The sequence below is a fragment of the Streptomyces sporangiiformans genome (assembly GCF_005768555.2).
In the GTDB taxonomy this organism is placed as follows: domain Bacteria; phylum Actinomycetota; class Actinomycetes; order Streptomycetales; family Streptomycetaceae; genus Streptomyces; species Streptomyces sporangiiformans.
The window spans coordinates 1-57,671 of sequence record NZ_VCHX02000144.1; the positions used below are offsets into that span (position 1 = coordinate 1).

Sequence of the window (57,671 nt, forward strand, 5' to 3'; positions counted from 1 at the left end):
GGCCGGCACCGGCCGCGAGGCGTCCGGGCGCTGGGACCGCGCGGCCGCCGCCGACGCAGGCGCGCTCGAGGCGCCGACGGCCGGCGTCGGAGCCTTGGCGTGCCGGGACACGGGCTGCGCGGGCTCGGTCGCCTTCTTGCCGTCGATACGGATCATCCCGTACCCCGCGACCTGCTGGACCTCGTGCCACATGTCGGTACGACCCGACAGCCACTCGAGCAGCGCGTCGCGGTGCGGCTCCGGGTCACCCCAGGTGCCGTAGAACTTGGTGCCCGTCACGCCGATGGGGCGCAGCCCGTGGGTGGCCACCGCCCCCCAGGTGGCGCAGGCGACGCCCGGGCAGTGCTCGGCGCGGTAGTCGTCGAGCACCACCACGCCGTCCGGCAGCAGGATGTCGCGCACCGCCTCGATGTCCGCGTGCACGTGCTCGTACAGATGCGAGGCGTCGATGTGCGCGAAGCGGCAGCTGTCCTTCTCGACCCGGTCGGCGACCACCGAGGACGGGGCCTGTATGACCTCGGGCAACTTGTCGTGGAACGCCAGGTAGTTGGCCTCGAAGGCCCGCCGGGTCAGCGTCGAGTACGACTTGTTCATCTCTTTGTCGTTGGCGGCGTCCTCAGCGGGCGAGTCGAAGAGGTCGCACACCGTGAAGGCGTCCTCTTCGCGCAGGTAGGAGGCCATGAAAATGGCGCTCTTGCCCATGTAGGCGCCGAGTTCGAGCAGGTTGCCGGGCTGCTGGTGATCGAGCTGACGGGACAGGAACCAGTCGAACAACTGCTGGTCGACAGGACGGAACCAGCCCTTGACCTCCGACAGGGCCTTGGGACGGGGCAGTTCGGTGGTGGCGGTCATGAGTACTCCGTAAAACGGGGACTTATGGATTTCCTGCGCGTGCGTGGGGGGGTTGTGGGGCTCGGGCGTGTTCAGAAACCGTCAACGGTGGGGAGCGAAACGCCGGATGACGAGACGGAGGCGAGCAGTAAGGTGACCGGATCCTCGGTGGACGAGGAGCCGAGGGACCGGGGCGGGCTGTCCGCCGCCGACGGCACCGGATGGCGCTCGTCGAGCGGTACCACGGTCGGCAGCCCGGCGGTTTCACCGAGCACGACATGGCGTACGACACGCTCCGCGGCCCGCCCGTCGTCATACGGGCAGAAGCGCTCCCGGAACGCGGCCCTCAGCTGCGCGGAGCGCGAACCCTGCCAGTGGCCGGTCGCGAAGATGTCGATCAGTTCGTCCTCGTTGCGCGCGACGGCGCCCGGCGGGAACGTGTGCAGGTCGATGTAGGTGCCGTGTGCCGCCTCGTACGTCTCCCAGTCGTCCGCGTGGATCACGATCGGCCGGTCGAGGCCGGCGTAGTCGAACATCAGCGACGAGTAGTCGGTGACCAGCACGTCCGAGGCGAGGCAGAGCGTCTCGATACTCGGATGCTCCGACACATCGATCAGCCGGCCGGCGCTCTGCGGGGTGAGCGGGGGGCCGTACGCGTGATGCGCGCGTGTCAGCAGCACGAAGCGCGGGCCGAGCCGGCGCAGCACCCGCTCCAGGTCGAGGGTGCTGCGCTGGGAGCGGCGGTAGGCGCGGTGCGCCGGTGCGTACAGGACGGCGATCTTGCCCTCGGGGATGCCGAGGGTCTCGCGCAGCCGGGCCACATCCACCGAAGTCGCCCGCTGGAAGACGTCGTTGCGCGGACTGCCGAACTCGAGCGTCGTGTAGTCGGACGGGAAGGCGCGCTCCCAGACGAGCGTGGAGTGGCGGTTGCCGGACAGGCAGTAGTCCCACTGGTCGGCGCCGCGCAGCAGCTCGGCGAAGTCCGTGTCGCGGGCTGTCGCCGGGTGCTCCCGGAGGTCCAGGCCCATGTGTGTGAGCGGGGTGCCGTGCTGCGTCTGGACCATGATCTGCCTCCGGCGCTTGACCAGCCGGCGGTCGAAGGGGACGTTGCCGACCAGGTACCTGGAGCGGGCGAGCGCCGTCCAGTACGCGGCGGTGTCCGGCCGCAGCTTGCGCGTCGGGGTCGGGACCGTGTGGTGGTGCTCGGGCGCCGCGATCCACGCGGTGCGGATGCCCGGCGCGTGGGCCCGGAAGGCGTCCTCCAGCGCACCGGGGTTGCAGCCGTACTCGCGTCCGCCGTGGCTGGAGAACACGGCGCGGTCGGCGCGCACGGGCAGCAGGCGCTGGACCCAGTAGTGCAGCCGGAGCGCGGCGGCCCGAACACCACGGAAGAGTGCCGTACCGAGCGCCGCCGTCCCTCTCCGCACCCGGTCCGCCACCCACAGGGTGCGATAGGCGCGGTGGCTGCCCAGGCGTACGAGCAGGTGCCGCAGCCACTCGCGCGACGGGGCCGGGACGCCGCCCGGCACGTGGTAGCGGCCGTAGTGCGCACGGGACTTGATCAGGAACTCGGGCCGGTCGTCGTGCGACAGCTTTCCGGGCCCTCGGAACACGGCAGAGAGATGGCCGACCATGCGGCGGAACAGGGCCGGGCGCCAGTGCGCCAGTTCGGGGTGGTCGTCGAGATACGTGAAGAGGCGGTCGTACTGGTCGAAGATGTCGAGGCGCGCGCGGCTCTCCGCGCCGGGCATGCTCCCCTGGCGTCGTTGGCGGTTGTGGACACAGACGCGGTCGAGCGTCGCGATGGTCTCGGAGGCCATCAGAACTGGGTACGTCCAGGCGGTGTCCGGACAGTGACCGGAAGGGAAAGTGAAACCCTCCCGCTCGATGAACTCCCGGCGGTACGCCTTGTTCCATCCCACCGTGCGGATCTTGAGCAGCCCCGGCCGGTCGTCGAGCCGGAACGGCTGCTTGCCCTCTTCGGTGAGCTGCGCGGCCCGGACGTCGCGTACGGTCTCACCCGACCAGAACGTGCGCGCGTGGTCGTAGACCAGGATGTCCGGATCCTCGGTCGCCGCCAGCCTGCCGGCGATCGCCCGCAGCGCGTGCGGGGTGAGCTCGTCGTCGCCGTCCAGGAAGATCAGATAGTCGCCGGTCGCGCGCTCCATCCCGGCGTTGCGAGCCCGTCCGAGGCCCCCGTTCTCGTTGAGGTGCACGGGCCGTACGCGCGGGTCGCGGGTCGCGAACTCGTCGATGATCGTGCCGCACGCGTCCGGTGAACAGTCGTCGACCGCGATCAACTCGAGGTCGGTGAAGGACTGTTCGAGGACGGACGACAGACATGTGTGCAGGTATGCCTGCACCTTGTATGCGGGGACGATGACACTGAACCGGGGCAAGGGACATCCTTCGGGCGGCGCGGGCATACTGCCCGGAACGGCCGAAGGAGTGATGTGGTTACGCCAGATGTGGCATATGGGGGACCCCAGGGAGCAGCGAGGGGCGGGCCGATGCCGGTCCGCCCCTCAACTGATGCTCCTGAAGTGCTACTTCACCGCCCCCGCCATCACGCCGGACACGAACTGCCGCTGGAAGGCGAAGAACACGGCCAGCGGGATCACCATGGAGATGAAGGCGCCGGGCGCCAGGATCTCGATGTTGCCGCCGAACTGCCGTGTCTGCGCCTGCAGTGCGACGGTCAACGGCTGCGACTGCGAGTCCGAGAACACCAGGGCCACCAGCATGTCGTTCCACACCCACAGGAACTGGAAGATGCCGAGCGAGGCGATGGCCGGCGCGCCGAGCGGCAGGATCACCGTGGCGAACAGCCGGGTCTCGCCCGCCCCGTCCAGCCGCGCCGCCTCCAGGAGTTCCCGGGGGATCTCCGCGAAGAAGTTCCGCAGGAGGAAGATCGCGAACGGCAGACCGAAGCCCACATGGAAGAGCACCACACCGATGATGTCGCCGAAGATCCCGAGCGTGCCGAACAGCTCGGACAACGGGATCAGAGCCACCTGCACCGGTACCACCAGCAGCGCCACCACCAGCACGAACCACCAGTCACGGCCCTTGAAGTCCATCCAGGCGAACGCGTACCCGGCCATGGCCCCGACGAGCACGACGAGCAAGGTGGCCGGCACGGTGATCCACACGGTGTTGACCAGCGCACTGGTGACGTCGTCGTTCTCGAACAGCGACGCATAGCTCTCGGTGGTGAGCTGGGCCGGCTTGCTGAACACCTCCCACCAGCCGCTGGCCGCGATGTCGGTCGGATCGCGGAACGACGACGCGAGCAGCCCCACCGTCGGTGTCACCCAGAGCAGCGCGACCAGGATCAGGAAGACCCGCAGCACTCCGCCGGCCGCCCCGCTGGAGATCCGGGCGGCGATCGAGCGCTCCGGCGGTCCGGCCGGAGGCGGTGTCTCTTTCGCGGGCGTGGAAGGAGGTACGGAAGAAGGTACGGAGGGTGCGCTCACCGCTGACGCTCCCTTCGCAGTCGGCGGATGTTGACGAACATCACCGGCAGGACGAGCAGCAGCAGGATGATGCCGAGCGCGCTGCCCAGACCGAAGTTGCCGCCGCCGCCGAACGACGCGTTGTACATGATCAGGGCGAGCACGGTGGCGTCGTCCTGAGTGGGCTGCGGGGCGATGATGTAGACCAGGTCGAAGATCTTCATCACGTTGATCATCAACGTGACGAGGACGACGACCAGGACGGGCGCGAGGAGGGGGACGGTGACCCTTCTGAACACCTGCCATTCGTTGGCGCCGTCCACCCGTGCCGCCTCCAGCAGGTTGCGGTCCACACCCGCCAGACCCGCCGCGATGAGCACCATGGCGAAGCCCGCCCACATCCAGGCGTACGCGCCGATGATGGCCGGAGTCACGAGGGTCGGGCCGAGCCACTCGATGCCGTTGTAGGGCGCCGCGAAGTTCGCGGCGGGCAGCCGGAGCTGGGCACCGTCGGCGGACTTCGGGAGCGTGAACGTGCCTTCCGCCCCGGTGGACGCGCTCGCGACCACCTTTCCGTCCCGTACGGCCTCGACCTTGATGCCCTTCAAGGCCTTCTCGCCCGCGTCGACGGCGCCCTTCTCACCGCCGCCGCCCAGCTTGAAGTCCAGCCACACGGTGCCGGAGATGCGGCCGGCCTCCGCCTTGGCCGTCGGCGCCTTGGCGTCCGCCGGATCGTCGGGCAGCTTGTTCGGCGCGATGCCTACCAGCGGCAGCAACGCGGGGGTGCCCGCGCTGACCGTGCCCCGCGAGGTGAAGGCGCCGCCTCCGGACGCCTTGAGGTCACTGACCTGGGAGGGACGGGCGTTCGGATAGACGGACGAGTCGGCGAAGGCGTCGTGGACCCCCACCACCACGGCGTTGGCCACACCCTGGTCCGGGTTCTGCTCGTACACCAGACGGAAGATGATGCCCGCAGCCAGCATCGAGATCGCCATCGGCATGAAGACGATCAGCTTGAACGCCGTGCCCCACCGCACCCGTTCGGTCAGCACGGCGAAGATCAGGCCGAGCGCCGTGACCAGGGCCGGCGCGACCGCCACCCAGATCGCGGTGTTCTTGACGGCGGTGAGGGTGGCGTCGTTGGTGAAGACCTCGCCGTAGTTGTCCAGGCCGACGAAACCGGAGCCGTCCGCGTCGAACAGACTCCGCCACGCCGAGTACCCGATCGGGTAGACCACGAGCGCACCGAGCAGCACCAGCGCGGGCAGCAGGAAAAGGCCTGCCACCCACGGCCGGGTACCCATCACGCTCTTGCGTTTTCCGGCGGGGGGCACCGGACCGGCCGGGCCCCCCGCCATTGCCGCCTGCGACGACATGGCCTGCCGTCAGTCCTTGTAGGCGGCGGCCGCGGAGGTCTCGAGCGCCTTCTGCGCGCCCGCGACGTCCGAGGGGTCCTTCAGGAAGTCCTGCAGCCCCTTCCACTCGCCCTGGCCCTGTGTGCCGCCGAACGCCGCCGGGGCCTGGTCGGACATGTCGAAGCGGAAGTCGTCGCCCGCGGCGAGCAGCGCCTTGGCGATGTCCCGGGTCACGTCGTCCTTGTACGCCTTGAGGTCCATCTCCTTGTTGGGGGAGATGAAGCCGCCCTGCGCCGCCCAGATCTCGGCCGCGTCGGTCGAGGCGAGGAAGGTCAGCAGAGCCTGCGAGCCCTTGTCGTCCTTCAGCGCCACGGCCGCGTCACCGCCACTGACCACCGGTGATTCGTCACCGACCGCAGGGAAGGGGAAGACCTTGGCATCCGTGCCGATCTTGGCCTTCGTGTCGGCGTTGATGTTCGCCGCGACGAAGTCGCCCTCGAAGACCATCGCGGCCGGGGTGTCGCCGCTGAACGTCTGCGTGACGGACTTCGGGAACTCCGCCTGCAGCGCGCCCTTGGTGCCGCCCGCGAGCAGTTCGTCCTTGCCCCACAGCTCGGCGAGGGTGGTCAGGGCTTCCTTGACGGAGGGGTCCGTCCACTTGATCTTGTGCTCGGCCAGCTGGTCGTACTTCTCCGGACCCGCCTGCGAGAGATAGATGTTCTCGAACCAGTCGGTGAGGGTCCAGCCGTCCGCGCCGCCGACGGACACCGCGGGCGAACCGGCGTCGGACAGCGTCTGCGCCGTCTGGACGAACTCGTCCCAGGTCTTCGGTTCCCCGGCTATCCCCGCGGCCTCGAAAGCCGCGGTGTTGTACCAGACCAGGGACTTGTTGGCGGCCTTCGCGTACACGCCGTACTGCTTGCCCTCGTAGGCGCCCAGGTCCTTCCAGCCCGCCGAGAAGTTCTTGTCGAGCTGCGCCTGTGCCTCGCTGCCCAGCGGCTTGATCCAGCCCTTTTCGGCGAACTGGTGCAACACGCCGACCTGCGGCAGGAACGCCACGTTCGGCGGCTTGCCGCCCTGGATCTTCGTGCCCAGGAAAGTGGAGGTGTTGTTGCCGGTCGGCACGAAGCTGACCTCGGCGCCGGTGCGCTTCTCGAACTCGTCCAGCACCTTGGTGAAGTTTTCCTGCTCGGGGCCGGTCCAGACGGCCGCGACCTCCAGTTTCTGACCGTCGAGCTTGGGGAGTTCAACGGTCGGGGCCTTGCTGGTCGCGCCGCCGTCGCTTCCCTTGTCGTCCTTGTTGTCGCCGTCGCCGCCGCAAGCGGTGAGCGTGAGCGCCATCGCCCCCGCGACGACGGCGGCCGCGGCCTTCGCGGCCCTGCTTTTCCTGTGCGGCCTACGTATACGAAATGTGCTGCGCATGACTTGCCCCGTTCTTCGTCGAACGTACGAGCGCTGTCCCGTGCGCTCTTGGTGTACGCCCCACCCGTTGGCGGCGGCAAGAGCGCCTGCGCTGTCAAGAGGGTGATCGTGACCGCGTCGTGACGTTGAGTCATGCTGAGGCCGCGTCAGAATGCCTGCCAAGACTGGCGAGTTGTGCGGACGGGTCCTCAGAGTTCTCAGAGCAGTGACGGCACCTCAGTGGCCGACACGGAGCGGGCGGCTCGCTCCAGGGCGCTGGCGAGGAGCGCGAGGTCCGTCGGCCCATTGCCCAGTTCGCGTACGGGACGGCGGGTGGGCGGGTCGCCCATGCGGTCCCATTCCAGGGGGACGACCGTGGGACGCACCGTGGCCGTGCGCGGGATGCGCCCCGTGACTCGGCCTCCCTGGAAGGGAGTTGGCGGGCCCTGGACACCGGCCCCGGCATCGGCACCGTGACCGGTACGGGTGAGGCGTCCACGGCCGGGCGCGGGCTCCTCGGGGCCGGACGAGGGCGCTTCGAGCACGACCCGCAGCGTGGCCCGCCGGGCCAGCTCCGTATCGGCCGTACGGGCTCCGCCCGCGGTGGCGGCCACCAGATGCACTCCGAGACGCTCGCCGTCCCGCGCCACGGCCTCCAGCGCCCGTACGACCGATCCGGCGGCCGGGCGTCCCGGTGAGCCCAGCGCGGGGGAGAGCAACGCGTCCAGATCGTCGACGATCACGACGAGCCGGGGGAGCGGCGGCCCCGCGTCCGCCGTCCGCTTCCGCTCGGCGGCGGGGCGCAGGCGCAGGGTGGCGCTCGGGGGCGCGTCGAGGTCGGCGGCGCCCGGGGCAGGGGAGGCGGAGCCAGGAGTGGAACTCTTCGCCCCCTTCGCCCCCTTCGAGCCCTTCGAAAGGTTCGAACCGTTCGAACCCTTCGCCGAGCGCTGACTCACGAGGCTGCCGGACAGCTGCTGCTGTGTGTGCCATTCGGCGAAGTCGAGGCGGCCGAGGAGCTCGGTGCGGCGCTTCAGCTCGGCGGCGAGGGACTGGGCGAACTCCCGCATACGAACCGGGTCGTGGGCCGCGAGATGCGTGGTGACATGGGGCAGGTCGGTGCAGACCCGCAGCCCGTCCCCGCGCGCGGCGGCGCTGCCTCCGGTGCTGTCCCGCCCGTCGACGAGCACGATCCCCAGCCGGTCGGGCCGCTCCGCGGCGGCGAGCGACGCGGCGACGGAGCGCAGCAGCTCCGTACGCCCGCTGCCCGAAGGCCCTTCGATCAGCAGATGCGGCCCTTCGCCCGCGAGGTCCACGCAGGCGGGCCCGCGCGGCCCGGCGCCGAGCACGGCGACGGCGCGCCCGCCGAACGCCTGCGTGTCGTCGGCCGCGTCCGCCCAGCGGGCCATCAGCGAGGCCGGCGTGGCGCGTGCCAGCCCCAACTCGTCGAGCAGCCGCGCCGCTTGAGGCAGCGGCGCTGACACGCGCGCGTGCCCCTCACCGGGCAAGCCGTCCGTGCGCAGGGGAGCCAGCGCCCGCGCGAACCGCTCGGCCCAGGCCATGGACACCGCGTCGAGGGTGGCCACGGTGCCGTGACCGACGGGGCCGGCCGGTCCGGTCGGTCCGGCCGGTCCGGCCGGGTCGTCCCGCGTCACCCGCGCCGTCCGCGCCACTCGCATCAGACGCAGCGCCGTGGCCACGTCCCCGCTGAGCAGGGCGACGGCTCCGCAGTCCCGGAACGCCGACGAGACCGCGCAGGCCGCCTCGTACGTCTCCGTCACCGGTGAGGCGGGCGACGCGGCCGCCGTCTCGGCGAGACACACGACGTGGATCCCGGCCCGCGGCCCCTCGACCGCCAGCCGCGACACGGCCTCCCGCACCGTGGCGGGCCCGGGGTCCCCGTCCACCACGACCACGGTGAACGGGCCCGTCCACCCGGTCTCGCCCGGCTCGTCGTCCCGCGCCCAGGAAGGCCGGCGATCCCGCCCACGAGCAGCGGGGCTGCCCGCGGGGAGCTCGCCCTCGGCCGACACGCTGCCGATCGAGATTCCCAGGTGGGTGGAGGAGGAGCTGTCGTGGCCGGCGGCGTACACCCGGGAGCCGTGGCCGTCGGCATGGTCGAGCTCGCCCGACGGGTGGTGGCTTGGGTGGGCGCCTTCGGCGGGCCCACCGGAGATTGGCCCGCCGTGGTCGTCCGACGGGTGCCCCGGTCTGGCGCCGTCGGCGTGGCCGCCGTGGTCAGTGGTGTGCTGGTCGCTGGAGTGCCGGGCTGTCGGGCCGGGGGACCGGTCGGCGTGGGCGCCGGGTCGATCGCTTGCGGTGTTGCCGTTGCCGTTGCCTTGGCCGCTGTCGCTGTGGTCACGCTGCTCGCCGGTCCGGTGTGCACCGGCGGTGGTCGCAGCGGACAGGTGGCCCGTGCCGTCGCCGTCTCCCTCGCCGTAACCATGCCGGCCATTGGCGTGCCGGGTCGGGCCGGTGGGTGCCGCGGAGCGCGCCCGGTCGCGGTCGTCCGACGGGTGTCCCGGGTGGGCGTTGTCGGCGGTCCGCCGGGTGCGGTGGTTCGCGCTGTCGCTGTCTCTGTCGCCGCGCTGGTCACCTGTGTGCTGGGCCGGGCCGGTGGCCTGGTCGGCGGGTGCTGCGGAGTCGGTGCCCGAGGGGGCGGGTTTCTCCGGGCGGGTACTCGTCGCGTCGGCGCCGGTGGTGTCCGGTGAGGTGGCGCCGGGGCCGGGCTCGTGCCCCGCCGTCGTGGTCCCGGGGTATGAGGAACGCCCGGTGGTCCGACGGCCCGCATCGGTCAGGTGGTCCTCCAGCCGGCGGACCAGTTCCTCCGTGCGGGCCGCGGCCTGTTCGCGGTCGTAGGCGAGGAGGAGGCGGCAGTCCTGGCCGTGGGCGGGGCGCAGGTGCGGGAGCCAGCCGAGCCAGGACCACTCGGCGATGCGCTCCTCCACGGGGCGCGAGCGGTCCGTGCTGATCAGAACGATCTCCAGCGCGTCGGGAGAGTGCAGCGCGGCGAGCTGCGCCACCACGGCGCGGGCGAGCCCGGAGAGGCGGGGCCGCGGCCCGGCCAGGCCCAGCGCTCCGACCTCCCGCAACCCCGCGGTCACCGGCACCGCGGGCAGCAGTCCCGACCCGTCGGGCGCACTGCGGTCCGCCGTACCGAGCCGCACGGTGAGCGTCTCGGGGTGCCCGGGATCGCGCTCCCACAGCCGCGGGCCAGGTCCGAGCGCGGCCAGCAGGAGCGCGGCCGGGTCGGGCCACCGCTCCGGCTCCCGTGCGGCAGCCGCGACGGTCTCGGCAGACGGCGCCTCGTGCTCGGCGCCCTCGCCCCTGACGTCGCGGCTCTCGGACTCCGTCGCCGCGGACTGCTCGCCGCGGGCGCCCGCGAGCCGCCGGGCCCAGGCCGAGAGCCCGCCGCGCTTGCGTGGCAGGCGAGGCGCCGTCGTGCCCCTGGTCGGGGTGTCCTTCCTGGTGCCCCCGTCCGTCCGGTCCGTAGTGCCCGTCCCGGTGCTCTCGATCTCGGGCGCCCCGCCCTGGCCGGGTACCACGGGCGGTTCCACGGAGCCGTGCCCGTGTGGCCCGGGCGTGCTGTCTTCCGCGGCTCCCCACCCCGCCGTGCCGTAGCCGTGATGGGTGGCGCCGGGCGGCGAAGAGGCGGGAGCGCCAGGAGTGGTACCAGGGGTGCGGGAGGCGTCCCCGGCTGCCCTTAAGGAGGCGGGGCCGCCCCCACCGCTCCCGCTCCCCTCGCGCGCGTGCGGCAGCACCCGTACATGCCCCTCCCCGTCCGCCGCCGTCTCCCGTATGACCGTCGCGTCTCCCGCGCGCGTGAGCCGCAGTGTCGACTCGCCGACCCGCAGCAGCGCCCCCGGAGCCAAGCGCACCGGGTGCTCGCGCACATGCGCGCCGTCCAGCGTCGTGCCGTTCGTGGAGCCGAGGTCCGCGACGGACACCCGGCCGTCCGCGGCGACCGTCACGGCGCAGTGGAGGCGGGAGACATCCGGGTCGTCCAGGGGAACGTCGGCGTCGGCGGAGCGGCCGATGTCGATACGGCCGCCGTGCAGCAGGTGGACGCCGCCCGCGTCGGGCCCGGTGACCACATGGAGCCGGGCCGCGGCCGCGTCGACCTCGGGGCCGGGCTCCGCCGGGGAGCCCACGGACAGCACGGCGCCGTCGATCAGCGGCGGCTCACCGAGCGTGCAGCGCTGCGCGTCGAGCCGCTCCGCTCCCGCGAACAGCACACCGGGACCCTCGCCCCCGATCGCCGAGACGAGTCCGGAGGCCACCGCGGCGAGCGCGGTCCCGGCGGGCGCCGTCACCAGCACGTCGCAGGACGCGGCGCGCCCCTCGGAGCGCGTCCCCAGCGGGTCTACGACGGTCAGCCGGATCTGCATCGCCGTCAGCGGTCCCTTCTGCGCGGGCGCCCGCGACGAGGCTGCGCTGCGATCCCCACCGCAGACCCCCCACCTCAGTCGGGCACGTCGGCCAGTACTGGAGGCATCCTCGCACCTGCCACTGACAACCCGCCCCTCACCCACCGGCAAGTGATCTTGATTGGTCGGCTCTGCCCGCAAAAGTGCCTGACCGGTGCCCGGTTGAGATCGGTCACGTCGAGGTCCGGCAACCAACCGACCGGGCGTGAGCGTCTTTGCCTGAAACGGACGTGAACGCCCCACGTAATCCACAGGACGGCGAAAGCCCGGTGCCAGGTTCGGCGGCACTACAGTGGGTCGGAACACCCGTAGCAACGGTGGAGACCAGCCAAGCAATCAGCAGGGAGCGCATGACGTGCGGCCGGTAGGGAGCAAGTACCTCCTTGAGGAGCCGCTGGGGCGCGGCGCCACAGGCACCGTCTGGCGGGCCCGCCAGAGGGAGACCGCGGGGGCCGAGGCGGCTGTGCCCGGCCAGCCCGGCGAGACCGTGGCGATCAAGGTCCTCAAGGAGGAGCTCGCCAACGACGCGGACGTCGTGATGCGGTTCCTGCGCGAGCGGTCCGTCCTGCTCCGCCTCACACACCCGAACATCGTCCGGGTACGTGACCTAGTCGTCGAAGGCGACCTGCTCGCGCTCGTCATGGACCTGGTCGAAGGCCCTGACCTGCACCGTTACCTGAGGGAGAACGGGCCCTTCTCGCCCGTCGCCGCCGCCCTCCTCACCGCCCAGGTCGCCGACGCGCTCGCCGCGAGCCACACCGACGGCGTCGTGCACCGCGACCTGAAGCCCGCGAACGTCCTGCTCAAGCAGGACGGCGGGCAGATGCACCCGATGCTGACGGACTTCGGTATCGCCCGGCTCGCCGACTCTCCCGGCCTGACCCGCACCCACGAGTTCGTGGGCACGCCCGCGTACATCGCCCCCGAGTCCGCCGAGGGCCGCCCGCAGACCTCCGCCGTCGACGTCTACGGCGCCGGAATCATGCTGTACGAGCTGGTCACCGGCCGTCCGCCGTTCGGCGGCGGCTCCGCCCTGGAGGTGCTCCACCAGCACCTCAGCGCCGAACCGCGCCGTCCCTCCACGATCCCCGACCCCCTGTGGACGGTCATCGAGCGCTGCCTGCGCAAGAACCCGGACGAACGGCCCAGCGCCGAGAACCTCGCGCGCGGCCTCCGTGCGGTCGCCGAGGGCGTCGGCGTGCACGCGAGTTCCGCGCAGATCGCCGCCGCCGAGGGCGTGGGCGCGCTGCTCGCTCCGGACCCGGCGCCCGCCGCCGTCCCCGGCGATTCCGGCGCCGCCGACCCCACACAGGTGCTGCCGCACAGCGCCGGTTCGTACGACCCGAACGGCGCGACCAGCGTCCTGCCGCACACCGGCGCCGCCGACCCCACCTCCGTACTGCCTCGCCGCGGTGCCTCCGATCCCACCTCGGTGATGCCGCAGCAGCCGCCGCAGCAGCCGCCCGGGGGGCCGGAGGACCCGCACCCCTGGCAGAACCAGCTGCGCGCGGCCCGCGACCGCAATGAGCAGACGCAGGTCCAGTCGTATCTCGACCCGAACGAGGATCCGCTGCGGCGGCGTCCGCAGCGGCAGGTCGCGCGCCCGCAGCAGCAGCCGCAGCCTCAGCAGCAGCCGCGACAGCGGCCTCCGCAGCGGCCCCAGCAGTACGCGCCTCAGCCGCAGCAGCCTCAGCGGTACGCTCCGCCGCCGCAGCCCCAGCAGCCTTCCTCGCGTCCGCCTCGCGAGCCCCGCCCGCCGCGCGAGCCGCGGCAGCGCAGCGCCAACCCGATGAAGATCCCCGGGCTGGGATGCCTCAAGGGATGCCTGTTCACGATCGTCATACTGTTCGTGGCCGGGTGGCTGATCTGGGAGTTCAGCCCACTTCAGGAGTGGATCGGGACGACCAAGGGGTACTGGGACCAGCTCTCGGACCTGTTCAGCACGGTGTCCGGGTGGATCGGGAAACTGGGTGAGGGCTCTGGTTCCGGGTCCCGGCTCGGCCTGTAGGTCCGTTTACTCTTCCTTGCTCCCGCTTGCTCCCTGCCTGTCCCGGCTTGCTCCTTCTTGGCCCTTCTTGGCCCTTCAAATCCCCAGAACCGCAGTGCGGTTCTGGGGATTTGTCGACACCTGGCGGGTGATTTCTGCCTCCGGAGTGAAGCTTGGGTCTGCGTGCGCGTAGCTTTAGCGACAACACGCGTCCGTAGGAGCAGTCTTGGCACGGAAGATCGGCAGCCGGTACACCGCGCACCAGATTCTGGGGCGGGGCAGTGCCGGCACGGTGTGGCTGGGCGAGGGGCCGGAAGGGCCCGTCGCCATCAAGCTGTTGCGTGAGGACCTCGCGTCCGACCAGGAGCTCGTCGGGCGTTTCGTGCAGGAGCGTACGGCGTTGCTGGGTCTCGACCACCCGCACGTCGTCGGCGTGCGCGACCTCGTCGTCGACGGCAACGACCTCGCGCTGGTCATGGACCTCGTACGCGGTACCGATCTGCGGACGCGGCTCGACCGTGATCGGCGGCTGGCACCCGAGGCCGCGGTCGCCATCGTCGCCGATGTCGCGGACGGGCTCGCGGCCGCGCACGCGGCGGGTGTCGTCCACAGGGACGTGAAGCCCGAGAACGTGCTGCTGGACATGCAGGGTCCGCTCGGGCCCGGCGGGGCGCATCCTGCGCTGCTGACGGACTTCGGAGTGGCGAAGCTGATCGACTCGCCGCGGCGGACTCGGGCGACGAAGATCATCGGTACGCCGGACTACTTGGCGCCCGAGATCATCGAGGGGCTGCCTCCTCGGGCCGCCGTCGACATCTACGCGCTCGCGACCGTGCTGTACGAGCTGCTGGCGGGCTTCACGCCGTTCGGTGGCGGTCATCCGGGGGCGGTGCTGCGCCGGCATGTCACGGAGACGGTGGTTCCGCTTCCTGGCATCCCCGAGGAGCTGTGGCAGCTCATCGTGCAGTGTCTGGCCAAGGCGCCGGCGTCGCGGTTGCGGGCGTCCGAGCTGGGGGTGCGGTTGCGGGAGCAGCTGCCGGTGCTGGCGGGGATGCCGCCGCTGGATGTGGACGAGCCGGAGTCGGAGGCGGAGGGGGCGTACGACGCGGCGTCGCAGCCGGAGTCGGAGGCTGCGGGGGTATCGAGCGCTCAGGGCGAGAGCGAGCGTGAGCGGGTGAGGCGGGGGGCCGTGCCGCTGGTGCGGGGGGCTGCGCCCGACTCGAACCGGGACACGCACACGAGCATGCGTGTCCCGGCACCGGACGAGCTGGCCGGCGGCGCTCGCGGCACGGCCCGCGCGCCGCGTGCCTCCGGCGCACCGCGGCCCGGATCGGCTCGGCACCGTGCCATGGCGCGGCGTCGCCGCGTCACTCTCGGTACGGCGGCTGTGGTACTCGCCGCGGCGATCGGCGTCGGCACCTGGGTCGCCACCTCCGGCGACAACGCGGACGCGACACCCCAAGACACGAAAAACTCGGCACCGGCTTCACCGTGACGCGCTGCCGCTCTCGCTGTCGCTGGGTGGGTGGGTCGGGGTCGTGTGCCGATGCGTCCGCCCGTCGCCGCGGGGGCGTACGACCCGGGGTTGGTAAGAGGTGCGGGTTTCCTGAGACAAGCCCTACGCGACGGGCGATGACGCACCGGCACACGACCCCTCCCGTGCGTCGGCGACTGCGGGAGCGTGGGGGTGCGCCCCTCCAGGGTTCGCTGGGTGCCTGAGGGCGAGTGGGGCGCCCCGTCAGGGGCGCGGGGAACTGCGCGACCAGCCACGGCCGGACCGCAGCCGAAGTACGAAACCCACCCACCCCCCTCACGCCCGAGGGCGACTGCGGGTATGGGGGCCTGGGGGCGGAGCCCCCTGTTTCGGGAAGGGGTGGGGTGGGGGAAGGGAACCCCCCGGCCCAGCAGACGCGCAGCCCAGCGCACCGGCCTGACCCGCTTGGCGGAGCCGTTACGCTGGGGGTGTGGCAGTTGTCGATGTATCCGAAGAGCTCAAGTCCCTCTCCTCGACCATGGAGTCGATCGAGGCCGTCCTGGACCTCGACAAGCTGAGGGCAGATATCGCCGTGCTCGAGGAGCAGGCGGCAGCGCCGTCCCTGTGGGACGACCCCGAAGCAGCACAGAAGATCACCAGCAAACTGAGCCACCTCCAGGCGGAGGTCCGCAAGGCCGAGGCCCTGCGCGGCCGGATCGACGATCTCGGCGTGCTCTTCGAGATGGCCGAGGAGGAGGACGACCCGGACACCCGCGCCGAGGCGGAGACCGAGCTCGCCGCCGTCAAGAAGGCGCTGGACGAGATGGAAGTCCGGACGCTGCTGTCGGGGGAGTACGACTCCCGTGAGGCGGTCGTCAACATCCGCGCCGAGGCCGGCGGCGTCGACGCCGCGGACTTCGCCGAGAAGCTCCAGCGCATGTACCTGCGCTGGGCCGAACAGCACGGCTACAAGACCGAGATCTACGAAACCTCGTACGCGGAAGAGGCCGGCATCAAGTCGACCACCTTCGCCGTCCAGATCCCGTACGCATACGGGACGTTGTCGGTGGAACAGGGCACGCATCGGCTCGTGCGTATTTCGCCCTTCGACAACCAGGGGCGTCGGCAGACCTCCTTCGCGGGCGTGGAAGTACTGCCCGTCGTCGAGCAGACCGACCACATCGAGATCGACGAGTCCGAACTGCGTGTCGATGTGTACCGGTCCTCCGGGCCCGGCGGTCAGGGCGTCAACACCACCGACTCCGCCGTGCGGTTGACCCACATCCCCACCGGAATCGTGGTGTCCTGTCAGAACGAGCGGTCGCAGATCCAGAACAAGGCCACCGCCATGAACGTTCTGCAGGCGAAGCTGCTGGAGCGGCGCCGGCAGGAGGAGCAGGCCAAGATGGACGCCCTCAAGGGCGACGGCGGCAACTCCTGGGGCAACCAGATGCGTTCGTACGTCCTGCACCCGTACCAGATGGTCAAGGACCTGCGCACCGAGCACGAAGTCGGTAATCCGGAGTCCGTGTTCAACGGCGAGATCGACGGCTTCCTGGAGGCCGGAATTCGCTGGCGCAAGCAGCAGGAGAAGTAGGCGCACAAAGAAGGAAGAAAAGGCGACGTTCGCACGCGTCGCTTTGTCGACAGGGCAACTGTCCTCCACCGGAGGGCAGTTGCCCTTTGTGTAGCCGGATGTCTGGGTTTTACGTCACACTCACATGTCGTCCCTGCGGTCAAATGGCCTTGATCGGGACATCGCGGTCGCAACGACCTTGACGAGGCTTTGAAAAGTGGGAAGGGTAACGAGCGGCATGCGTATCTCTGGGGCGCATGTGAACCGGGGGGCTTTTCAAAGTCGCTCCGACATCGCGGCCCCGGGCGCTGCTCCATTCACGATTAGCTACTGGGGGTAGCAAGCAGATGACCAAGAAGACGCGGATCCGTGTCGCGCGGATAGCCGCCGGTACGGTGATCGCCGCCGGTGCTTCGCTGACCGCCGCGGGCGCCGCTTCGGCCCTCGATGTCGGCGTCGAGGTGGGCGGTCTGAGCGTCGGCGCGAGTGCCGACGAGAACGGTGTCGGTGTCGGCGTCGGTCTTGACCCGACGGACGAGCCGACGGACGAGCCGACGGACATTCCGACGGATGTGCCGACGGACATTCCGACGGAGGAGCCCACGGACGAGCCCACCGCGGAGCCGACCGAGCCTACGGAGGAGCCGACTGACGAGCCGACCGACGAGCCGACCGACCCGGGTAACGGCAACGGCGGTGGCAACAATGGCGGTGGCAACGGTGGCGGCAACGACACCGACCCCGACGGCGGCTCCAAGCCCGTCGAGCAGGGTGAGGGCAAGGAGAGCCTGACCGACACCGGCTCGGAGCAGCAGGTCTCCAACCCCTCCGCCCAGGGCACCGGCGACGGTGAGCTCGCCGAGACGGGTGCCGCCGAGACCACGTTCCTGGTCATCGGTGCGGCCACGATGATCGCCGGCGGTGTCGGCTTCCGTCTGCTGCCCCGCCTCATGAACGGCCGCGGCGCCGCTGCGTGACGGATGTCATAGCCGTCGCCGTGCGTGGGCGGTAGCACGTACGCGAGAAGGGCCCGGAGCTGAATGCTCCGGGCCCTTCTCGTTGGCTTCTCGTTCGAGTTGCGTCATCTCGTGACGTCGTTCTCGTCACGCTTCGTCGTCATGGATCACGCGCACCTCGTGGGCGGGTGCCGGCGCACGTCCGTCCCCCGGTCCGCATCGCCCTGTACGCCGCTCTCGCCCGTCCTAGGCGGTCTGGTGCGCCAGCAGGGCCACCGCCGCGATCAGCACGGCCAGCAGCGCGATCAGCGCCATGGGCGTCAGACCCGCGAAGGGGCTCTCCTGCTGCAGTCGCTCCCTGTTCGCGCGGCAGACCGGGCAGCGGCCTTCGTTCACGGGCGCGGCACAGTTCGCGCACACCAACCGGTCGTACGTCATGCGCTCGCCCTCCTTGCGCCGGATTCACGTACACAACGCTTCCAGGAACGTGAACGTTCCCCCTCCACTGTGCCAGGTTCCACGGATTTCGGCGCGGCTCGCCTTATCCTGCCCGGTCCTGACGCGTTCGAGCCCTTCCGTTAGGTGACAAAACGCGCAAGCCTCGCGCAACGACGACCGGCGACTGCGCTCTCGCGCCGGGTTCGCGTATGGTCACGCTCACCTACCCCCGGCGACCCGTGGTGCATCCGTGATCCGATTCGACAACGTCTCCAAGGTCTACCCCAAGCAGACCCGCCCAGCCCTCAGGGATGTCTCCCTCGAGGTCGAGAAGGGTGAGTTCGTGTTCCTGGTGGGGTCCTCCGGCTCCGGAAAGTCCACCTTCCTGCGGCTGATCCTCCGCGAGGAGCGGGCCAGCCACGGCCAGGTGCACGTCCTGGGCAAGGACCTCGCGCGCCTTTCCAACTGGAAGGTGCCGCAGATGCGCCGGCAGCTGGGGACGGTGTTCCAGGACTTCCGGCTGCTGCCGAACAAGACGGTCGGCGAGAACGTCGCCTTCGCGCAGGAGGTCATCGGCAAATCGCGCGGCGAGATCCGCAAGTCCGTGCCCCAGGTGCTCGACCTCGTCGGGCTCGGCGGCAAGGACGACCGGATGCCGGGCGAGCTCTCCGGTGGTGAGCAGCAGCGCGTGGCCATCGCCCGCGCCTTCGTCAACCGGCCGAAGCTGCTGATCGCCGACGAGCCGACCGGAAACCTCGACCCGCAGACGTCCGTCGGCATCATGAAGCTGCTCGACCGCATCAACCGGACGGGCACGACCGTCCTGATGGCGACCCACGACCAGAACATCGTGGACCAGATGCGCAAGCGAGTCATCGAGCTGGAGACGGGCCGTCTCGTCCGCGACCAGGCGCGCGGCGTCTACGGCTACCAGCACTGACCGCCATCTCCCCCCAGCTCTCGATCCCGCTCGAGCGGAAGGGACCCTCATGCAGATGTCCCATGGAAAGGCCTGAGTAGACGCCATGCGTGCCCAGTTCGTCCTGTCGGAGATCGGCGTCGGTCTCCGCCGCAACCTGACGATGACCTTCGCGGTCATCGTCTCCGTCGCCCTCTCCCTCGCCCTGTTCGGCGGCTCGCTCCTCATGAGCGATCAGGTGAACACGATGAAGGGCTACTGGTACGACAAGGTCAACGTCTCGATCTTCCTCTGCAACAAGAGCGACGCGGAGTCCGACCCCAACTGTGCCAAGGGGGCGGTCACCACCGAGCAGAAGAAGCAGATCGAGAGCGATCTGGGCAAGATGTCGGTCGTCGAGAACGTCCAGCACGAGTCGGCCGACGCGGCGTACAAGCACTACAAGGAGCAGTTCGGCGACTCCCCGCTGGCCAGCTCGCTCACCCCGGACCAGATGCAGGAGTCCTTCCGCGTCAAGCTGAAGGACCCGGAGAAGTACCAGGTCATCGCGACCGCCTTCGACGGCCGTGACGGCGTTCAGTCCGTGCAGGACCAGAAGGGCATCCTGGACAATCTCTTCGGGCTGCTCAACGGCATGAACTGGGCGGCCCGCGCGGTGATGGCGATGATGCTCGTCGTCGCGCTGATGCTGATCGTCAACACGGTGCGCGTCTCCGCGTTCAGCCGTCGCCGTGAGACCGGCATCATGCGGCTCGTGGGCGCTTCCGGCTTCTACATCCAGGCGCCGTTCATCATGGAGGCCGCCGTCGCCGGACTCATCGGCGGTGGTGTCGCCTGTGGCTTCCTGCTGGTCGCCCGCTACTTCATCATCGACCACGGCCTCGCCCTGTCCGAGAAGCTGAATCTGATCAACTTCATCGGCTGGGACGCGGTCCTGGCGAAGCTGCCGCTCATCCTCGCCACGAGTCTGGTGATGCCCGCGCTGGCCGCGTTCTTCGCGTTGCGCAAGTACCTGAAGGTGTGACGCACGCCAAGAGGGTCGTCCCGCCAACCAGCGGTACGACCCCTTGCGTTGTCCTAGACTCACCGGCATGTCAGGTCGAGACCTGTTCTGTCCGCCCCGCCGCGTTCGCCGCGGGGCCGCCCTGACGTTGGTCGTCGCGAGCGTCCTGGCCACCGGCGCCACGACCGGCTGTCTCGACGGCTTCGACCGGAAGTCCCCTTCCCCCTCCGGCCGTTCGGCATTCGCCGGACACCACGAGGACGTCTCCGACGCCGCGGCCGAGGCGATGGCCGACGGCAAGTCGCCCGTGGAGGCGGCCGAGCGCGCCGTCAGCCGCAGCGGCGACCGCTGGGGCGCGGTGTACTCACCGGGGGAGTACGAGGAGTTCGAGGAAGCCCTCGACGGCCAGTACACGGGCGTCGGCCTCTGGGCCCGGCGTGAGCGCGACGGACGTATCGCGGTGACCCGGGTACGGGCCGGCTCGCCCGCGGCCGAGGCCGGGATCCGCAAGGGCGACCGGCTGCGCAGCGTCGACGGCAAACGTGTCGACGGCCGCCCGGTGACGGAGGTCGTCTCATTACTGCGCGGGGACGCCACCGACGCGCCCGCCGGCACGGCCGTCTCCGTGGGCCTGGAACGCGGCACGCGCGCGTGGAACGAGACTTTGCGCCGGGCGAAGCTGCCCACGGACTCCGTGACGGTGCGCGAGCTCGCCGACAGCGTCACCGTGATCAAGGCCGCCGCCTTCACCAAGGGCTCCGGTGACCTCGTACGGTCCGCCGTGGCCGATGCCGCCGCGGGCGCCCGGATCGTCCTCGACCTGCGCGGCAACCCTGGCGGCCTGGTCACCGAGGCCGTCACCGCCGCCTCCGCCTTCCTCGACGGCGGCCTCGTGGCGACGTACGACGTACGGGGCGAGCAGCGCGCCCTGCACGCCGAGCGGGGCGGCGACACCTCCAGGCCCCTGGTCGTGCTCGTGGACAGCGGCACGATGAGCGCGGCCGAGCTCCTCACCGGCGCCCTGCAGGACCGCGGCCGCGCGGTCGTGGTGGGCTCCAAGACCTTCGGCAAGGGCTCGGTCCAGATGCCGAGACGGCTGCCCGACGGCTCTGTCGCCGAGCTGACCGTCGGCCACTACCGCACTCCCTCCGGGCGCAAGGTCGACGGCCGGGGCATCACCCCCGACCTCGAGGTCGAGGAGAGCGCCCTGAAGCGGGCCGAGGCGGTATTGAGTGGCCTCGGGGGCCCCTCGTAGTGCGAAAATGGCCACACTATGGCTAAGGAAAAAGGGCGCAAGCTGATCGCGCAGAACAAGAAGGCGCGGCACGACTACCACATCCTCGACACCTACGAGGCCGGTCTGGTGCTCATGGGGACCGAGGTGAAGTCCCTGCGCCAGGGACGGGCGTCGCTGGTCGACGGGTTCATCGCGCTGGAAGGGCACGAGGCGTGGCTGTACAACGTGCACGTGCCGGAGTACAGCCAGGGGACGTGGACCAACCACAGCGCCCGACGCAAGCGCAAGCTCCTCATGCACCGTGAGGAGATCGACAAGCTGGAGTCGAAGTCCCAGGAGACGGGTCACACGATCGTGCCCCTCGCGCTGTACTTCAAGGACGGCCGGGCAAAGATCGAGATCGCGCTGGCGAAGGGCAAGAAGGAGTACGACAAGCGGCAGACCCTCCGCGAGAAGCAGGACCGGCGGGAGACGGACCGTGCCGTGGCGGCGGTTCGGCGGCGACAGAGGGCGTAGCCCCTGGGCACCCCGGACGTTCGGACACCCTGGAGGGTTCGGACGCCCCGGGAATACGCTGGCACCTGCCCTCGTTGGTCACGTACGATGGGCCCTGCACCCCACAGCGGGTGCGGGTATTGAAAAATCAACATGGGGATGATCGGTTTCGACAGCGGCTGTCGAAGCAGGGGAAGCGTGTCGAGGAAGCGGCCATGATCTCGTAAACCACAGGCCGAAACAAATAATCGCCAATTCTAAGAGCGATTCTCCCCAGGCTTTCGCCCTCGCTGCCTGATTAAGTAGCGAAGCGAAGCCTCTCTGATGGGAGTGTCAGCCCGGGAGTGTTCCCGACCCGGATCCTGGCATCAGCTAGGGGACTAAACCTCTGAGCCCGGTCACGGGGCCCAGAGGGAAATCAAACAGTGACTGAGCCCGTCGGCGACTTGTTCGCGTGATCGCCGGGGCCGAGAAAAGCGCAGCGAACTGCACACGGAGAAGCCCTCCTTCCGCACCGTTGGACGCGGGTTCGATTCCCGCCATCTCCACGATCCTCATGTGAGACGAAGGCCCGGTGGTCATGACGACCACCGGGCCTTCGTCGTTTTCTCCGTCTCTCACCGGCAGTTGGATCCGCGGCTCACCTCAGCGAGAACGTGGACAGGCGGATGCCGTCGCTCACCACCAGGTACACGTCCTGACGGCCCTTGGCGGCGCTCGACAGCGAGGCGGTCACGGTCTCGTACGTGTACGGCGACCCGGTGCCGCCGGCCTGAGCCGTGCCCACCAGTGTGCCCGTCGGCGATCCGAGCCGGATCTCGACCTTCCCGGCCGCTCCCGCCACCCGCGCACCGAACTTCGACACACCCCCACCGAGGTGGGAATCGGCGAACTTCAGCCAGGCCCCGTCCCCCGAAGCCCCCACCGCGGTGCCCCGCGCCTTCGACTCGTCCACGAGCCGCACGCCCGCGTAGTCGTCGAAGTTCTCGGCCCGGGTGACCCGCGAAAGATCCCGCGCGGGAATGGTCTCCCCACGCACCTGTTGCGACGTACGAGACCGGATGTCCTCGGACGACGCGCCCACGAGAACGTCGTACGTGCCGCTCTCCACCACCCACTTCGACCGCGTGACATCCCAGTGCGCGAGATCCCCGGTCTTCAGCGGCAGCTTCACCGTCTTCGTCTGCCCCGGCTTCAGCGACACCCGCTGAAAGGCCTCCAGCTGCTTCAGCGGCTGCTTGTCTCGCGAGACGCGCTGATGGGTGTAGAGCTGCACGACCTCGTCACCGGCCCGCCGGCCCGTGTTGGTCACCGCGACCTCGTAACCGCCGTCGACGCGCCTCGGCTTCCCGTAGCGGAAGGAGGTGTACGAGAGCCCGTAGCCGAACTCGTACAGCGGGTCGCCCTTGAAGTACTGGTACGTGCGGTCGTACTTGATGGTGTCGTACTCGAGGATCGACGGCAGGTCGGACTCGGACTGGTACCAGGTCTGGGTGAGCCGTCCGGCCGGGTTCACATCGCCGAAGAGGACGTCGGCGAGGGCGTTGCCGGTCTCCTGACCCGCGTGGGTCGTCCACAGCAGGGCCGGGACCTCCTTCCGCAGGTCGCCCAGTGTGGTCGGATAGCTGTTCTCGACGACCACGACAGTGTTCGGGTTGGCCGCACGCACCGCCTTGACCAGGGCCTCCTGCGCGGGGGCCAGGCCCATGTCCGTACGGTCGTTGTTCTCGCGCCCGTTGATGGCGGGCATCGAACCGACCACGACCACGGCCGTGTCCTTGCCCTTCACCGCGGCCACGGCCTCGTCGGCGCCGCTGCGGACGACGTCCTTCGTGTAGTGCGCGGCCTCCGTCTTGGCAACCAGGCCGAGCGTGCCGTCGTCACCGGTCGGGCCGAGGTAGACCGGGTTCGACCACCAGGGCTCCTTGGTCTCGTAGCCCGCGTAGCGCAGCAGGTACGTGCCGTCGTCCTGCCGCTCGGGCGCGAACTGCTGCTGGACGAACCAGCCACCGGGCTGGACCTGGTCGTTGACGAAGTTCGACCAGTTGTAGCCGACGTACTTTCCGTTGGCGGCGGACCTCAGCGTGACGAGGCCGGCACCCCAGTCGAAGATGTCGAACTGGCCGGCCGTGCCCACGGATCCGGCGCTCTCCTTCAGCACCTCGCCGTCGGCGTCCGATCCCGCCGTCACATACTTGCCCGTGTCCACGTTCTTCAGCGTGATCCGGTCCACGCCCTCGCTGCTCGCCACCGGCGTGCCGAGTTTCGCGGCGATGCCCTCCTTCGGCGTGACCGCGTACGGCAGGGTGCCCGAGTACCAGTCCGTGTAGAGGGTGTCGGCGAGCGGGCCGACGACGGCGACGTTCTTGCCGGAAGAGGCCTTCAGGGGAAGGGCGTTGTCGTTCTTCAGCAGCACGGCCGCGTCGGCCGCCGCCTTGCGCGCCAGCTTCTGGTGCGCCGGGCTGTTGACCACGGACTTGTCGATGGAACCGTACTTCCCGCCGCCCGGGTCGAATTCGCCGAGCCGGACGCGGATGCTCAGGATGTGCCGGACCGCCGTGTCGACGTCGGACTCCTTCAACAGTCCTGTGGACAGGGCCGAACTGACCGCGTTCGTCGTCGGCGCGGAGTTCGTGTCGTCCGTGGTGAAGCTGTCGATGCCCGCCTTCAGCGCGGCGGCGTTCCCCTCGGCCAGGGTGCCGAAGTACTTCTGGCTGCCGGTGGAGATCAGGTTGTTGGGCGCGTAGGCGTCGGTGACGTTCAGGAGGTCGTAATCCGACCAGGTGCGCACCTCGTCGTTCAGCGCCGGATCGACCGTGGCGGGGCGGCCGTTGACGAGGTTGTACGCGGACATCACGCCGGTGGCCGCGTCGGCCTCGATCGCGGGCTTGAAGGCCTGCTCCTCGTACTCCTTGAGGACGCGCGGGCGCAGGTCGGAGGACGTGGTCGTGCGGTCGGCCTCGTTGTTGTTGGCCAGGTAGTGCTTCAGCGTCGGGGCCGTCTTGAGGTGGTCGGGGTCGCCGCCGGTCAGGCCGGTGCCGTACGCGGTGGCCATCACGCCCGTCAGATACGCGTCCTCGGAGTAGCCCTCCTCGTTGCGCCCCCAGCGCGGGTCGCGCAGCGGATTCACCACGGGCGCCCAGAGGTTGAGGCCCCAGCCGGCCGGCCGCTCCTGCTGGAAGCCTCGCGTCTCGTCGCCGACCGCCGAGCCGACGCGCTTGATCAGTGACGGATCCCAGGTCGAGGCGAGCCCCAGAGTCTGCGGGAAGACGGTGGCCTCGCCGAGCCAGGCGACCCCGTGCAGGGCCTCGGTGCCGGTCTTGAACGACTTGACGCCGAGGCGTGGAATCGCGGGCTGGTGCTGGTGGAGCAGGGAGATCTTCTCGTCGAGGGTGAGCCGGGCGAGGAGGTCGTCCACGCGCCGGTCCACGGAGAGCTTCGGATCGCGGAAGGCGTACGCGGGGTCGTCCGCCGCGGCCGTCCCGGTGGCCGTGACGCCCAGTCCCGCGACCATCGCGAGGGCCAGGGTCAGGACGGGGGTGGTCCGTCTCACAGTGGTTCTCTGTCTGTGCTGTCTGCGCTCTCTGTGGTGTCTTCTCTTGCCTTTCATGGCACGGCTCCTTCGACTAGGGCCTTGCATGCGTGGCGTGGACAAGTGGGGTAGGCAGGTGTCTCTTCGTGGGGGCTCAGGGCCGCGGTGCCGTGCTGGCCCGCACGGTCAGCCGCGGCGGCAGCAGCGTCGCCTCCGGTACGGTCGCGCCGCCCAGCTTCTTCATCAGCAGCTCCACGGCTGTGGCGCCCACCTCGGCGGACGGTATGGCGATCGAGGTGACGGGCACGCGGGTGCCGTCGGCCAGCTCGTCCGGGCAGATCGCCGTGACGGACAGATCGCCGGGCACCCGCAGACCGAGCTGCTCGAAGGCCTCGATGAGGGGTTCCACGATCGGCTCGTTGTGGACGACGACCCCGGTCAGGGCCGGGCGTTCCCGCAGAAGTTGTTCGGCGACCTGCCGGGCCGCCCCGGGCGCCGCCTCGCACGGGTGCACCGAAGAGGACAGCCCGTGCCGGTCGGCCGCGGCGGTGAAGCCCCGCACGACGCGCTGGGCGAAGCCCGTCTCCCGTACGTACACCTCCGGAGGCGAACCCACGAGCGCGATCACCCGGTGCCCGAGACCCGCCAGATGCTCGACGCACGCCTCGCCCGCCGCCTGGAAGTCCAGGTCGATGCAGGTGAGCCCCTTGGGCTCGGACGGGAACCCGATCAGCACCGACGGCCGGTCGAGGGCGCGCAGCAACGGCAGCCGCCGGTCGTGGAGCTGGACGTCCATCACGATCAGCGCGTCCACGAGCGCGGTGTCCGCGACCCGCCGCAGCCCGTCCTCGCCCTCCTCCTGGGTGAGCAGCAGCACGTCGTGGTCGTGCCGGCGTGCGGTCGTCACCACGGACACCGCGAACTGCATCACCACCGGCACATGGATGCCCGCCCGTAACGGCACCACCAGCGCGAGCACATTGGAGCGGCTGCTCGCCAGTGCTCGCGCGCCCGCGTGCGGCCGGTAGCCCAGCTCGCGGATGCTGGCCTCGATCCGCTGCCGGGTCTCCTCGGAGATCGGGCGTTTGCCGCTCAGCGCGTACGAGACCGTGCTGGGGGACACCCCCGCGTGCCGCGCCACGTCGGTGATCTTCACCATGCTCCGTCCTGTTCCGGCTGATTCCGCTCCGGCTGGTCCCCCTCCAACTGGTTCCGCTTCTGCTCCGGTGAGGCCAGTTCCAGCGACAGGAACCCGGTCCCGGCCTTCGCCCGCGCTGTCCGTCCGCCGGCGGACAGTCCCCAGGGCGCCGAGGGATCGCTCGACGAGGCCCGCAGCGTGTCCCCCTCGCGGACGACGGTGAAGGTCACGCCGCCCACGGGCACCGTGACCTGCGCGCCACGCTCCAGGCCGTACGCGTGCAGGGTGACCCCGTCCGCGTACGGATAGTCGGGCCGGTCCTCGACGGCGCCGACCGGAATCACCGCGCCCGGCCTGACCAGCAGGGGCACGCTCAGGAACCCGTGCCGCTCGCGCACCCAGCGAGGCCCGGTGACCGTCCGCCCGCTCAGGAAGTGGGTCCAGGTGCCTTCGGGGACGTAGTACGAAACGTCGCCCTCGTCGCTGAACACGGGCGCGACCAGCAGATCGGGCCCGAGCATGTACTGCCGCTCCAGATGCGTGCACCCGGGATCGTCCGGGAACTCAAGGACCATCGCCCGCATCATCGGCACCCCCTCGGCGTGCGCGGCGCGCGCGGCCTCGTACAGGTACGGCATGAGGCGCAGCTTCAGCCGGGTGAACAGCCGCAGCACATCCACGGCCTCCTCGTCGAACAGCCACGGGACGCGGTACGACGACGAGCCATGGAGCCGGCTGTGCGAGGACAGCAGCCCGAAGGCGATCCACCGCTTGAACAGCGCGGGCGGCGGCGTCCCCTCGAAGCCGCCGATGTCATGGCTCCAGTAGCCGAAGCCGGACAACCCGAGCGACAGCCCGCCGCGCAGCGACTCGGCCATCGACTCGTACGTCGCCTCGCAGTCGCCGCCCCAGTGCACGGGGAACTGCTGGCTGCCGGCCGTCGCCGAGCGGGCGAAGACGACGGCCTCCTCCTCGCCCCGGTGCTTGCGGAGCACGTCGAAGACGGTGCGGTTGTACAGGTACGTGTAGTAGTTGTGCATGCGCTCCGGGTCGGCGCCGTTCGCGTACGCCACGTCGACCGGGACGCGTTCGCCGAAGTCGGTCTTGAAGCAGTCGACGCCCTGCGCGAGCAGTGCCTCCAGCTTCGAGGCGTACCACTGGCGGGCGGCCTCGCTCGTGAAGTCGACCAGCGCCATCCCCGGCTGCCACAGGTCCCACTGCCATACGCTGCCGTCCGGCTTCTTCAGCAGATGCCCGAGCGCCCGGCCCTCCGCGAACAGCGGTGAGCGCTGCGCGATATAGGGATTGATCCAGACGCAGATGTGCAGGTCGCGTTCCTTGAGCCGCTTGAGCATCCCCTCCGGATCGGGGAAGACCCGCGGGTCCCACTCGAAGTCGCACCAGTTGAACTCGCGCATCCAGAAGCAGTCGAAGTGGAAGACGGACAGCGGCAGTTCGCGCTCCTTCATGCCCTCGATGAAGGACGTGACCGTGGCCTCGTCGTAGGAGGTGGTGAAGGAGGTCGACAGCCACAGTCCGAACGACCAGGCGGGCGGCAGCGCGGGCCGGCCGGTGAGCGCCGTGTACTTGCGCAGGATGTCCTTCGGCGTCGGGCCGTAGATGACGTAGTACGTCAGCTGCTGGCTCTCCACGCTGAACTGCACCCGCGACACGGTCTCCGAGCCGACCTCGAACGACACCCGGCCGGGGTGGTCGACGAAGACGCCGTAGCCGGCGTCGGTCAGATAGAACGGGACGTTCTTGTACGCCTGTTCCGTGGCCGTGCCGCCGTCGGCGTTCCACATGTCGACGACCTGGCCGTTCTTCACGAGCGGCCCGAAGCGCTCGCCCAGCCCGTAGATGTTCGTGCCCACCCCGAGGCCCAGCTGCTCCCGCAGATAGTGGCCGCCCTCGGCGTCCCGCATGATGCCCATGCCCTTGCGGCCGCTGCTGGTGAGGGTGCGGCCGTCCGCGAGGAAGTCGACCTGCCAGGGCCCGCCGCGGGAGACCTTGACGGACAGGGCGCCCGAGGTGAGGGTCGCGAACTCGTCGTCGTACGAAGCCGTCGCCGTGACCTCTTCCTTGCTCACCTCGAACTCGGGGCCGCGCGGCTCCTCGCCCTCGAAGTGCGTGAACGTCACGCCGATGACATCGGGTGCCGGCGCGTGCGCGCTGATCGTCACGACCGGTCCCTTCAACAGGTCACCGCGGTGGCGGATGGGCTGGGTCGGCGCGTGGATCTCCAACGTGCCGTGCTCGGCGCTCACATCGAGGACCTCGACCGGATGGGCCGCGGTCACGCCCTCGCGCAGCAGCCAGTAGCCGTCACTGAACTTCACCGGCACACCCCTTACTTGACGGCACCCACGGCGATGCCGCGGGTGAGCGTCCGCTGGAAGACGAGGAAGAAGACGATCGCCGGGAGCACACCGAGCAGGGCGGCCGCGTTGGTCATCGTGGCGTCCATCAGGCGCTGGCCCTGGAGCACGCCGAGCGCCACCGACACGGTCTGGTTGTCGTTGGAGATCAGCATGACCAGCGGCAGCAGGAACTCGTTCCAGGTCCAGATGAAGAAGAAGACCAGGAGCACGCCGATGGTGGGCCGGCTGACGGGGACCACGATCCGCCACAGCACCTGCCACTTGTTCGCCCCGTCGATGCGGGCCGCCTCGATGATCTCGCGGGGGAACTGCCCCAGGACGGCGGAGAGGAGGTAGGTGCCGAAGGCGGCCTGGATGACCGTGAAGACGATGATCACGCTGAGCCGGGTGTCGTACAGACCGGCTTCCTTGCTCAGGTAGTAGATCGGGTAGACCAGCGCCTCCTGCGGCAGCACGTTCGCCAGCACGAAGAAGGCGAGCACCCAGGTGCGTCCCTTGATGCGGCCGATGCCGATCGCGTACGCGTTGAGGACGGACAGGACGACGGCCAAGGCCGCGACCGCGCCGCTGACCAGGACCGAGTTGAGGAGCTTCTGGCCGAAGTCGACGCGCTCCCAGAAGTCCTTCAGTCCGTCCAGGTAGAGGCCGTCGGGGAGACTGAGCGGGCCGTTCGCTGAGTACTCGGCGGGCGACTTGACCGCGTTCATCGTGACGATCAGGAACGGCAGGACCATGAAGAGGGCCGCGATGACCAGGGCCACGAGAACCGGATAGCGGCGTACGGCTGTCGTCATGTCCTAAGCCCCTCCTCGGCGTCCTCGGCGCGGGTCTGGAGCCTGAGTCCGACCAGGGCCAGCAGCAGGATGATCACGGTGAGGACCGTGGAGATCGCGGCGCCGTACCCCACCTGCGTCTTCTCGAAGAAGGTCGTGAAGGAGAAGTACGAGGGGACGTTCGTGGCGCCGCCCGGACCGCCCTTGGTGAGCACGTACACGGCCCCGAACACCTTGAGCGCGGCGATCGTGCACCAGGTGAGGACGACATGGATCTCCGGACGGATCTGGGGGAGCGTGATGTGCCAGAAACGGCGCCACCATCCCGCCCCGTCCAGCTCGGCGGCCTCGTACAGCTGCGGGTCGACGCGCTGCAGGCCCGCCATGAAGACGACGAGCGGAAAGCCGATCTGCACCCACACCATCACGCCCATGACGCTGTAGAGGGCGATGTCCGGGTCGCCGAGCCAGTCCTGCTGCCAGGAGCCGAGCCCGACGGCCTGGAGCAGCTCGTTGAGCGAGCCGTTGTCCGGGGCGAGGATCCAGCTCCACACGATGCCCGCCACCGCGATCGGCAGCACCTGTGGGAGGTAGAAGCAGGCGCGCAGCACCGCGGCCGTCCTGCTGCCGAAGTGCTTGCCGACGAAGTCGAACAGAGCAGCGGCCAGCACGAGCCCGATGACGGTCGGTACGGCCGCCATGGCGACGACCATGAACAGGCTGTGCCGGAAGGACGCCCAGAACTCCGAGTCGTCGAGCAGCTCCCGGTAGTTGGCGAGCCCGGACCAGTCGGGGGTGCCCACGCCTTGCCAGTCGGTGAAGCTCACCCCGGTGTTCATCGCGAACGGCACGACGATCACGAGCAGGAAGGCGAGCACCCCTGGCAGCAGGAACAGGGCGTACGAGTCGCGGGTACGGGGGCGGCGCGGGCTGCCGTGATGGTGCTTGCCGACCGCCCGCGCCTCCCGTTCGGCGGTCACCGTCACTGCTTCGGCACACCCTTGTCGTACGCCTCCTGCAACGCGTCGAGGTACGCGTCCGGTTCGGTGCCGCCCGTGATCAGTTTCTGGGTCTCGGAGACGAGGACGTCGTAGAAGCCGGTGACGGGCCAGTCGGGATAGAAGGCCAGACCGTCCTTCTCCGCGAGGGCGTTGAAGTCGGCGATCAGCTCCTTGGCCTGCGGGTCGGTGATGGCGGCCGCATCGGCGGCCACCGGGACACCACCCTTGTTGCCCAGCAGGTTCTGGATCTTCTTCGACATGGTGATGTCGATGAAGTCGTAGGCCAGGTCCTTGTTCTTCGCTCCCTTGGGGACCACCCAGAGGTTGCCGCCGGAGCCGAGCGTGAGGTTCGTGTCCGGCCAGAGGAAGGTGCCCCAGTCGAACTTGGCCTCCGCCTTGAAGCGGCCGTACCACCAGCTGCCGGAGAAGAGGATCGGCGCCTTGCCCTGGATGAAGGAGACTCCGGCGTCCTCGGCCTTCGTGCCGCTGGACTTCTTGTCGATGTACCCCTTCTTCACCCAGTCGGCGAAGGTCTCGGCGCCGTACGTCCAGGCCGTGTCGTGGAAGTCGTTCTTGCCCTTGTACAGCTCGTACTTGTCGACCCAGGCGCGATCGGCCTTCATCAGGGCGAGCTGGTACAGGTACTGGTGGGCGATGTACTCGGCGCCCGCGTTGGCGAGCGGGGCGACGCCCTTGTCGACGAACTCGTCCATGGCCGCGGTGAGTTCGGCGAACGTGGTGGGCTCGTCGACGCCGTGCTTCTTGAAGAGGTCCTTGTTGTAGAAGACCATCGTGTACTCGGCGTAGTTCGGCACGCCGAACCATTTGCCGGAGCCCATGACGCCGCCCGTGTCGTACTGGCTGGTGGTACGGACACCGGTGCTGAGCTTCTTGTCCCAGCCGCGCTTCGTCGCCTCCGCGGTGAGGTCGGTGAGGAGGCCCTGCTGCGAGAGCTTGCCCGCCGTCGCGTTGCCCTTGTTGTACTCCATGATGTCGGGGGCGTCGGAGGAGTTGAGGACCATGGAGGCGGTCTTCTGGATCTGTTCGAAGCCCTTCTCCTCGAACTCCACCTTCACACCCGGGTGGGTCTTCTCGAACTCCTTGATGGCCGCGTTCCAGGCCACCCCCATCGCGCTGTTCGGTGCCTCGTAGTGCCACAGCCTCAGCGTCTTGCCGTCGGAAGACCCACTGTCCGAGTCGCCGCAGGAGGCCAGCAGCAGGGCCCCGCTCAGAGCGGCGGCGGCTACCGCCACCACACGCCTTCGTGCCGTCAACATCCAGTGCCTCCAGGGGAGTCGGATGGCTCACTGTCCCGGTGAGTCGTGCTCGTCACGCTCGTGGTGGGGGGCATCACGCAGCGTTCGTCGAATCGTTTCGATGCGTGATGTCGAAGCGCTTCGACGGGCGAAGGTATGTGGGAGCCGGGGGCGCGTCAATGGAATTTGCGGGAATCGCTGTCGAGGACCCCGTCCCGTGTCCGGGACATCTCGTGGACGCGAACCCGTCGAACCGGCTGGTCCGCGCACTCCGGCTGGTGCGCACACTCCGGCCTGTCCGTGCCCTCAACCGGCCCTGCCCGTAGGGCTATCGTGGTTCAGACATGCGTACGGGCCCAGGGGGAGGCGGCGGGACATGGCGACGGCGACCGTGAGCGTACAGGCCCCGATCGTGGCGGGGACGCCACTGTTCGGTTCGATGAGCGACCTCCTGAGGGATCCTCTCGCGACGTATCTGGGGGCGCGGAGCGCGTACGGCGACGTGGTGCGCTTCCGCGCCGGCCCGCCGGGGCTGCGCAGGGACATGTACGCGGTGTTCTCGGCCGACGGCGCCCAGCAGGTCCTGGCGACGCGGTCCGCCGACTTCCGCAAGGACAACGCCTTCTACGAGGTACTGCGGGAGACGATCGGCAACGGCCTGCTCACCAGCCAGGACGACGCCTACCTCCGCCAGCGCCGCCTCGTCCAACCGCTGTTCACCCGCCGCCGCGTGGACGGCTACGCGGACCAGGTCACCCAGGAGGCGGTCGCCCTGGCCGACGCCTGGCGAGGGCGCCCGGACGGAGCCGTCGAACTGGTCGGCGAGATGCACCGGTTCGCGCTCCGCATGGTCGGCCGGGTGTTGTTCGGGACGGACGTGGAGAAGGCGTTCGACGTGATCGAGCGCACGATGCCCGCGCTCCAGAAGTACTCCCTGAAGCGGGGCCTCGCACCTGTCAAGCCGCCCCGCACCTGGCCCACACCCGCCAACCGCCGCGCCGACCGCAACCAGGCCGAACTGTTCGCGCTCTGCGACGGCATCATCGAGAGCCGTCGCGGCGGGCGGGGCACAGGCACGCAGGACACCGGCCCACAGGGCGGCACCGAAGACCTGGCCACCCTCCTCGTCCGGGCCGAGAACGCCGAGGACGGCAGCCTCGACGCCACCGAACTGCGCGAACAGGTACTGATCTTCCTGCTGGCCGGCCACGAGACCACCGCCACCGCGCTCGCCTTCGCCCTGCATCTCCTGGCCCGCCACCCCGAGCAGCAGCGGCGGGTACGGGAGGAGGTGGACCGCCTGCTCGGCGGACCCGGCGGGCGGGCGCCCACGGCGGCGGACATGGGGGAGTTGCGGTATCTGACGATGGTGCTGAAGGAAGCGATGCGGCTGTATCCGTCCGCGCCCGTCATCGGCCGCCGCGCGGTCGCGGACACGGAGATCGACGGCGTCCACATACCGGCCGGCGCCGATGTCCTCGTCAGCCCATGGGTCACCCAACGCCATCCCGACTACTGGCCCGACCCGGACCGCTTCGACCCCGAGCGCTTCACCCCGGAGGCGGAGGCGGGCCGCCCGCGTTACGCCTGGTTCCCGTTCGGGGGCGGACCGCGCGCCTGCATCGGGCAGCACCTGTCGATGCTGGAGTCGGTGCTGGGGCTCGCGGTGCTGCTCCAGACCTATGAGTTCGAGCCCGCGGACGAGGCAGAAGTGCCGCTCGGCGCGGCGATCACCCTGACGGCCAAGGGGCCCGTCCGCTGCCGGATCACGCCCCGCTGAGGGACTTCAGCGGACTCGGCACATCCCGCGGGGCACTTCAGCGGACGCCCGCATCGACTCGGCGGACTCAGCGGGCCTGGGAGACTCAGCGGATCCCGCGGAACCGCGCCCCCGCCGCCAGCGCCGCGATGCTCAGCAGCGCGACCGCGACCAGGTAGTAGCTCGGCGAGACCTGCGAACCCGTCGCCGTGACCAGCGCAGCGGCGATCGTCGGAGTGAAGCCGCCGAAGACCGCGACCGTGGTGTTGTAACTGAAGGAGAGGCCGGTCGCGCGGGCCCGGACCGGGAACGCGTCGGACATCACCGAAGGCAGCGCCCCGAAGTAGGCCGCCTTCAGCAGGCCGAGGATCGTCATGCACAGCACGAGCGTCAGGAACGACGGCGCCCTGGTGAGCCATATGAACAACGGCACGGCGCTCGCGGCGATCAGCAGCGCGGCCGGCACCATGATCCTCAGCCGTCCGAACCGGTCCGCCAACAGGCCCACCACCGGAGTCCCCAGTGTCAGGATCGCACCGGCGACGAACAGCGCCACGAACGACAGCGATTCGTCGAGACCGAGCTCCTTGATCCCGAAGGTCGGCAGGTACTGGAGGACGAAGTTGAGCGCCGTCGACACGATGAGCACGCCGCCGGCGATCAGCAGGCCGCCCCAGTGGTCACGGAAGACGGTGCGGATCGGCGAGGCCTCCGGTCCCGCCGTGCCCTTGGCCGCGCCCGTGCCCTCGGCCGTGCCCGTGCCCGCGCCCTCCGTCGCGGCCGTGATCGCCGGAGACTCGTCCACGTACCGGCGTACGAAGTAACCGACCGGACCGATCAACAGGCCGAACACGAACGGCACCCGCCAGCCCCACGACGTCATCTGCTCCTCGGACAGCACCGCGGTCAGACCCGCCGCGAACCCCGCGGCCATCAGCGTCGAGAGCCCCTGACTCGCGAACTGGAAGCTGCCCAGGAAGCTCTTCCGCCGCTCGTTCCGCTCGACGAGGAACGACGTCGCCGCCCCGAACTCCCCGCCCGCCGCGAAGCCCTGGATCAGCCGCGCGAGGATGATGCCCAGGGGCGCGACGACGCCGAGTGCGGCGTACCCCGGCATGAAGGCCATCATCAGCGTGCCGACCACCATCAGCCGGATCGACAGCATCAACGCCTTCTTGCGGCCGTGCCGGTCGGCGTACGCGCCGATCAGCAGACCGCCGATCGGACGGATCAGATACGTGATGCCGAACACCGCGTAGGTCTGGACGAGTTGGATGCCCGGGTCGCCGGCCGGGAAGAACGTCTTGCCGATGTACGACGCCAGCAGCGCGTACAGCGCGAGGTCGAACCATTCGAGAGCGTTGCCGATGGTGGCGGCGGCGATCGCGCGACGGGCGGACGTCCGCGGCGGCGCCGACTGTGTCTGCCGGCCGGCGACTTCGGTCATCGGGGGTCCTCCGTGTCCGTGGGGTTGCCGAGCGCGTGGAAGAGCGCGGCGGCGAGTACGACGCCCTCGCGGGCGATGGAGCCGAGGAGGTGCTCGTCGGGGGCGTGCTGGAGGCAGCCCGGGTACGAGTGCGGCAGCCACAGGGTCGGCAGGCCGAGGATGTCGGTGAAGACGAAGTTGGGGAGTGAGCCGCCGATGTTGGGGAGGACCGCGACCGGCTGGTCGGTGACCTGCTCCAGCGTCCGCCGGGCCCAGCCGACCCATGGGTCGTCGAGAGGCGTGCGGCTGGCCGCGAAGCGTCCGAGGACGCTCACCTCGACCATGTCGTAGCCGTGCCGGGCGAGGTGCCCGGTCAGCACCTCCTCGATGCCGTCGACGTCCGTGCCGACGACGTACCGCAGTTGCAGAACCGCCCGTGCCCGGCCGGGGATCGCGTTGACGGGGCGGTCGATGTCGGCGGCGCCGAGGGTCAGCACCTCCAGGGTGTTCCAGGCGTAGAGCCGCTCGGCGGCGGTCAGTTCGGGCGCGCCCCACCCCGGGTCCGGGGCCGGGTCGCCGGGGCTGCCCGCGACCGTGACCTCGGCGAGTGACGCGCGGACCGGGTCGGGCAGGTCCGGCGGCAGCAGCTCGGGGACCTGGATACGGCCGTGTCCGTCGACGAGACTCCCGATCGCGCCGGCCAGGGTCGTCGCGGGATTGCGCAGGACCCCGCCCCAGTTGCCGGAGTGGTACGCGTCCGGGCGCAGGTCCACGTCGAGCTGGAGCTGGACGCCGCCGCGCGCGCCGAGGAACAGGGTCGGTGTCGTCGCGTCCAGGCGTGGCCCGTCCGAGGCGATCAGCACGTCCGCCCGCAACAACTCCTGGTGCGCTGCGGCGAATTCGGCCAGCCCGGGGGAGCCGATCTCCTCGCCGGTCTCGAAGAGGAAGGTCAGGTTGAAGCCCAGCTTCTGCTGCTCGGCGAGCAGCAGCCGCAGGGCCGCGATGTTGACCAGGTGCTGCCCCTTGTTGTCGGCGCTGCCGCGGCCGTACCACCGGTCGCCGTCACCGGTCAGCGTCCACGGATCGCGTCCCTCGCTCCACCGCCCGGCATGACCGTCCACGACGTCGGCGTGCCCGTAGCACAGGACGGTCGGCAGGCCGGGGTCCTCGATGCGTCGGCCCACGAGAAATGGGCCGCCGGAGGGGTTGTCGTACTCCGTCACCGAGCAACCGAGACCCTCCAGCGCGGGGGTCAGCACCTCATCCAGGTATGCCTTGACGGCAACGTGACTTTCCGGCCGCGCGCTCTCGGTGGGGTACGAGACCATGGCGGCCAGCTCGGCGAAGAAGGCTCCGGAGTCGACGTACTCCTCGGCCTGATGGATCAGTTTCGCGGGAATCACGGGGACATTTCTCCTGAGGAACGCTGAGGACGGCGCGTATGGAGACATCGCTCGCCGATCAGGGCCGGCGTGCTGGACACCCGCTGGACACCGCGGGGGCACTGCGTTGGCTCAGCAGCGTAGGGCGATTTTCGGTCGGCGACTATTGCCGTTTGTGGCGCCCTGCGTTCTACTTTCGGCAAACCGGTGCCGGCGTGGAGGTCCGATGCAACTCGTCCCGGTGAGCCTCGCGTACTTCCTTGAAGTCGCCCGGACCGGATCGGTGACCGAGGCCGCCCACACACTGAACGTCGCACCGTCGGCGATCAGCAGACAGATCGCCAAACTCGAGTCCGGGATCGGCGTGCCCCTGTTCATCCGGCACCCGCGCGGGATGACCATGACCGACGCCGGGTCCCGGCTGGTGGCCCACGCCCGACGCAGTGAGGCCGAATCGGCCGCGCTGGTCGACGAGTTGCGGACAGGCCGAGGGGCCGACGTCCGCAGCGTCACCGTCGCCTGCTCGGAGGGGTTCGGCCGCCGGTTCGTCCCGGCCGCCATGGCGGCCTTCCGGCGCGACCATCCCGACGTGGCGTTCCAGCTCGACGTCGTCCCCCGCCAGGAGGCGACCCGCCGCGTGGTCGAAGGGATCGCGGACGTCGCGGCCACCTACACGATGGGCCCGCAGCACGACGTACGCGTGGAGAGTGCCGTCGTGATCCCGGTCGCCGCCATCGTCCCCCTCGGCCATGAACTGGCCGGCCGGGACCGTGTCACCCTGGCGGAGCTCTGCTCCCACCCCCTGGCCCTCGCCTCGCCGGGCACCAGCCAACGGGAACTCTTCGACATCGGAGTCCAGTTGGAGGGGCTGGCGGTCCGCCCGGCGCTGGTCTGCGACGCCCTCGCCCCGCAGTACGAGTTCGTCCGCTCGGGCGGCGGCATCGCCCTGGTGGGCGACCTCGGCGACCTGGACCGGGACGGCCGCACCGAAGGCGTCACCCACGTCCACATCGACCACCCGGTCTTCCGCCAGCGCGAGGCCCAGATCCAGACGATGCCGGGCCGCCGGCTGTCCTGGGCGGCCACGCGGTTCACCGAACTGCTGGTCTCGCTGCTGGTCTCGCCGTCGCGAGGGAGATCAGCAGAGCTACCGCGGCCGCGGTGACCGGGACGCCGTAACCGCCCGCGGCCGACCCGTGCTCCACGATCCACCCGCCGACGGCCGACCCGCACGCGATCCCGCCCAGCAGCCCCGTCACCGCCAGTGTCATCCCCTCGTTCAACCGGCCCTCGGGCGTGCGTCGTTGGACGAGTGTCATCCCGATGACCATCGTCGGGGCCGTGGCCATCCCGGCCGACAGCAGCGCACCGGCGAGCACCACCAGCGAATCCGTGAGCGCCGCGGCGAGGAGGGGCCCCGACATGAGGAGGGTCATCGCGGTGATGGCCAACGGGTATCGCCGTTCCGCCGGTCCCGCCGGCTTCAGGGCCCCGTACAGCAGACCGGCCGCACATGAACCGGCCGCTTGCAGCGCCAGGATCACGCCCGCCGCCGACCTGTGCCCTTGTGCGTCCGCGAACGCGATCGTGACGACCTCCATCGAGCCGAAGACGGCGCCGGTGGCGAGGAACCCGATGAGGAGAGGGGGCATACCGGGGGCGCGGAGGAGCGGTTTCGATCTCGTACTCGATCTCGTACCCGCTCCAGCCTCGGCTCTCGCCTTCGCTCTCGTACGTGAACGGCCTTGCGGGGGCGGCTCCGTGGCGCGCTGGGCCGCGAAGATCAGTACGCCCGTCAGCATCAGCAGCGCGCCGACCAGCGTGCCGGCCTCCGGGAAGAACGTCCCGCACAGGAACACGGCCAGCACCGGCCCGAGCATGAAGCACAGCTCGTCCATGGCCTGTTCGAAGGAGTTCGCGGTGTGCAGGCCCGCCGCGTCGCCCTTCAGCAGATGGGCCCAGCGAGCCCGGGACATGCCTCCGGTGTTCGGCGTCGTGGCCGTGGCCGCGTACGCGGCGAAGAGCGTCCAGTCGGGTGCCCCGTAACGCACGCAGAGCAGGAGCGCGAGTGAGCCCAGCGCGGCGATCGCCGTCGCGGGCACGGCGATGCGCGCCTGCCCGTGGCGGTCGACCAGGCGCGCCGTCCAGGGCGCGACGACCGCCGTCGCCGCCAGGCCGGTCGCGGTGACGGCACCGGCGAGGGCGTACGAACCGCGTGTGCCGGCGATCATGATGACGGCGCTGACGCTGAACATGCCCATGGGGAGGCGGGCGATCAGATTCCCGATCGTGAAGGCACGGGTGCCGGGGATCGCGAAGAGGCGGTGGTAGGGGGAGCGTGGCCGTTCGCGTGTTCGTTCGCGTGGCCGTTTCCTGGGCGTCCTCAGGCGTGTACGTGACCACCGAGGTGTGAGATCGACGGCCACCAGGCTGTCGCCGGTGACGGTGAAGAGGGTCGAGGGAGCTTCGCGAGCGGCGCGGGAGGCGCGGGAGGAGGGCTGCGGCATGGAGCAACCGTCGCCCGCCGCCTGATCAACGGTCCAACACCTACTCCGTACCGATTGACGCACCCGCGTTGTAAGTTCGCCGGATGGCTTCTTCCGCCGGCCCAGGAACCATCGACCCCCGCCTGCTGCGCGCCTTCCTCGCCGTAGCCGAGGAACTGCACTTCACGCGAGCCGCCGCAGGTTTGTACGTCGCCCAGCAGGCGCTGAGCCGTGACATCCGGCGCCTGGAGAGGGAGTTGAAGGCGGACCTGTTCGTCCGCACCACCCGGCAGGTGACCCTCACACCCGACGGCGAGCGGCTGTTGCCGTACGCGCGCCGGGTGCTGGAGGCGCAGGACGCGCTGCTGGCGGAGTTCCGGCGGGCGGACGCCGAGCAGCGCCCCCTGCTCGTGGACGTGAACAGCCCGGGACTCGTCTTCGAGCGCATTCTGGCCCGGGCCCGCGAACTCGCCCCCGACTGCGAGCTGATGGCCCGCTTCGAGAGCGGCCTCACCGGTGCGGCGGCCGAGCTGCTCGCGGGGCGGCTGGACGCGTCCTTCGGCCGGTTCGCGGGTCTCGACCCGGCGATCCGCGACCGCCTGGAGCAACAGCCCGTACGGTACGAGCCGATGGCGATCGTCCTGCCCGAGGATCACCACCTGGCGGCGCTGGACGCGGTGCCGCTCGACGCGCTCGCGGGCGAGCACGTGTACGCCGGCGCCGGAAATCCCCGGACCCTGGAGTGGACCGACCTGGCCCGCCGGCTCTTCGAGGGGCGCGGCATCGAGGTCGCGCCGCCCGCGCCGCTCGCCGTCGGCGCCGAGGAGTTCCAACGGATCATGGCCAAGAAACGCAACCCCGTGCTCGCGGTCGTGGATTTTCCAGCCATGCCCGCGTCAGTGCTGCGACCTCTCGTCGACCCCGTTCCCCTGTCGCCCGTGTCCTTGGTATGGCGCCGGGGGCTGGCGCACCCGGGGATCGACGCTCTCCGCGCCGCCGTCGCGGAGCTCGCGGCCGCCGAGGGGTGGCTCCAGCGCCCCGCCGATGGATGGATTCCGGCCATGGATGCACGCTTGATGATGATTCGTAGCTGACACGTGGCAAACACAGATCCCCCACGTGCGCTACATTCAAGGGCCGGGTGCAGTGTGATAAAGGGGGGCGCCCGGATTGGGTGGGGGCTCAATCCGGACAACACCGTACGAAGTGCCCGGGATCGTACGCGCGCCCGATCGATCCCATGGGGGGATGTGCGTGCGCGTGGACAAATGGCGTGAAGATGCTCAACCGGTCTGGAGGGATACCGGCCGGCCGGGCGGGGGTGGAGCCGATCCGTCGGCTCGTGGAGTTGGTCGACATGGTCGAGACGCGGGTGAGTCGTTCCGCGACGGATCGTACGGCGACGGATCGTACGGCGATGGATCGTATGGAGTCGGGTCGTATGGCGATGGATCGTACGGCGACGGGTCGTACGGAAACGGATCGCACGGAAACGGATCATTCCGCGACGGGGCGCTTGGCGGTGACTTCGACGGCATATCCATGCCGAGGCAGCGGGACGACGAACCGTCCATAGCCGGGCCGGAGCCCGACTGGCAGACCCGCCACGACGCCGGCCCGTCATCCTGGGACGACGAACCGTCCTCCTGGCAGGAGGACGACCAGCCGGAGCACACCCACGACCCCCACGAGGTCACGGTCCAGCTCGACAATGTGGGTCCGCACCTGGAGGAGTGGCTGGTCCAGCAGGCCAAGGGGGCGCCGAGGGGCAAGAGCGCCTCGGAGGGCGCGGACGGCCCGGTGTTCGTCGACGAGACGGGCCGCCGCAGCCGTAGATTCCGCCGGATAGGCATGGCCGTCGGCGTCGCCTGCGCGGTCTACGCCGTGGTCATCCTCGCCACGCTCCTGTCGGGCAACTCCAGCGCACCCTGGCTCCCGGTGCAGGGCCAGAAGGACGAGAAGCCGGCCCAGAAGGTCGACTCCCCGCCGCTGCCCGCCGACTCGGCGAAGCCGTCCGGTTCGACGAGTCCCTCGCCCGGGCAGAGCCCGTCGGACAACCCCACCGCGACGTTGTCGCCGGGGGCCGGCACCGCCCCCAACCCCTCGGCCAGCGCCTCGAAGTCGGGCAAGCCCACCGACCCCAAGCCGTCGGCCACCAGCACCAAGCCGGCCCCCGACAATCCGCCGGCGTCACCGGATCCCAGCGACGATCCGCCCGCGTCACCGGATCCCGACCCGGACCCGACCGAGACCGGCGGCGCCACCGACGACCCCACGGATCCCCCGGTCGCCGGTTCCGACAACGTCGCCGACAGCCCCCTCACGCCCGAGCCGACCTTCATCACGCTGAGCCCCACCGTCTCCTCGTCCCCGGAGAGCATCCTCTGATGGCATCCCGTTCCAGCCGTCACCGTTCGGCCTCCGGTACCTCCCGTCACCGTTCGGCCTCCGCGCCGTCACGCCGACGGCTTCCCATGCGCTATCTGCTGCCCTCGCTCATCCTCGTCGCGCTGATGGCGATGCTGATGCTGCGGGGCTTCGTCCACAGCGAGATCCTGGCCGACCACCGCGTCCAGCCGGAGGCCGCCGCCGACCGCGTACCGGAGAAGATTCTGGAGGGCGGCCCGGTCATCGACACGCGTGGCGACAGCCCCACCAGCCTGGAGATGCCGAAGCAGCGTCTCGTCCTCACCTTCGACGACGGCCCGGACCCCAAGTGGACCCCCAAGGTCCTCGACGTGCTCAAGCAGCACAACGCGCACGCCGTCTTCTTCGTCACGGGCACCATGGCCTCGCGCTACCCGGACCTCGTCGAGCGCATGGTCCAGGACGGCCATGAGGTCGGCCTGCACACCTTCAACCACCCCGACCTCTCCCTGCAGTCCCAGCGCCGCATCGACTGGGAGCTCTCCCAGAACCAGCTGGCACTCGCGGGCGCCGCGGGTATCCGTACGTCGCTCTTCCGGCCGCCGTACTCCTCCTTCGCCGACGCCATGGACAACAAGTCCTGGCCGGTGACCGAGTACATCGGCAGCCGCGGCTACATCACCATCGTCAACAACACCGACAGCGAGGACTGGCGCAAGCCCGGCGTCGACGAGATCATCCGGCGTGCCACGCCCAAGGGCAGCGAGGGCGCGATCGTCCTGATGCACGACTCCGGCGGCGACCGTCACCAGACGGTCGAGGCGCTGGACAGCCTGCTGCCCCAGATGAAGAAGCGGGGCTACGAGTTCGACAACCTCACCGAAGCCCTCGGCTCCCCCAGCGCGCACACCCAGGTCACCGGGCTCGACCTGTGGAAGGGCAAGGCGTGGGTGTACGCGGTCCAGGCCTCCGAGAACACGACCAGTGTCCTCGTCGTGGGCCTCGCGGTCATCGGTGTCCTGGTCTTCGCCCGCTTCGGCCTGATGCTCCTGCTCTCCGGCGTCCACGCCCGCCGCGTACGCCGCCGCGACTTCCGCTGGGGCCCGAGGCCGGTCACCGAACCGGTGTCGGTGCTGGTCCCGGCGTACAACGAGGCGAAGTGCATCGAGAACACGGTGCGCTCGCTGATGGCCAGCCGGCATCCCATCGAGGTCATCGTCATCGACGACGGTTCGAGCGACGGCACGGCCCGCATCGTGGAGGGCCTGCGGCTGCCGAACGTACGCGTCGTGCGCCAGCTCAACGCGGGTAAGCCCGCGGCCCTCAACAGGGGCGTGGCGAACGCCCGTTACGACCTCATCGTGATGATGGACGGCGACACGGTCTTCGAACCGGGGACGGTGGGCGAACTCGTCCAGCCCTTCGCCGACCCGAGCGTCGGCGCGGTGGCAGGCAACGCGAAGGTCGGCAACAAGGACTCCCTCATCGGGGCGTGGCAGCACATCGAGTACGTGATGGGCTTCAACCTCGACCGCCGCATGTACGACATCCTGCGCTGCATGCCGACGATCCCGGGCGCCGTCGGTGCCTTCCGCCGCTCCGCCCTGGAACGCGTCGGCGGCATGAGCGACGACACGCTCGCCGAGGACACGGACATCACGATGGCGATGCACCGGGACGGCTGGCGGGTCGTGTACGCGGAGAACGCCCGCGCCTGGACCGAGGCCCCCGAGTCGGTCCAGCAACTCTGGTCCCAGCGCTACCGCTGGTCGTACGGCACGATGCAGGCGATCTGGAAGCACCGGCGGGCACTGATCGAAAAGGGCCCTTCGGGCCGCTTCGGCCGCGTGGGCCTGCCGCTGGTGTCCCTGTTCATGGTGGTCGCCCCGCTCCTGGCCCCCCTGATCGACGTGTTCCTCCTCTACGGGCTCTTCTTCGGCCCCACGGAGAAGACGATCGGCGCATGGCTGGGCGTCCTGGCGATCCAGGCGGTGTGCGCGGCGTACGCCTTCCGCCTGGACCGCGAACGCATGACCCACCTGATCTCCCTCCCCCTGCAACAACTCCTCTACCGCCAGCTCATGTACGTCGTCCTCCTCCAGTCCTGGATCACGGCCCTCACCGGCGGACGCCTGCGCTGGCAGAAGCTGCGGCGCACGGGCGTGGTGGGCTCGGCGCCGGGCTCCGTGCCCGGCGGGGCATCCGGGTCCGTACCCGGCTCGGTGCCGGTGCAGCGGTCGGCGAGTGGCAACGACCGGAGGCCGGTGGGATGACGCACGGATACAGAGACGGATACACGGACGGGCACGCGTCCGGGCCGGGCGGAGCGCCGGATCCGTCCGCCAACCCGTACTGGAACGCGTACGAGGAGACGTACGGGACGCCGCCCGCGACGCAGGGCATGCCCGGCGCACAGGGCATGCCCGGCGCACAGGGCATGCCCGCCACGGCCGCTTTTCCGCAGCAGCAACAACAACAGCAGCCGCAGTGGGCGGACGAGACCCGCCCTCTGCCGCAGGCGTCGGCGCCGACCCCGGCATGGGCGCAGGCGGCGGCACCCCCTGGGCACGCCGCCGGGATCCCGGACTCGGTCCTGGACCCGGCCCTGAACCCGGCCCTGGACACAGCCCTCACCCCCTCCTCCACCCCCGCCCCGGCCGTTCCCAAGAAGCCCAAGAAGCCCGGAGGAGGCGGCGGCCGTGACCGCTATCTCGACCTCCTGCGCTCCCTGGCCCTGGTCCGTGTGGTCGTCTACCACCTCTTCGGCTGGGCCTGGCTGACGGTCCTCTTCCCGTCCATGGGCGTGATGTTCGCACTCGCGGGCTCGCTGATGGCGCGCTCGCTGAACCGCCCGGCATGGGGCGTGATCCGCGGCCGTATCCGCCGGCTCCTGCCTCCACTCTGGGCGTTCAGCGTGGTGGTGCTCGCGATGATGTTCGTGGGCGGCTGGAATCCGTCCAAGGACGACGACGGTCTGGGCTGGCTGGGCCTGATCAACTACATCATCCCGATCGGCGCCCCGCCCTACCCCTGGCAGATCGGCTCCAAGTCCGGCCTCCTGGAGGACACCTGGGCGGTCCAGGCGGCGGGCCCGCTCTGGTACCTGCGCGCGTACCTGTGGTTCGTGATCGCGTCCCCGCTGCTGCTGTGGGCGTTCCGCAGGGTCCCGTGGGCGACGCTCCTCGCACCTCTGGCGCTGACGGCGGTCGTGGGTACGGGCTTGGTGAAGATCCCCGGGGAAACGGGCAACGCGGTAACGGACTTCGCGGTCTACGGCAGCTGCTGGATCCTGGGCATGGCCCACCACGAGGGTCTGCTGCGCCAGATCCCTCGCTACGTGGTGGTCTCCTGCGCGGCACTCGTGATGGCCTTCGGCCTGTGGTGGGCCTCGGGCCACCTCGGCCCCGACGGCTGGGACCTGAACGACATCCCCCTGGCTCAGGCCACTTGGTCCTTCGGGTTTGTCGCCATCCTCCTCCAGTACTCCCCGTCCTGGCAGGAACTCCCCGGCCGTCTCGCCCGCTGGGACAAGCTGGTCACGCTCTCCAACAACCGAGCCGTGACGATCTACCTCTGGCACAACCTCCTCATCATGGCCACGGTCCCCATCCTCGACCGCCTCTACGAACTCCCCTTCATGGACGACCGCCTGACCGGGGCCCTGGACACGACGTACCTGCTCTGGATGTTCGTCCTCGTCTGGCCCCTCATCGCCCTCTCGATCGTCGGAGTGGGCTGGATCGAGGACCTGGCCGCCAAGCGAAGCCCACGGCTGTGGCCGGACGGCTCGAAGAAGCGCGGAAGCAACCGGGCGCGGGCGCGGGGGCGGGGCAGGGCGCGGTAGCTGCGGCGTAGGGGTTGGGTACGGGCACCGCGCAACACAGCGGTGTCATCGCCTCCCTGAGGTCACTCAACTGAGGGTGATGGACTGTCATTTGACGGATCCGTGGATGCTTTGTTGCCGATCTGAAACGGCTCTGGACGTACTTCGGCCTGGTGTCACCACCGCCCCCTCGGTAGCGTTGCTGCGCTCATGTGAACCCTCGCCCCACCGGGAGTCGTCAGTGAACCGCCGCCCCACCCTGCTCGCAGCGATTGCGCTGACCGCCGTAGCGGCCCTGTCGCTGTCCGCTTGCGGTAGCGACGACAGCTCCAAGAAAAAGGACAACGACAAGATCGCGGGCGCCGACACCGGCGACGAGAAGTCGGCTTCGCCGAGCGCGAGCGCGTCGGACTCCGCCAAGCGTCCGACAATCAAACTGCCCTCGGATCTCACCATGAAGTTCGAGGGCGAGAAGACAGGTAACTCTGTCAAGGACGCCGTCCTCGCCGACAGCGCGGAACGGATGCGCGGGGTGAACGCGGCGATCGCTGGGACTGATCCCAAGCAGGAGGCACTTGGCTTCTACAACAGCGGTAAGGCGTTGGAGGCGGCCCTGACGTGGGTCGGCAAGTTCAAGGACGCGAAACTTGGTATCACCGGCTCAATTCGGTACTACAACCGTACGGTGACGCTTGATGGCAGCAAGGTCGCGTCCGTCGTGTTCTGCGCTGATGAGAGTAAGGGCTATGCCAAGAACCTGAAGACGGGCAAGCCTCAAGTCACCACTCCGTCAGACGAGGACTTCATCCTCTACAACACCCGGCTGGAGAAGAACCGTGACGGGGTGTGGCAGACCACGCGCATCGTTTCGACCGCGGGAGCGAAGCAATGCCTGAACAAGTAACACGGAAGGTACTTGGTTGCTTCGTCATGACGATGGCGCTCATGACGCTGGGGACAACGGCTGCCTGGGCCAAGGTAACGCCGCCCGATGGCAGTCGCGAGACTGACACGGATGTGTCGGCGGACCGGGATGGCGAGACACTCTCGGCCACGGCCGGTGCCGTGGTCTTCGACCGCTCCAAGAACGGCTCCGGTGAATCCGCGGGCCCTGTGACGTCGTCGGCGGCCAACTGGACGCCGCCCGCCTGCTATTACGCTCCCAAGTACACACCCGAGCAGTTCCAGAAATACGTGGAGCCGACTTGGGAGGCTGGTTCGACCGGCTACGAATGGGATGCCAAACAGCGCGATCGGTACGTCAATGGCAAGCCGTACAAGGACTTCAACAAGGACAAGACGGGCGAGGGCTACTTCTGGGACTCGTACGTCACGGAAGGCCGTGAGGGCGACCCGGGCGCTCTCGACTGCACCAAGCCGGTTTTCTGGGTGGACAACGGTGATCCGCCACCTGCGGACATCCCCGAGGCGATCACCCCAGAGATGTTGGCTCAACTCGCATACGCCGAGATCCGCGTGCCCACGACGAAGGTCGAACTCGCCCCGGATGGCACCACGAAGGTGAACCTTCCGACGTGGTCGTGGCTGGACACGGCGAAGTTCAAGCCGGTGTCGGTAACGGCGAGCGTCCCGCTGCTGGACATCGAGGCGACGACCACTGCGGAACCGGTCTCTCTGAAGATCGAGCCGGGTACCAAGGATGCGGAGACGTATCCCGCCTCGGGCGAATGCAAGATCAACGCGGACGGTTCGATCGGCGAGCCCTACGCGAAGGGCAAGGCCGGCGAAACCCCGCCGTGCGGTGTGAAGTACCTCCGTTCCTCGGGTGACGCCTCGTACAAGCTCACGGCAACCGTCACGTGGAAGATCCACTGGACGGGCACGGGCGTCAACGCGGAACAGCCGCTGCCGGATGGTGAATTCGGCGCGCAGCAGGACGTGATCGTGCAGGAGATCCAGTCCATCAACCGCTGACTGCTTCCTTGATGCCGGCAGTGCTCCTCGTTCTACGGGGAGCACTGTGTCCGGCGCCCCGACCGCCGCATCGATAGCGTTACCTCGCTCATGTGAACCCTCGCCCCACGGGAGTTGTCAGTGAACCGCCGCCCCGCACTCCTCGCAGCGGTTGCGCTGTCCGCCGCCGTCTTGTCCTTGTCCGCTTGTGGGGGCAAAGAGAGCTCCGACGACGGCAGCAACGACAAGATTGCGGGCGCCGGCACAGGCGGCGAAAAGTCGGCGTCGCCATCGCAGAGTTCGTCCGAGTCGGCAGCGGCCACCCGCCCGAAGATCGAGCTGCCGGCGGACCTCAAGTACACCTTCGAGTGGTCGACAACCGGCGACAAAGACGAGGACGCGATCCTGTCCGACACAGAGCAGTCCATCCAGGCAGTGGACCTGGCCATCGCCAATCAGGCTCCGCTGGACGAGGCGTACCTCTACTACTACGAGGGTGAGGCTGCTGCCCAGACAGAGCAGTTCATCAAGGCGTACGTCAAGGCCAAGGCACGAACAACCGGGGCCTATCGCTACTACAACGCGACCGTCAACGTGAGCGACGCCGATAATGCCTCGCTTGTGTACTGCGAGGACCAAGGCAAAGGGTACGACATGTACCTGAAGACGAAAAAGGTCAACAAGACGGCTGTCACCAAGAACAGCTATGTGCTCTACATCCTCCAGTTGCGCAAAAACGACAAGGGCGTCTGGGCCGTCGAGGAGCTCGACTCGCAGAGGGGGAGTACAAAGTGCCAGCCCTGACCGTCGGTTCGAGAGTCTTGAGGCGTCGCCCTGTTGGTCAATGCTCTGGGGCGCCACAACCGAGCTGGCCGATAAAGCCGTCGATGGAGGCGCGCTGATAAAATATGTACGTGGAGCAGGAGCACATTCGGTCGTGGCTGGCTGGTCGTGAGCACTGGATCCTCGAGAAGGAAGCGTCCGACGGATTCAACAACTTATTGTGTGTTTTCCCTTGGGTAGCAAGTCATGTGCTATGGAGTGAGGTCCCCCATGTGACCTTGGAGCTACCCGGCAACGATGACTGGGATTCATTCCATTCTGAATTCTCTGCCACTCCGGCCGGGCGACATGAATTCGTGTTTGTCATGTACTCTTGGCGTGAACCAGGTATCGTGTGCCGAACCATCGATGCGGTGAAGGGCATCGATTACCTGTACTCCTCCGCTCCGGGCCCCAGGTATTTCTGCGGCGCCGACGCGGTGGACGGTGCTGTGCATCCGAGGTACAGCGATTTCGCAGAATATGATGGCGCCAACGAGATCACGGCGCACGTCCATTGATCCGATGAGCGCTCATGATCTGGGCATCCCTTTCTTGGGGGATCCGGATAGTATTGATTCCATCCCTCAATGCGTACCTCCCGGCTCGATGGAGCGCGCATGCATGCCGCGCCGAGAAATGACGGCCACCCAACCACAGGGTGGGTCTTGCCATTTGACAGAGTTATGGGCGTTTGAGGTTGATGTGGAGTTGTCCTTCAGGTCAATCGCTCTGGTGTTGTCCCAAGCGACACGGATAACGTACCGATTCGCTTGTGATCACTCACACCCCAACGGGAGTTGACCGTGAACCGCTGCCATCACCTCATGCCCATCGCCGTGTTGACCGTGGCCACAGCCATTCTTGTCACTGCTTGTGGTGGTGGCGATGGTGGTTCGTCCGAAGGTAGCGACAAGATTGCGCGTGCTGATACAGGGGACGAGACGTCGGCGTTGCCGAGTGAGAGTGTGACCGATGCAGTTGATCGTCCCGAGGTCAAGCTGCCGTCGGACGTCACGGACGAGTACGAGGACTGGAAGACAGGCGACGACATCAAGGACGCCGTCCTGGCGGACACGGCCAGGCGCATCGACGCGACAAACGGCGCCATCGTGCGTGGCGATACAGGTGCGCCGGGCCTCTCGTTCTACTACCGGGACAAGGCGTTGACTGATGCGGTGGCGTGGGTGCAGGCCTATGTGGATGCCAACCTTTCCTTCACGGGCACGACTCGTTACTACGCCCCTGACGTCACCTTGACCGGTGACAAGGCGGCGTCCGTCGTCTATTGCTCCGACGAGAGCAAGGGTTTCAACAAGGACCGCAAAACAAAGAAGGTCGATAAGACGCCTTCGGATGAAAGCCCCTACGTGCTGTACAACACCCGCCTTGAGAAGAACAAACAGGGTGTTTGGCAGACCACCAACTTGATCTCGAAGCGGGGAGACAAAAAATGCACCGCGTAGGCAGACGGGGGCGCGCGTTGGCCCTGAGCGCGATCGCTGGTGTGTGCGCCTCTGCGCTACCGGGTACTGCTGTGGTGTACGGGCCGGGAGATGGGCGGGGGTCCGATACTACGCGTCCTTCCGGTAACGCCGACGAGGACGGCAATATCTCGGCCGCCGTAGTCTTCAACCGCTCCAAAAATGGCTCCGGTGAATCCGCGGCCCCTGTGACCTCCTCGGCAGCCAACTGGACGCTACCCGATTGCTATTACGCCCCAAGTACACGCCCGAGCACTTCCAGAAGATCCACTGGAAAGGTACGTGCGTCAACGTGGAGCAGTCGCTGCCCGACGGTGAGTTCGGAGCGCAGCAGGACGTGATCGTGCTTGAGATTCAAGCCGTCAACCGCTGACCGGAATGCAGAATGCCGCAACCCGTTGACCTCAATCACTCACTGGAGCAACTTGAAGGCCATCGATGGCCGGATATTCACGAGGACACGACCCCTATGGTCAAGAACGTCCACGAACTGCGCCGCCGAGCCATCGGGACACTGGCTCCAGACGAGTTGGCTCGGTTGATCGGGCAGAACGTCGGCCTGCCCTGGCTGCTCCCTCTGGCCGTGGAGATCCTGCGGGATACCGCGCCGAACCAGGCAGCAGGCGGCTGGTACGACGATGATCTGCTGTACGCGGTCGCCACCAGGAACCCGGAAGTGTGGGCGGATGCTCCCGAACTCGCCCAGGACCTCAAGGCGGCCGTGGCGGTGCTGACCGACCTTTCGCGTCACATCAAGCGGGAGTTGAGGAATTCCTGGCGTCGTTGCCCGAGGATCGCTGACGGCGCCAGTGTCGACCTCGTGACGGTCGTCACCTGAGATCCACTGATCCGCGGGTGGCTCCCCTCACCCATCGTGCGTCGGCACAGGGCCCGACAAGAAGGAGGAGCCAACTGTGGAGCGGACCATTGAGGAGGTAAGGCGAATCAGGCATGAACGGCTTGCTTCGGACGAACCCGGCATCGCTGTGCAGCGTGGCACCGCCATGGTGGTCTTCTTCAGCATTTGCTTTGCGGTGCCGCTGTCGGTGGCTCTCGTCTGCCTGATCCTTGGTTCGCAGCAATTGCTGAACGTGGCATTGATGGCCGGGCTGGCGGCCGTCGTTGCCGTACGACCTCTGCTGGTGATCATCGTCGATGGCATCCGTGGCAGATCCCTAACGCGTCGGGTACGCAAGACGGTCGGACCCGAACTCCCCGCAGGGGCACATGCTGTGTGCTTCGGTCTCCACTTGCAGAGCCGGTCCGCGGCCTCACCGTGGGACGAGGCACCCCTCAAGGAAGGCGCCATCGCGGTCACTGCCGGCGGGCTCGAACTCCGCAGCTCCTCAGATGCCAGCGTCCTGCCTCTCGCCGAGGTGCTGGGAGTTGTTCTGACGCCCGGCCGAAGGTTCGCGCCGGACCGGCTGGATATCCACCTCCGCTCAGGCGAGGCGATCGAGGTGAGCACGACACAGCCGCGCGCGCTCGGAGCCGACATGTCGGCCGCCGGCATGCGGGTACTGCAGGAGTTTGGCTGAGGCGGGGCCGTAACGGCCGGGCCGGGCGTTCAGGGGTGTGACGGAACTCTGGCCGCGCCCGATCGCTGCAGCCGTTCCACCGCATTCGCCACCCCGGTCCACCTGGGCGGCTTCAAGATGGCCTCCACTGCGCGGCCACCTGGTCTGCCACCGGGAAGACCGTCAGACAGTCCGGGCAATCGGCCTGTCCAAACAGATACGGCAGCCTGCCGGCCAGCGCCGCCTGTCCGTCGGCGAGAGTTCGTTCGTGCAGACGTGCGGCCGGACGATCCAACTCGTCGCGGCTGGCTGGGCGGAGAGGGGCCTTGATGAACATGCTGACGCCGCGCTGAGGGCAGCCGACTTCGTACTCACCGGTGTGCAGACCTTCCAGCCATCGGTCCCAGATCTCGATGCCCTCGAACGACAGCAAGGCCTGCAGCAGGTAAATGTAGTCCTCCGCTTCTCTGGTCTCGCGCAGGCACTGGTCCGCGAACTGGTGCAGGTCCGCGATCGGAGCCGAGAAGACCTCGAACACGTCCTCGCCGCTTGGGGCGCAGCTGGTGATCGCTCCGGCCGCCAACAGCACCCACCGACGGTCCGCTGTGTCACAACTCGACGCGAGCTCGGCCAACCGGGGCAGAGCGGCGAAACTCGCCGTGAAGGCGGTGTCCAACTGCGGACAAAGATGGTCCATCAGTTCCGACCAGCAGCCGCTCGGATCAGCCTCGAACCGGTCGAGCACTGCCGGAACATGCTCTGCGGACCCACATGCATCGCTGAGTGTTGACCAATCCGTCATATGCCGATCCAAGCAGGCCACGACCTGACGTATGGAGCCGTATCCATGAAGCAGCGTGACGACACGGTCGGCGCCACACGACGAGACCTCCTGTGGTGGGCAGTACCTGCGGTTCCCGGGTGTTGGCCCGCACAAGCTGACGGCAACTGACACGCGGAAGATCCGCTGGGAAGGTGCAGGCATCAACGAGGAGCAGCCGCTGTTCCTTGAAGATTCGGGGTTGTAGCAGGACGTGATCTTGCAAGAGATGTAGGCCGTCAACCGCGATCCCGTATCGGATTCAGTCAGTGGCCAGCCGCCCCCGGAAGGCGGTTGGCTGGGCCTGATGAAAAGCGGATAGCGTGGTTCGCCTCTCGGGAACGGCAGACGAGCGGGGAGTGGTGACGGGGCGTGGCGGAGCGGTTGGCGGTCGACGGTGACGAACTCGGGCGTTTCATGAAGATGTTGAACAAGTCGACAGATTCACTCAAGGGCGTCCGTAAGGCGTTATCGGACGCGACCATCACAGGGCTTGGTACGGACGATCTCGACTCCGCATGCGAGGAGTTCCAGGAGGACTGGAAATACGGCTCGGAGGAGATCGGCAAGCAGACCGAGGAACTTGCAAAGATCATCGGCAAGAGCCGGGACAGCTACCGCGAGGTTGACAAGGCGCTTGAAGAGGCACTGGAGAAGGCCGGCAAGGGCGGGGGCAAGAAGTGACGTACACCCCTGGTATCGAATCGCAGCCCGGCGCGCCCCTCGACCCTCAGTACGTGGCCGACCGTGGCAAGCCTCAAGGACTCAAGTCCGCCCCGCACATCCCGAACCCCGACTATCCCCACTTGGGTTTCAATCCCGTGCCGGGCAGCACCGAGACCGTAAGTGGACTGCACAAGAAGCTCGCAAGCTGTGCGCAGGTCCTCGAAGACACGCGTGACCTGGTCACCAAGCTGATGGACGGCAGTTACTGGAAGGGCGATGCGGCCGTCGCGTTCCGGGAGCAGATCGACGGTGGCCCGCTGCCGTTGAACCTGAAGAACGCCGCGCGCTCCCTTCGCAAGGCGGCCAAGCAGCTGAAGCTCTGGGAGGGCGAACTCGATGACTTCCAGCGCCGGGCCAAGCGCTTGGACGACGAGGCGAAGGAGGCGCGCGATGCGGTGGATACCGCCAAGGGCCGGGCGACCACAGCGGGCGACGACCCGGATCTGGACAAGAAGAAGGGCGCCGGGCACGACGACGCGCAAAAGGCACTGACCCGCGCGAACACGGCCGTGGAGGAGGCGGAAGCCGACCTCGAGAAGATCCTGGGCAGGGCTCGGAAGCTCGCCGAGGAGCATGAGAAGCAGGCGCAGCACCGGGCGGCCAAGATCCGCGAAGCGACGAAGAAGCTGGCGCCGCATGAGCCGGGGTGGCTGGAGGATCTCGGGGAGTGGATTGCCGACAACCTTCCGGACATCCTGAGCTTCGCGGCCGGTGTCATCGGCCTGGTGGCGTTGTTTGTCGTCACAGGCGGAACGGCGGCGGCTGTGCTGCTGCTGGCAGCAGCAGCACTGAGCGCTGGAGCGTTCACCCTGCGGCTGTCGGACTCCGAAGTCCTGGCATCGTTGAAGGATGGCTTCACCAAGGGAGAATTTGACTCAGACTTCTGGGGTAACGTCGTCAGCCTCGGGGGAGACCTTCTAGGCGCCTTGCCAGGAGTGGGCGCGGTTGGAATGGCGGTCCGGGGGACCTCGGCCGCCGCCCGTGCGAGTGGTGAGGCGCTCTCGCTGGGGCAGAAGCTGGCCACCTTCGGCACCAAGACAATGGGCGAAGCCCGTGCGATTTCCAATCTCGAGAACCCGGCTCTGGATCTCGTTGTGCGCGGAGCAAGAGATCCCGCGAAGGTGGGAAGGATCGTAGAGATCTCCTCGGCCTCGCTAGGTGTCGCTACCGCGGGGTACGGCCTGGTTTCCAGCGCCGTGGACGCGTTCGACAATGACGGAGTTAAGGACGGCTCTACAGGAATCGACGGGGCTCGATCCATCCTCGATGGTGGAGGTCTCCTTGACCTTGCCCGCTATGTCTCCTGATCACTGCAAAGAGAGCGATCTCATGAACCCGACAGATTACTCCACGGCATGGTCTCATCCGCCCACTCGCCGTGCCTGGATGAAGTACGTGACAATTAGCGTGGCTACCTTTCTCGGCTGGCTCGCAATTTGTTTTGGATTGCTGGCAGCCCTCGTGAGCCTCTCGTTCCCAGGGTTTACCGTTCTCCTTGTCCCGTTCATTATCTATAGCTTCTATCGGGCGTTCATTCAGGTCTTCTCATTTCCGTCGGCGCTGCGTATGAGGCGCATCTTGCGGGTGTATCCGTGGAGCGTGGTCGGAGGCGCCCCGTTCGGGTTGACCAAACATCCTGAGGTTCTTGGTAGGCAGTACGGATGGTTTGAATTCCCCAACCCGGCTCGCTCTGAAGAGCGCCTGCCGGTGGTCTTCCCCAACCACCTGCAGGTGGGCTGGTGGCACCGGCGCATGGCGCCCCGTGCCACTCCCGAACTGAAGGCGCAGATCGACACAGTGTGGTTTGCGGGCGACCCCCGCTTCATCGGTCTCGTTGCTGCCCCCAGGGCAGATGGTGCGATGCCGCGCCGAATGCACGTTCTTCATCAGCAGATGGGAGCTGAGGGAGGCCGACGTTCGCTCGCCGACTGGGGTGCAACCGCTGAAGACATTGAACGAGGCCGACGTGTGGGCATCCGCCCTGCCCGGCCGTGACCTGCGCCTGGGAAATGTGCTCATGCCGACTCCTTTCATCCTCGATGATTCCGTCAAGGACCCCCACGCCAGCATCTGGTTTGCCGTACCTGCTGGCTTCACCGAGTTGCCGATCGAGGCTCTTCTCGCCTCTCCGGAGTCGTCCGAGGCCGACGAATTGCGCGTCGCGCTTGCACCTCTGATCGAAGCCATCCCGGACGGCGTCGCCCGCCAGCAGTTCATCACGCAACTGGCGCAGGGCCAGCAGCTTCTTCTGGCCCTGCGCGAGGTGGGGACCAGTCACTGCTCTCTCGGCCTGCACCGTGACGATACCGAGGGTGGCGAAGGACGGACCTTGCTCTCCCTTTTCACCGTCTCGTGGCGAGAGATCAAAATATCTCCGCCTGCTATGAGCGCTGCTCGTGCGGTGGCGACAGCAGAGCAGCACGCTCACATCGAGTATGCCGAATTGCCCTGTGGGCCAGTGTCGATCAGTGAGACCATTCGTATCCCCACTGTCGAATCCGGGCTTCCGCAAGATCCTCTTCTCCAGGTGTACGCCCATCTTCCCCATCCGGACGGCAAACGCATGGCAATTCTCACCCTGGGCACAACTGCGGTGGCACGCCGAGAGCAGTACCGTTCGCTCCTCCGGCAGATCGCGGAGTTGGTGAGCTTCGACAACCCCCTCGCCCAGGCCGAGGACGAAGGACGCCGACCGTGACCCCACGCCTCTGCCCTGGGCCTCGCAGTCGGCGATCAAGCACCCGCCCACGGGCCGCGTCATCCGGCGACGGCTCCTACGCCAGTGGTTGCTCGTCTTGGTGGTATCGCCCGCGCTTATCCTGATCCCGCTCGGGGGCCGCTTCCGGTAACACAAGCTTCATCCCTGTGCTCGGATTCGTCATGTGCGCCCTCGCCCGTCCTTCTGCCGCTGAACATCTGGTTCGCGATCACTGCCCTCCGTATGAATCGAGTGCTCAGCACGCACTCGTGGCGTCTCGTGGAGTGCGGGGTCATTCCCCTCACCAAGCACGAAGGGCGGCTCAGGGAGGTCGAGGACCAGGCGGACGGCGGGGAGGTACGGGGGCCTGCCGTCTTTCAGATCAATGACCTGGTACTGACGGCGGCGCCGTACCGTCGAAGCGTGAGTACACGGCTCCCCCAATTGTGGTGCGCCGGACGTCCACGCCAAGATGCCGTGGCCTCTGAGCCGACAGACGCGCGCCCGTTCAAGCTCGTGCTCTATAAATGGCCTGTACCAGGGAGAGAAACGGCCGTTGGCTGAGGGCATCGTCGGCGATTGGCAACTTTGGGCCGCGCCGGAGTGTGGTGCCGTTGTTCGCTTCGGAGCGCCGGCCATCGGCAAGTGGCCCAAAGTCTCCAATCGCTCAGGTTTGGTCCACGGCCGGGAGTAGCTTTATGCCGCGTATCAGGGTGCGGAGGCAGTCGGGGGTTGTTGCCAGGGCGACGTCCGGTTCGTCGCTCTCTCGGAGGTAGATGGCTCCGGCGGGGTCGCCGGCGACATAGACGCAATTGGCGGCTTCGGCGCTGTACGTCGACTTCTGCCAGGTGAGTTCGTGCATGCGGGGGCTCCTCAGAGGTCGCGGGCGATGCGCTGAATGAGGTCTCGGGACTTCGCTTCGGGGAGGGCTCTGGACTCCATGCGGTCGATTACGGAGCGGTAGCGGTCCAATTGGGCCTCCGCGTCGAGGAATTCGCAGCCGTGGTCGGTGTCCAGCACGATGGTGTCGAGCTGTGGGACCGGTCCAGCGGCCCAGGTGATGGGCTGGCCCGACGCTGGGAAACCCGACTCCCCGAACGGGATCACCTGGATGGTGATGGTGGGTTGCTCGCCCATCTCCAGCAGATGGTCGAGTTGGGCCCGCGCGACGTCCGGACCGCCGAAGCCCATGCGTAGCGCCGCCTCGTGCACGACGGCCATGTACGGGGTCGGAGTTCCCTCGAAGAGGACTGCCTGACGCTTCACTCGGTACGAGACGCGGTGCTCGATCTCGTACGGACGCAGTGGCGGGACGGCCTCGCGCATGGTGGCGCGGGCGTGCTCCGTCGTCTGGAGCAGGCCGGGCATGTGGATGGAGACGGCCACGCGGAGTGCATGGGCGTGGTGCTCCAGCTCGGCCAGGTCCAGCAGGGCGGAGGGAAGCGTGTCTCGGTACTCCTCCCACCAGCCTCGCTTGCGGCCACCCGTCATCGCGGCGAGAGCGTCGACGTATGCCTCGTCGGAGCAGCTGTAGTTGCGGGTCAGGGTGCGTACGCGGTCGGCACTGACTGCGTACCGGCCGGCCTCGATATTGCTGATGCGTGCCTGAGGGCCGCCGAGGAGCGCGGCGGCCGCGGTCGAGCTGAGCCCTGCACGCTCGCGGAGCTTCCGTAGCTCGACGCCGAGCCGCTGCTGGCGCAGGGTCGCGGTCGGGCTGGGCGGCATGGTTCGTCGCTTCTTTCCGTGATCCGAGCGGAGTGTCACCCACATGAGTGGAGAATGGTAGGTATTCCATCTTCCGATGGAAGAACTTACACCCTTGTCGCTACGTTGAGTGCGCAAGCCGCCCAACGTCCTTGCCGGTAAGCCGGAAGCGCACCAAGTCAGGCACTGCCACCGCGCGGTCCGCCGTTGGGTGATTCAAGTCCCTTCCCTCCAGGAGACGTTCGTGACCACCGTATCCCCGCCCGAGTCCACTCGGTCCGAGTTCTGGTCCTATGTCCTTCGCCTGCCCCATGACCCCTGCGCCCCGCGCGTCGCCCGTATGACGGTGCGGGCCGCGCTCACCGGGCACGGTATGGACGAACTCCTCGACATCACAGAACTGTTGACGTCCGAGCTTGCGACCAACGCCTACCTGCACGCGAAAGGACCTGCTTCTCTGCGGCTGCGTGGGCTCGGGAGAGGAGGGTTGAGGGTGTTCGTCTGGGACACCAACCCATACGTCCCGCCGCCTTTCGACAAGCCGCCGGGTGTCTCCGTGTCGCAGCCCGCACAGGCGGACGCCGTCGGAGGGCGTGGTCTGCTCCTCGTGCAGGAGTACGCGAGTTCGTGGGGAGGCTGGCCGCTTGGGGATGACCGCCTCGGGCGGGGCGCAGGGAAGCTGCTCTGGTTCGAGGTGGGAGGGTATGGGGCGATGCGGCGCGTGGCAGCTTGATGGCTGGCGGCTGGGCGACTGCGCGGGGCGCAGTCACGATGTGCTCGAATCCGTCCACCACCGTTTCGGCCAGCGTGAGCCGGCCGTTCTGCAGATGCTGTATCGCGAACTCGTTCGGATCGTGCGCGAGGTGGGGCGCGGCACCGCGGGCGAAGTGGCAGACGGGAAGGCCGATCTCGGCATCGCCACACTCGGCGGCTCTGTGCCGCTTCCACCGGGTCTGGTCGCGAGAGGACTTCACATGCGCGGCCGCTCGACCAATGCTGGGTCAAAGGGTGGGCCCCTCGGTTCCCCGGTGGTCCGCGTGCGTGAAAGGGTGGGGAAGTTGCTGACGTGAATGCGGGGAGTGGCGGGCAGGCATGAGCAAGCGCCAGGTGC

The 57,671-nt window shown here is 68.6% G+C and carries 47 protein-coding genes, 1 other RNA gene and 1 pseudogene (1 of these 49 running past the window's edge); 30 read left to right on the forward strand and 19 right to left on the reverse strand.

Translation table 11 applies throughout. The features are described from left to right. From FGD71_RS21235 to FGD71_RS21260, 6 genes are all read right to left on the reverse strand, one after another. A partial coding sequence (locus FGD71_RS21235; RefSeq protein WP_140935922.1) for a class I SAM-dependent methyltransferase occupies positions 1-852 on the reverse strand: 852 nt, incomplete at its 3' end. A gap of 71 nt (positions 853-923) precedes the next feature. Continuing rightward, the gene (locus FGD71_RS21240; RefSeq protein ID WP_119102074.1) at positions 924-3,230 is read right to left on the reverse strand and encodes a bifunctional glycosyltransferase/CDP-glycerol:glycerophosphate glycerophosphotransferase; all 2,307 of its coding nucleotides are present in this window, start codon (positions 3,228-3,230) and stop codon (positions 924-926) included. A 147-nt stretch (positions 3,231-3,377) separates the two neighbouring features. Further along, positions 3,378-4,220 (reverse strand): carbohydrate ABC transporter permease, encoded by an 843-nt coding sequence (locus FGD71_RS21245; protein WP_240436702.1) that lies wholly within the window; start codon positions 4,218-4,220, stop codon positions 3,378-3,380. A gap of 83 nt (positions 4,221-4,303) precedes the next feature. Then, entirely contained in the window at positions 4,304-5,662 is a 1,359-nt protein-coding gene (locus tag FGD71_RS21250; RefSeq protein ID WP_119102076.1) for a carbohydrate ABC transporter permease, read from the reverse strand. Between the two features lie 9 nt (positions 5,663-5,671). Continuing rightward, a complete protein-coding gene (locus FGD71_RS21255) occupies positions 5,672-7,063 on the reverse strand; it encodes an ABC transporter substrate-binding protein (protein ID WP_119102077.1) in 1,392 nt (463 codons plus the stop codon). A 197-nt stretch (positions 7,064-7,260) separates the two neighbouring features. Continuing rightward, a complete protein-coding gene (locus FGD71_RS21260) occupies positions 7,261-11,427 on the reverse strand; it encodes an FHA domain-containing protein (RefSeq protein WP_119102078.1) in 4,167 nt (1,388 codons plus the stop codon). Between the two features lie 394 nt (positions 11,428-11,821). Between FGD71_RS21260 and FGD71_RS21265 the strand changes: the two genes are divergently transcribed. From FGD71_RS21265 to FGD71_RS21280, 4 genes are all read left to right on the forward strand, one after another. Further along, positions 11,822-13,474: a serine/threonine-protein kinase gene (locus tag FGD71_RS21265; protein ID WP_119102079.1), complete on the forward strand. Its 1,653-nt coding sequence runs from the start codon at positions 11,822-11,824 to the stop codon at positions 13,472-13,474. 205 nt (positions 13,475-13,679) lie between these two features. Further along, a complete protein-coding gene (locus FGD71_RS21270; RefSeq protein WP_119102080.1) occupies positions 13,680-14,948 on the forward strand; it encodes a serine/threonine-protein kinase in 1,269 nt (422 codons plus the stop codon). Positions 14,949-15,417: 469 nt separating this feature from the next. Beyond that, positions 15,418-16,524, forward strand: coding sequence for a peptide chain release factor 2 (prfB, locus tag FGD71_RS21275; protein ID WP_119102081.1), 1,107 nt, complete (start codon positions 15,418-15,420; stop codon positions 16,522-16,524). Between the two features lie 326 nt (positions 16,525-16,850). Further along, entirely contained in the window at positions 16,851-17,480 is a 630-nt protein-coding gene (locus tag FGD71_RS21280; protein ID WP_119102082.1) for a PT domain-containing protein, read from the forward strand. 225 nt (positions 17,481-17,705) lie between these two features. Here FGD71_RS21280 and FGD71_RS21285 read toward each other — a convergent pair whose 3' ends face one another. Beyond that, positions 17,706-17,897 carry a hypothetical protein gene (locus FGD71_RS21285; RefSeq protein WP_119102083.1) on the reverse strand — a complete coding sequence of 64 codons (192 nt, stop codon included), beginning with the start codon at positions 17,895-17,897 and terminating at the stop codon, positions 17,706-17,708. A 250-nt stretch (positions 17,898-18,147) separates the two neighbouring features. On the opposite strand from FGD71_RS21285, the gene ftsE reads away from it, so the two are divergent. The 5 genes from ftsE to ssrA all read left to right on the forward strand — a co-directional run bounded on the left by ftsE (position 18,148) and on the right by ssrA (position 22,102). After that, a complete protein-coding gene (ftsE, locus tag FGD71_RS21290) occupies positions 18,148-18,837 on the forward strand; it encodes a cell division ATP-binding protein FtsE (protein ID WP_119102084.1) in 690 nt (229 codons plus the stop codon). 85 nt (positions 18,838-18,922) lie between these two features. After that, entirely contained in the window at positions 18,923-19,840 is a 918-nt protein-coding gene (gene ftsX, locus FGD71_RS21295) for a permease-like cell division protein FtsX (RefSeq protein ID WP_119102085.1), read from the forward strand. A gap of 67 nt (positions 19,841-19,907) precedes the next feature. Then, entirely contained in the window at positions 19,908-21,074 is a 1,167-nt protein-coding gene (locus tag FGD71_RS21300; protein WP_119102086.1) for a S41 family peptidase, read from the forward strand. Between the two features lie 18 nt (positions 21,075-21,092). Continuing rightward, positions 21,093-21,572 carry an SsrA-binding protein SmpB gene (smpB, locus tag FGD71_RS21305; RefSeq protein WP_119102087.1) on the forward strand — a complete coding sequence of 160 codons (480 nt, stop codon included), beginning with the start codon at positions 21,093-21,095 and terminating at the stop codon, positions 21,570-21,572. A 134-nt stretch (positions 21,573-21,706) separates the two neighbouring features. After that, positions 21,707-22,102: a transfer-messenger RNA gene (gene ssrA / locus FGD71_RS21310) on the forward strand. 89 nt (positions 22,103-22,191) lie between these two features. Here ssrA and FGD71_RS21315 read toward each other — a convergent pair. The 6 genes from FGD71_RS21315 to FGD71_RS21340 form a co-directional block, all read right to left on the reverse strand. Beyond that, positions 22,192-25,104 (reverse strand): glycoside hydrolase family 3 protein, encoded by a 2,913-nt coding sequence (locus FGD71_RS21315; protein WP_240436697.1) that lies wholly within the window; start codon positions 25,102-25,104, stop codon positions 22,192-22,194. Between the two features lie 133 nt (positions 25,105-25,237). After that, a complete protein-coding gene (locus FGD71_RS21320) occupies positions 25,238-26,242 on the reverse strand; it encodes a LacI family DNA-binding transcriptional regulator (RefSeq protein ID WP_119102088.1) in 1,005 nt (334 codons plus the stop codon). Further along, complete coding sequence (yicI, locus tag FGD71_RS21325; RefSeq protein WP_119102089.1) at positions 26,236-28,560, reverse strand: alpha-xylosidase; 2,325 nt, start codon at positions 28,558-28,560, stop codon at positions 26,236-26,238. The genes FGD71_RS21320 and yicI overlap by 7 nt, the downstream gene beginning before the upstream one ends. A gap of 11 nt (positions 28,561-28,571) precedes the next feature. Beyond that, complete coding sequence (locus tag FGD71_RS21330) at positions 28,572-29,396, reverse strand: carbohydrate ABC transporter permease (protein ID WP_119102090.1); 825 nt, start codon at positions 29,394-29,396, stop codon at positions 28,572-28,574. Continuing rightward, the gene (locus tag FGD71_RS21335; RefSeq protein WP_119102091.1) at positions 29,393-30,361 is read right to left on the reverse strand and encodes a carbohydrate ABC transporter permease; all 969 of its coding nucleotides are present in this window, start codon (positions 30,359-30,361) and stop codon (positions 29,393-29,395) included. The genes FGD71_RS21330 and FGD71_RS21335 overlap by 4 nt, the downstream gene beginning before the upstream one ends. Then, positions 30,358-31,653 (reverse strand): ABC transporter substrate-binding protein, encoded by a 1,296-nt coding sequence (locus FGD71_RS21340; RefSeq protein WP_119102092.1) that lies wholly within the window; start codon positions 31,651-31,653, stop codon positions 30,358-30,360. The genes FGD71_RS21335 and FGD71_RS21340 overlap by 4 nt, the downstream gene beginning before the upstream one ends. A gap of 355 nt (positions 31,654-32,008) precedes the next feature. Here FGD71_RS21340 and FGD71_RS21345 point away from each other — a divergent pair, with 355 nt between their 5' ends. Further along, a complete protein-coding gene (locus FGD71_RS21345; protein ID WP_119102093.1) occupies positions 32,009-33,412 on the forward strand; it encodes a cytochrome P450 in 1,404 nt (467 codons plus the stop codon). 85 nt (positions 33,413-33,497) lie between these two features. Here FGD71_RS21345 and FGD71_RS21350 read toward each other — a convergent pair whose 3' ends face one another. After that, entirely contained in the window at positions 33,498-34,838 is a 1,341-nt protein-coding gene (locus FGD71_RS21350) for an MFS transporter (protein WP_119102094.1), read from the reverse strand. Next, positions 34,835-36,220 (reverse strand): M20 family metallopeptidase, encoded by a 1,386-nt coding sequence (locus tag FGD71_RS21355; RefSeq protein WP_205571140.1) that lies wholly within the window; start codon positions 36,218-36,220, stop codon positions 34,835-34,837. The genes FGD71_RS21350 and FGD71_RS21355 overlap by 4 nt, the downstream gene beginning before the upstream one ends. A 205-nt stretch (positions 36,221-36,425) precedes the next feature. On the opposite strand from FGD71_RS21355, the gene FGD71_RS21360 reads away from it, so the two are divergent. Beyond that, complete coding sequence (locus tag FGD71_RS21360; protein ID WP_119102096.1) at positions 36,426-37,364, forward strand: LysR family transcriptional regulator; 939 nt, start codon at positions 36,426-36,428, stop codon at positions 37,362-37,364. Here the strand turns inward: FGD71_RS21360 and FGD71_RS21365 are convergent. Beyond that, a complete protein-coding gene (locus FGD71_RS21365; RefSeq protein ID WP_119102097.1) occupies positions 37,291-38,706 on the reverse strand; it encodes an MFS transporter in 1,416 nt (471 codons plus the stop codon). The two genes, FGD71_RS21360 and FGD71_RS21365, sit on opposite strands and share 74 nt — an antisense overlap. Before the next feature lie 83 nt (positions 38,707-38,789). Here FGD71_RS21365 and FGD71_RS21370 point away from each other — a divergent pair, with 83 nt between their 5' ends. The 12 genes from FGD71_RS21370 (at position 38,790) to FGD71_RS21425 (ending at position 50,633) form a co-directional block, all read left to right on the forward strand. Continuing rightward, positions 38,790-39,779 carry a LysR family transcriptional regulator gene (locus FGD71_RS21370; RefSeq protein WP_119102098.1) on the forward strand — a complete coding sequence of 330 codons (990 nt, stop codon included), beginning with the start codon at positions 38,790-38,792 and terminating at the stop codon, positions 39,777-39,779. 448 nt (positions 39,780-40,227) lie between these two features. Then, a complete protein-coding gene (locus FGD71_RS21380; RefSeq protein WP_119102100.1) occupies positions 40,228-41,073 on the forward strand; it encodes a hypothetical protein in 846 nt (281 codons plus the stop codon). Next, a complete protein-coding gene (locus FGD71_RS21385) occupies positions 41,073-43,325 on the forward strand; it encodes a bifunctional polysaccharide deacetylase/glycosyltransferase family 2 protein (protein WP_119102101.1) in 2,253 nt (750 codons plus the stop codon). Before FGD71_RS21380 ends, FGD71_RS21385 begins: the two co-directional genes overlap by 1 nt. Next, the gene (locus FGD71_RS21390; RefSeq protein WP_420878332.1) at positions 43,322-44,896 is read left to right on the forward strand and encodes an acyltransferase family protein; all 1,575 of its coding nucleotides are present in this window, start codon (positions 43,322-43,324) and stop codon (positions 44,894-44,896) included. Before FGD71_RS21385 ends, FGD71_RS21390 begins: the two co-directional genes overlap by 4 nt. 220 nt (positions 44,897-45,116) lie before the next feature. Then, on the forward strand, positions 45,117-45,779 hold the full coding sequence (locus FGD71_RS21395; protein ID WP_119102102.1) for a hypothetical protein: 663 nt from the start codon (positions 45,117-45,119) through the stop codon (positions 45,777-45,779). Beyond that, a complete protein-coding gene (locus FGD71_RS21400) occupies positions 45,764-46,810 on the forward strand; it encodes a hypothetical protein (RefSeq protein WP_420878333.1) in 1,047 nt (348 codons plus the stop codon). Before FGD71_RS21395 ends, FGD71_RS21400 begins: the two co-directional genes overlap by 16 nt. Before the next feature lie 120 nt (positions 46,811-46,930). After that, on the forward strand, positions 46,931-47,593 hold the full coding sequence (locus tag FGD71_RS21405) for a hypothetical protein (protein ID WP_119102103.1): 663 nt from the start codon (positions 46,931-46,933) through the stop codon (positions 47,591-47,593). Between the two features lie 110 nt (positions 47,594-47,703). Then, on the forward strand, positions 47,704-48,132 hold the full coding sequence (locus FGD71_RS21410; RefSeq protein WP_140935924.1) for a hypothetical protein: 429 nt from the start codon (positions 47,704-47,706) through the stop codon (positions 48,130-48,132). Between the two features lie 306 nt (positions 48,133-48,438). Continuing rightward, a complete protein-coding gene (locus FGD71_RS21415; protein WP_119102104.1) occupies positions 48,439-49,077 on the forward strand; it encodes a hypothetical protein in 639 nt (212 codons plus the stop codon). A 241-nt stretch (positions 49,078-49,318) separates the two neighbouring features. Continuing rightward, positions 49,319-49,468, forward strand: coding sequence for a hypothetical protein (locus FGD71_RS47460; protein WP_162931187.1), 150 nt, complete (start codon positions 49,319-49,321; stop codon positions 49,466-49,468). A 12-nt stretch (positions 49,469-49,480) separates the two neighbouring features. Beyond that, positions 49,481-49,933, forward strand: a complete 453-nt coding sequence (locus FGD71_RS21420; protein WP_162931188.1) for a contact-dependent growth inhibition system immunity protein — start codon at positions 49,481-49,483, stop codon at positions 49,931-49,933. 76 nt (positions 49,934-50,009) lie between these two features. Further along, a complete protein-coding gene (locus FGD71_RS21425) occupies positions 50,010-50,633 on the forward strand; it encodes a hypothetical protein (protein WP_119102106.1) in 624 nt (207 codons plus the stop codon). Between the two features lie 112 nt (positions 50,634-50,745). Here the strand turns inward: FGD71_RS21425 and FGD71_RS21430 are convergent, their stop codons facing one another. Then, on the reverse strand, positions 50,746-51,357 hold the full coding sequence (locus FGD71_RS21430) for a hypothetical protein (RefSeq protein WP_119102107.1): 612 nt from the start codon (positions 51,355-51,357) through the stop codon (positions 50,746-50,748). Positions 51,358-51,804: 447 nt separating this feature from the next. On the opposite strand from FGD71_RS21430, the gene FGD71_RS21435 reads away from it, so the two are divergent. From FGD71_RS21435 to FGD71_RS21450, 4 genes are all read left to right on the forward strand, one after another. After that, complete coding sequence (locus FGD71_RS21435; RefSeq protein WP_119102108.1) at positions 51,805-52,116, forward strand: hypothetical protein; 312 nt, start codon at positions 51,805-51,807, stop codon at positions 52,114-52,116. Positions 52,117-52,169: 53 nt separating this feature from the next. Beyond that, the gene (locus tag FGD71_RS21440) at positions 52,170-53,465 is read left to right on the forward strand and encodes a hypothetical protein (protein ID WP_240436699.1); all 1,296 of its coding nucleotides are present in this window, start codon (positions 52,170-52,172) and stop codon (positions 53,463-53,465) included. A gap of 79 nt (positions 53,466-53,544) precedes the next feature. Continuing rightward, positions 53,545-54,153 (forward strand): hypothetical protein, encoded by a 609-nt coding sequence (locus tag FGD71_RS21445; protein ID WP_140935925.1) that lies wholly within the window; start codon positions 53,545-53,547, stop codon positions 54,151-54,153. Beyond that, complete coding sequence (locus tag FGD71_RS21450; protein ID WP_140935926.1) at positions 54,110-54,856, forward strand: hypothetical protein; 747 nt, start codon at positions 54,110-54,112, stop codon at positions 54,854-54,856. The genes FGD71_RS21445 and FGD71_RS21450 overlap by 44 nt, the downstream gene beginning before the upstream one ends. A 667-nt stretch (positions 54,857-55,523) precedes the next feature. Here FGD71_RS21450 and FGD71_RS21455 read toward each other — a convergent pair. Both FGD71_RS21455 and FGD71_RS21460 read right to left on the reverse strand, forming a co-directional pair. Further along, positions 55,524-55,718 (reverse strand): DUF397 domain-containing protein, encoded by a 195-nt coding sequence (locus FGD71_RS21455; RefSeq protein WP_119102111.1) that lies wholly within the window; start codon positions 55,716-55,718, stop codon positions 55,524-55,526. Positions 55,719-55,729: 11 nt separating this feature from the next. Further along, positions 55,730-56,581, reverse strand: a complete 852-nt coding sequence (locus FGD71_RS21460; RefSeq protein ID WP_119102170.1) for a helix-turn-helix domain-containing protein — start codon at positions 56,579-56,581, stop codon at positions 55,730-55,732. A gap of 223 nt (positions 56,582-56,804) precedes the next feature. Between FGD71_RS21460 and FGD71_RS21465 the strand changes: the two genes are divergently transcribed. The 3 genes and pseudogenes from FGD71_RS21465 to FGD71_RS21475 all read left to right on the forward strand — a co-directional run. Further along, positions 56,805-57,293: an ATP-binding protein gene (locus tag FGD71_RS21465; RefSeq protein ID WP_119102112.1), complete on the forward strand. Its 489-nt coding sequence runs from the start codon at positions 56,805-56,807 to the stop codon at positions 57,291-57,293. A gap of 112 nt (positions 57,294-57,405) precedes the next feature. Then, positions 57,406-57,519: pseudogene (locus FGD71_RS21470) on the forward strand (LysR family transcriptional regulator); the annotation flags it as partial. A gap of 133 nt (positions 57,520-57,652) precedes the next feature. Beyond that, positions 57,653-57,671, forward strand: the beginning of a protein-coding gene (locus FGD71_RS21475; protein ID WP_119102113.1) for a hypothetical protein. 902 nt of this gene lie beyond the right edge of the window; 19 of the gene's 921 nt are visible here — the first part of the coding sequence; the start codon lies at positions 57,653-57,655; its stop codon lies beyond the right edge, outside the window.

Excerpts from the sequence above, each read along its gene's own strand:
- FGD71_RS21250 (WP_119102076.1), bottom strand. The coding sequence starts at position 5,662 with ATGTCGTCGCAGGCGGCAATGGCGGGGGGCCCGGCCGGTCCGGTGCCC.
- FGD71_RS21255 (WP_119102077.1), bottom strand. The coding sequence starts at position 7,063 with ATGCGCAGCACATTTCGTATACGTAGGCCGCACAGGAAAAGCAGGGCC.
- FGD71_RS21260 (WP_119102078.1), bottom strand. The coding sequence starts at position 11,427 with ATGCAGATCCGGCTGACCGTCGTAGACCCGCTGGGGACGCGCTCCGAG.
- FGD71_RS21280 (WP_119102082.1), top strand. The coding sequence starts at position 16,851 with ATGACCAAGAAGACGCGGATCCGTGTCGCGCGGATAGCCGCCGGTACG.
- FGD71_RS21285 (WP_119102083.1), bottom strand. The coding sequence starts at position 17,897 with ATGACGTACGACCGGTTGGTGTGCGCGAACTGTGCCGCGCCCGTGAAC.
- ftsX (WP_119102085.1), top strand. The coding sequence starts at position 18,923 with ATGCGTGCCCAGTTCGTCCTGTCGGAGATCGGCGTCGGTCTCCGCCGC.
- FGD71_RS21300 (WP_119102086.1), top strand. The coding sequence starts at position 19,908 with ATGTCAGGTCGAGACCTGTTCTGTCCGCCCCGCCGCGTTCGCCGCGGG.
- smpB (WP_119102087.1), top strand. The coding sequence starts at position 21,093 with ATGGCTAAGGAAAAAGGGCGCAAGCTGATCGCGCAGAACAAGAAGGCG.
- FGD71_RS21320 (WP_119102088.1), bottom strand. The coding sequence starts at position 26,242 with ATGGTGAAGATCACCGACGTGGCGCGGCACGCGGGGGTGTCCCCCAGC.
- FGD71_RS21330 (WP_119102090.1), bottom strand. The coding sequence starts at position 29,396 with ATGACGACAGCCGTACGCCGCTATCCGGTTCTCGTGGCCCTGGTCATC.
- FGD71_RS21340 (WP_119102092.1), bottom strand. The coding sequence starts at position 31,653 with ATGTTGACGGCACGAAGGCGTGTGGTGGCGGTAGCCGCCGCCGCTCTG.
- FGD71_RS21345 (WP_119102093.1), top strand. The coding sequence starts at position 32,009 with ATGGCGACGGCGACCGTGAGCGTACAGGCCCCGATCGTGGCGGGGACG.
- FGD71_RS21350 (WP_119102094.1), bottom strand. The coding sequence starts at position 34,838 with ATGACCGAAGTCGCCGGCCGGCAGACACAGTCGGCGCCGCCGCGGACG.
- FGD71_RS21360 (WP_119102096.1), top strand. The coding sequence starts at position 36,426 with ATGCAACTCGTCCCGGTGAGCCTCGCGTACTTCCTTGAAGTCGCCCGG.
- FGD71_RS21365 (WP_119102097.1), bottom strand. The coding sequence starts at position 38,706 with ATGCCGCAGCCCTCCTCCCGCGCCTCCCGCGCCGCTCGCGAAGCTCCC.
- FGD71_RS21370 (WP_119102098.1), top strand. The coding sequence starts at position 38,790 with ATGGCTTCTTCCGCCGGCCCAGGAACCATCGACCCCCGCCTGCTGCGC.
- FGD71_RS21380 (WP_119102100.1), top strand. The coding sequence starts at position 40,228 with ATGCCGAGGCAGCGGGACGACGAACCGTCCATAGCCGGGCCGGAGCCC.
- FGD71_RS21385 (WP_119102101.1), top strand. The coding sequence starts at position 41,073 with ATGGCATCCCGTTCCAGCCGTCACCGTTCGGCCTCCGGTACCTCCCGT.
- FGD71_RS21390 (WP_420878332.1), top strand. The coding sequence starts at position 43,322 with ATGACGCACGGATACAGAGACGGATACACGGACGGGCACGCGTCCGGG.
- FGD71_RS21400 (WP_420878333.1), top strand. The coding sequence starts at position 45,764 with ATGCCTGAACAAGTAACACGGAAGGTACTTGGTTGCTTCGTCATGACG.
- FGD71_RS21415 (WP_119102104.1), top strand. The coding sequence starts at position 48,439 with ATGCCCATCGCCGTGTTGACCGTGGCCACAGCCATTCTTGTCACTGCT.
- FGD71_RS21420 (WP_162931188.1), top strand. The coding sequence starts at position 49,481 with ATGCCGCAACCCGTTGACCTCAATCACTCACTGGAGCAACTTGAAGGC.
- FGD71_RS21445 (WP_140935925.1), top strand. The coding sequence starts at position 53,545 with ATGAAGTACGTGACAATTAGCGTGGCTACCTTTCTCGGCTGGCTCGCA.
- FGD71_RS21455 (WP_119102111.1), bottom strand. The coding sequence starts at position 55,718 with ATGCACGAACTCACCTGGCAGAAGTCGACGTACAGCGCCGAAGCCGCC.
- FGD71_RS21460 (WP_119102170.1), bottom strand. The coding sequence starts at position 56,581 with ATGCCGCCCAGCCCGACCGCGACCCTGCGCCAGCAGCGGCTCGGCGTC.